Origin of the sequence: Actinomyces sp. HMSC065F11, assembly GCF_001813085.1 — a bacterium.
Lineage (GTDB): Bacteria > Actinomycetota > Actinomycetes > Actinomycetales > Actinomycetaceae > Gleimia > Gleimia europaea.
The window spans coordinates 57,672-115,342 of the sequence record NZ_KV811465.1; the positions used below are offsets into that span (position 1 = coordinate 57,672).

The following is a 57,671-nucleotide window of genomic DNA, read 5'->3' on the forward strand; positions in this document are numbered from 1 at the left end:
TTGACCCGCATCAAACTGCTCGTTCTTTGCTCGAGTCCACTCGATCACTTGGCGAGCGACCGTCTTACCTTGCCCTACCGAACGCTGCAAAGTAGCGCCCTGCGGGTTCGACGTCAGTGCGAGCGCGAACAGGCCCTTGCCATGCTCGGCCGCCAGCTGCGCGGTTTCATCGAAAGCTGCTGGCCCCATGTAGGGCGCAACCGTGATCGCATCGGCCTCCAACGGAGCGCCCTGCGGCAGATATGCGGCTGCGTAACCAGCCATCGTCGAACCGATGTCACCGCGCTTCACGTCCAAAATCGTGATTACGCCGCGTTCACGAGCGCTCTGCAACAGCTCCTCTAAAACCGCTACCCCCGCCGCGCCAAAGCGCTCAAAGAAGGCCGACTGCGGTTTGATAGCCGCCGCCTCGCTCAACCCGTCAAGGGCGCGCTTCGAAAACTCTGACAAGCCATGCACGTTTACCGGTAATCCCCAAGCTTCAAGCAAACCAGCATGCGGATCGATACCCGCACAAACCGGCCCGCGCGTAGCCAGCGCCCTGCCTAGCCGCGTACCAAAACTCTCAGGCATTTACCTGCCTCCGTTGCTCGCGTTCGCGGTCCCATTCTTGAAGGGACTTTACGTGTAGTTCTTCCGTCTGAGCCGCCTTGATAGCGCGCACAGCCGAGTTAAACGCCTGCAGCGTTGTAATGATCGCTTTCCCAGCCGACGTTGCAGCCGCGCGAATCTTGTAGCCGTCGCGGCGTTCAGACTCGCCCTGCGGCGTATTCACGATCATGTCAACCTTGCCTGAATGAATGAGGTCAGTGATTGCAACGCCTCCCTCGCCGCGTTCGGACTCCTTGGCCACGACTTCCACATCAATTCCATTTCGACGCAAAACCGATGCTGTACCCGTGGTAGCCATGATCTTGAAGCCCAGCTCAACCAGCTTTGAAGCCGGTAGAACGATACCGCGCTTATCCGCATCCGCAATCGAAATGAACACCGTGCCGGAAGCAGGCAGACCACCATAGGCAGAAATCTGCGATTTCGCGTACGAGGCGGGGAATGACTCATCAAGACCCATGACCTCGCCGGTTGAGCGCATCTCCGGCCCCAGCAGGGTGTCAACAACCTCGCCGTTGCAATCGCGGAAGCGGTCGAACGGGAGGACAGCCTCCTTAACGGAAATCGGCTCATCAAGGTCTTGGACCGATTGATCGCAGTGAGGTAGTTCACCTGCCGCGCGCAGCTGCGCGATGGTTTGCCCCATCTGGATCTTCGCAGCAGCCCGCGCAAGCGCCACACCGGACGCCTTCGAAGCAAACGGCACCGTCCTCGAAGCACGCGGATTTGCCTCGATCACGTAAAGCACATCGGAGGCCAGTGCGAACTGGATATTCAACAGGCCGCGTACGCCAACGCCCTTCGCGATAGCCTCGGTCGATTTCACAATACGATCGATCTGCCGTTCAGACAGCGACATCGGGGGCATAACGCACGCAGAATCACCCGAGTGAATACCGGCCTCTTCAATGTGTTCCATAATGCCGCCCATGAACAGCTCGTTACCGTCGTAGAGCGCATCCACGTCGATTTCAACGGCATCATCGAGGAACTTATCGATTAGCAACGGGCCGGTAGAAAATACTGCGGCACCCGCGTTGCGCAGGTACTCTGCCAGACCTTCCTCTTCGTAAATGATGGCCATTCCGCGCCCCCCTAAAACGAACGAGGGGCGTACGAGTACGGGATACCCCACCTCGCGTGCCGCCGCCAGCGCCGCGCTGGCCGTGGTAGCCGTCTTATGCGCGGGAGCAGGCAGCCCCGCCTCATCTAGAACACGGCCAAATGCTTCGCGATCCTCAGCCAGGTTGATCGAGGCCGGAGTGGTACCCACAATGGGCATGCCTGCCCGCTCAAGCGCGTCTGCAAGTGACAGCGGGGTCTGCCCACCCAGCTGTACCAACACGCCCGCAATGGGCCCGGCCGCCTGCTCGGTTTCGAATATTTCGAGCACGTCTTCAAGCGTCAGCGGCTCAAAGTAGAGACGATCCGAGATGTCATAGTCGGTAGATACCGTCTCGGGGTTGCAGTTCACCATGATGGTGTCAAAGTCCTCGCGCAACGCCATCGTGGCATGCACACAGGAGTAGTCAAACTCAATGCCCTGACCAATACGGTTCGGGCCCGAACCCAGGATCATCACTGCGGGCCGCTCACGCTGCTCGATCTCCGAGACTTCCTCGTACGTTGAGTAATAGTACGGGGTTGCCGCGTCATACAGGCCCGCGCACGTGTCCACTGCCTTGTACACCGGGTGAATGTTGTAAGCGCGGCGGATTTCGCGCACCACTTCTTCTGGCATTGACCGCAAGGACGCGATCTGCGCATCGGAAAAACCGTGACGCTTTGCAACGCGTAGCACGCCTGCAGAAAGAGCCTCGGCGTCCATGATCTGGCGCGCCACCTCTTCTACCTGCTGGATTTGAGCAATAAACCACGGGTCAATAGCCGTTGCGCGATTAATCTGTTCCAATGTGGCGCCGCCGCGAATCGCCTGCTGTAGCTGAACCAGGCGAGCCTCCGTAGGCGTTGCGATCTGCTCCAGCAGTGCCTCCACCTCGGTCTCATCCGGGGCCGGTCCGTCCCAGTGGAACGAAACCCCGGCTTTGTCGATGGAACGCTGCGCCTTAAGAAGAGCCTCGGTGAAGGTACGGCCAATCGCCATCGCCTCACCCACCGACTTCATGGAGGTGGTCAGCGTCTTATCGGATGCCGGGAACTTCTCAAACGCGAAGCGCGGCACCTTCACCACCACATAATCAATCAGAGGCGCCTGCGCTGCCGTACGCGCAGGAGCAATATCTGACTGAATTTCCGCGAGGTCGTAACCAATCGCTAGACGCGCTGCGATCTTTGCGATCGGAATCCCCGTTGCCTTCGACGCGAGGGCCGATGAGCGCGAAACACGCGGATTCATCTCAATCACAACGATGCGGCCATCTGCAGGGTTAATCGCAAACTGGATGTTACAACCACCCTGGTTCACGCCCACACCCTCGATGATGTCGGCGCCGATACGCACGAGCTCATCGATTTCGCTCTGCGTGAGGGTGAGAGCGGGAGCCACCGTAATGGAATCACCTGTGTGCACGCCCACGGGATCTACGTTCTCGATGGTTGTAACCAGCATCGTCTCGCCGGTGCGATCGCGGATCATCTCAAGTTCGAGCTCTTTCCAGCCCAGAATCGACTCTTCGAGCAAAACCTCGTTAGTCAGCGAATCGCGCAGGCCGTGCTCCACGAAACGCGTCAGCTCCTCTTGGGTGTGCGCAAAACCAGAACCGAGGCCGCCCATCGTGAACGAGGGGCGAACCACCAACGGGTATCCAAGCTCCTCGGCCGCATCAAGAGCGTCCTGTAACGAGTGGGCAATACGCGACCTTGCCACCTCTGCGCCGCACCGCTCCACGATTTCTTTGAACTCGTCGCGGTCCTCACCCGCGCGAATCGTTTCCACACTGGACCCGATGATTTCAACGCCGTACTTGTCCAAGATTCCCGCCTCGGCAAGGTTCATCGCTGCGTTTAGAGCCGTCTGCCCGCCCAGGGTGGGTAGAAGGGCATCGGGGCGCTCCTTCGCAATGATTCGCTCAATAGAGCTGGTAGTGATCGGCTCCACGTAGGTGGCATCAGCCATGTTTGGATCCGTCATGATCGTAGCGGGATTCGAATTCACGAGGATCACGCGCACGCCCTCTTCACGAAGCACACGGCAAGCCTGCGAACCCGAGTAGTCAAACTCGCATGCCTGGCCTATAACGATCGGGCCAGAACCAATTACTAGAACGGACTTCAAATCATTTCTGCGTGGCATTAGTTGGCCCCCTTGACGCGGCTTTGCAAACAGTTCACGAGGTCGCGCGGGATGCGCTCGCCCTCTTCTAAATCATGGGAATCAATGACCGTGCCAGAGAAAATCCCCACGCGCAGATCTGGACTTTTCACCAAGAGCTTGACGAGGGCCCGCGTATCGATCCCCTCGATACCAACCACACCTGCGGCCCGCAATGACGGCTCCAGCTCAGCCTTTGACTGCCAGTTCGACGCGACCTTGGAAGCCTCGCGAACCACAACCCCCACTGCTTTCGGTTCAAATGTATCGGGCAGCCCTACGTTCCCAATATGCGGGGAGGCAAACAGAACGATCTTCCCCCCGTTATCGGCGCTGGCGAGCACACGTGGATAATCCGCTACAGAAGCGTCTATCACAGCCGGAGCAACGACCTCGCCAATCGCGCCGAATGCGCGGCCACTAAACACGTGACCATCTGATGTAACCAGAACTGCGATGCTCATCGCTCCTCCTCTACCGGCATGCCTTCACGCACCGTGATCTTGCCGCGGTAAACCGTGTACTTAACCTGCCCTTTCAGCGTGTGGCCAAGGTAGGGGTTATTGGTTGAGCGCGACCAGCCGTTTTCTACCACGCGCTCCACACTCGGATCCACGAATGCAAGGTTCGCGAACGAACCGGCCTCGATCGGCTGGCCCTGCTCGGTTGCAAGACCAATCTGCGCGGGCTTTTCAGACATGACGCGCGCAATATCGCGCCAGTTCATACGCCCCGTGTCCACCATCGTGGTGATGAGGACGGGTAGTGCGGTCTCAATCCCGATCATGCCGAATGCTCCGGCCTGCCACTCGCAATCCTTCATCTCCAAAGGATGCGGCGCATGATCGGTACCAATCGTGTCAATCGTGCCATCTTCAAGAGCGTCGCGCAGCGCCTCTACGTCCTCCTGCGTGCGCAGGGGCGGGTTCACCTTAAAGCGCGGATCGTACGAGCGCGCTTCTTCTTCGGTGAGGAAAATGTGGTGCGGCGTGGCTTCAGCCGTCACGTTGATTCCGCGGCGCTTAGCCTCGCGAATCTGCTCCACCGAACCCTTTGTAGACGCGTGCAGCACGTGGTAGCGCGAACCAACGTGATCCGTTAGGGCAACGTCGCGGGCAATAATCGCCTCTTCAGCAACGGCGGGCCAACCGGCCAGACCAAGCTCAGCGGAAAGCGGCGATTCGTTCATTTGTGCACCCTCGGTGAGCGCCGGATCCTGCGCGTGCTGGGCAATCACGCCGCCAAAAGTTTTTACATATTCGAGAGCGCGGCGCATTAGCACGGGGTCGGCAACGCACTTGCCATCATCGGAGAATACTCGCACTGCAGCCTCGGACTTAGCCATAGCACTCATCGAGGACAGCGTCTTGCCCTCCAAGCCAACGGTGACCGCACCAATCGGGTGAACCTCTACCCAACCGGCCTTGTCGCCAAGCATCTTCACCTGTTCTACTACCGAGGCGGTATCTGCAACCGGATTTGTGTTCGCCATTGCAAACACACAGGTGTACCCACCTACCGCGGCGGCCCTCGTGCCCGTGAACACCGTCTCGGCATCCTCCTGACCGGGCTCGCGAAGATGCGTATGTAGGTCGACCAGGCCCGGCAGTGCCACAAGACCCGTCACATCAACCACTTCAGCCTCGGGAACCGCACTGCGCGCTTCCTTTCCAACAGCGACGATTCTGTTTCCACGAACGGCAATATCCGCGCTCTCTTCACCGTACGGGCGCGCACCTACAAACAGAATTTCCTTAGACATTCAAACTCTCCTTAGCTGCCAGAAGCAGGTACAGCGCCGCCATTCGAACGCTCACCCCATTACTTACCTGTTCCACGATTACCGACTGGGCCGAATCTGCCGCCTGCGCACAAATCTCCAAACCCCGATTGAGCGGGCCCGGGTGCATAATCGCCGTGCGCTTGCCAAGCCTTTCAAACCGTTCGCTGTCCAAACCATACGAATGGTGGTATTCCTCCGCCGAGGGGAAGAACCCTCCGCCCGCCGCGCTCATCCTCTCGTGTTGGATTCGCAACATGATCACCGCGTCGGGATGAGTAGCAAGAGCCTCGTCAAAATCATAGGTGACCTCGCAAGGCCAGTTTTCAACGCCCACCGGAAGGAGGGTAGGTGGAGCAACCAGGGTTACACGCGCCCCGAGCATTGACATGAGGCCCACGTTGGAGCGCGCCACTCGCGAGTGCAGGATGTCACCCACGATTGCCACATGCGCTCCTTCGAGAGTGCTTCCAGGCGCAGCGGGGCGGCCATCATTAGTGAAGTGACGGCGTAGCGTCATTGCGTCAAGCAACGCCTGCGTTGGGTGCTGGTGGGTACCGTCGCCAGCATTGAGTACCGGCAAGTCAATCCAACCAGCATGCGCCAAACGGTGTGCGGCCCCAGACGATCGGTGCCGAACCACAACGGCGTCTGCGCCCATCGCCTGCAACGTCAAAGCAGTATCCTTGAGTGACTCACCCTTGGAAACCGAAGACCCCTTTGCGGAAAAACTAATCACATCAGCGGATAAGCGCTTAGCCGCGGCTTCAAATGACAGCCTCGTTCGCGTGGAATCTTCAAAAAACAGGTTGATAACCGTCTTGCCGCGCAACGTTGGGAGCTTCTTAATGGACCGCGACTGGGTAGCCGCCATAGCCTCGGCAACATCTAGAATGCGGATCGCGTCATCCAGGCTCAGATCAGAGATAGAAATTAGATGCTTCATCACGCCTCCCGGATTACTACGCGGTCAATCCCGTCGATCTCAACAAGTTCAATATCGACGGATTCTTTTCGTGAGGTCGGCAGATTCTTGCCCACAAAATCAGGGCGAATAGGCAACTCACGGTGACCGCGATCAACCAGCGTGGCCAGCTTCACCGCTTGCGGACGGCCCAAGTCGAACAGCGCATCAAGAGCAGCTTTAACCGTGCGCCCCGTGTACAAAACATCATCAACCAAGATGACTATTTTGCCGTCAATGCCTGATTCGGGAATCGACATCGGGTGGGGCGTTCTAATCGGATTGCCTGCCAGATCATCGCGATACATTGTGATGTCCAGCGAGCCCACTTCAACCGGTGCGTTGCTAACCTCTCTTAGCCTTTTCGCTAACCGGTTTGCCAGGGGAACTCCCCTGGTTGGGATTCCTAGAATAACGAGATCTTCAGCACCATCTGTGCGCTCGAGAATCTCGTAACAAATGCGCGAAACAGCGCGCGAAATCTGCCCCTCATCCAGGACAGTTTTCACCTGTGGCATGTGCCCCACCTTTCCCGCCTCACTGGACGGCTTTAAAGGATGAACTATAAAAATAATGCCCGAACCGATACCGGCTCGAGCATCATTCTTACGGATTATTTAGTTGTTCACTCGATTCATCGAGCGCATTGGCAACGGGTTCTTCCCCCGCACAAAAGTCTTCAAGGTCGATGTCCTCACGTGGCACCAAAGCCGCCGCAAGAGCATCATCTGTTTCTCGAACCCTGGCAGCGTCTTTCAATACGGCATCCAAGATTGCGTTGACCACGGCTGGGGATTCGTCCGTAGAAATGTCCTTTGCCAGCGTTACGGCCTCATCAATAGCCGTAACCGAAGGCACGTCCTCATTCCACACGATCTCCCATGCGCCCACCCGCAGGATCGCACGGTCCGTGGAAGGCAAACGATCAAAGTCACGCGTAGTGGTGTGCAGAACCAAAAGTTCATCAAGTTCGTACAGGCGATCAGCTACGCCCTCAACGACCTCAATAGCATACTCCGGAAGTGGCGTTTGGGCCGCCGTTACCTGCAGGCGCTCAGAAAGAATCTGGCGCAGGCCCTCCGGCGTTAGCTCGCCCTTTTGGTCGGCTTCAAAAATTGTGTCCACCGCACGCTTACGAGCGCGCGTACGTGACGTGATCCTACGAGACATTAGTCGTTGACGCGCCCTGCGTACTCGCCGGTGCGGGTATCAATCTTAATGCGAGTGCCCTGATCGATGAACAGCGGCACCTGCACCTCGTAACCCGTCTCCACCGTTGCCGGCTTCGTGCCAGCGTTCGAGCGATCGCCCTGAACACCCGGCTCGGTGTAGGTAATCTCCAGCACCACGTTCGGAGGAAGCTCAACTGAAAGAACCTGGCCCTCATACATCGAGACAATGGCCGGCTGATTCTCAATCATGTAGTTCTTGGCGTCGCCAACAACCTCGCCGGTTACGAGAATCTGATCGTAAGTCGCGGCATCCATGAACACGTAGTCGTTGCCGTCCTGGTACAGGTAGGTCATATCGCGGCGATCCACTGTGGCGGTATCAACCTTCACGCCAGCATTGAACGTCTTGTCAACGATCTTGCCCGACAGAACGTTCTTGATCTTCGTGCGCACAAACGCGGGGCCCTTACCCGGCTTCACGTGCTGGAATTCAACAACCGACCATAGCTGGTTGTCGAGTTTAAGAACCATGCCGTTCTTCAAGTCATTAGTCGTTGCCACAACTGTTCCTTACGTCTAGTTTAAGTTCCGATATAGGATAACCCGTTTTAGCCGTTAAATGCGAGTACCCGCGCGGCCACATGCTCTGGTTTAGACAATGAGGTATCGATCACGAGGTCAGCGAGCCCCGCAAAATCAGCTCGGTAGGCTGCCACCATGTCCGTAAAAATCTTGCGTGTTGGCCCCAGCGCGACCGATCGTGGAGCGTTCAGCCCCGTCCGTCGCATCAGCGTAGAGATATCAGCGAATACCTCAACTACAAGCGCCCCCTCCGCGCGAAGCACGCGCAGCTTCTCCCCCACCTTCTGCGTGCGCGCCACACCCGGAGCCAAAGTTATGACGCCCTCGCGATCGAGCAGATCCATCGCCACGCGCAAAGCCGCCTCCTCATACTGTGCTTCACCACGACGAACCAAGAACTGCGAGTCGTCCTCTCCCATCAAGTTTTCAAACGACTCCTCAAAATCATGGAGCCCAAGACCCGACTTGGTAGCGATGGCCCGGGCGATATCGCTTTTGCCTGCACCCGAAACGCCAATCAGAATAATCGTGCTAGTCATCAACAACTCCCATTGTCAGTGCTGCCGCATGTAGCGTTGCAGGCTCAACTACCCGCACCACCGTATGACCACTTTGCGTAGTAAGCACCATGCGGACCTGCCTGGAACGCACTTTCTTATCCGAGCTCATCACATCCAATATCGTGTCCATGCTGTCACAGTGCCAACTCGTGGGAAGCCCCTGCGTGGCCAGTAATCGACGCTGCTTACATAGCCAATCCTCATCGGCTAGCCCCAGCTCCACCGCCACGTGGGCGGCAAACACAATGCCAATCGACACTGCCTCGCCATGCCGAATCTGATAGCCAGAAACCTTTTCAATCACGTGCGCAAGCGTGTGACCGTAGTTCAAGATCTCCCGCTCACCAGATTCCTTCAGGTCAACTCCCACCACGTCAGCCTTAACCCGCACTGACTTTTCAACCAGGTCAACAACTTGAGCGGAAGACTTTGTGACCGGCTTCGACGCCAGATCGAGGATGGATTCATCGCGAATGAACCCGCACTTGATGATTTCGCCTAAACCCGCACGAAACTCCGCTTCGGGTAGCGTTGCCAGACAGTCCGTATCAGCGATGACCGCAATCGGCGAGTGGAACGCGCCCGCCAGGTTTTTGCCATGCCGCGTATTGATTCCCGTTTTACCCCCTACCGCAGCGTCAACCATGGCGAGGAGGGACGTGGGCACCTGGAGCACTGAAACACCGCGCAACCAAGTGGCCGCAACGAATCCTGCTAGATCCGTTGTGGCGCCGCCACCCACCCCAACGATGAGGTCGCGCCTACCGATGTGGCTATCTCCCGCAGCTTCCCACGCGGCAGACAGCTGCTCAACCGTCTTGCCTAACTCCCCATCTTCATGCACAAAATAAGAAGTCGTAATACCGGTCTTTTCCAGTTGTGCACCTACCTCGCGCGCGATCTGGCCAATCGCCACCGGATGGATGACCAGCGCCCGCGCATAATCGCGATCAAGACTGCCAGCCACCTGGTTAATGGCACCGGAACCAACGACTACGGGATATTTGTGCTCACCGCGAACTTCAACCACTCGCATTACTTCACCAACTCGTCAATAGCGCGCAACAAGACTCGCGTATTCTCTTCTTTCGACGCTTGCCCAAGCTTCACCGACACGGAGGCCACCTGCTCATAAAGCGGACGTCGCCGCGTGGACAGTGCCCGCATCCTTTGCTTCACATCGCCTTGCAACAGGGGGCGCGATTCGCTCCTGCTTGCACGTGCGATCGCCTCATCTAGATCAATATCGAGAAACACAACATGCCGGTTCTTCAAGAGGGCGCGGTTCTCTTCGCGCTCCACGATTCCCCCACCCGTTGCAATGAGAGCTTCAGGACCTGCCAACGCATCCTTCAACGCTTGTGTTTCCAAGGAACGAAACACGTCCTCACCCTCGCGAAACAGATCTGGAATTGTTCGAACACTCGCAGCCTCGACCGCCTCGTCCAAGTCAATAAACGGCAGACTCAAATGCTTGGCCGCGAGCCTTCCCAGCCGAGATTTTCCACTTCCGGGAAGACCAACCAAAACTATGCTCATGGATTCAGACGCTCACTAACCCTACCGTTGTAGGCCTCAATCGCGGCGCGAATACGCTCAACGGAACCGGTGCCGAACATTTTTAGGATCTCGTTTGCGAGCGTTAGAGCCACCATGGACTCGCAGATCACTGCAGCCGGAACAATCTGGCTCGCATCAGAACGCTGGTGCAGCGCCGGAGCCTGCTGGCCGGTAGCCAGATCAATCGTGGAACGCGCACGCGGCACAGTAGAAATTGGTTTGAAACCCACGCGAGCTAAGATTGGCTCGCCATTAGACATGCCGCCCTCGATACCCCCGGCCCGGTTAGAAAGCCGGCGCGGTTCGTCTTCTACAACAATTTCGTCGTGCGCCATCGAGCCGGGCCGATCCACCTGGTCGTGCCCAATCTCCACTGACTTCGCCGATTGGATAGACATGAGAGCAGCGGCAAGGGCGGCGTCGAGCCGCTCATCCCACTGCGTGTAGCTTCCCAGCCCCACAGGCACGCCGTAAGCGGCTACCTCCACAACGCCGCCGATTGTGTCCCCGCTCTTCTTCGCATCGTCTATCGCGGCAATAAACCGTGCCTGTGCGTCCTCATCTAAGGTTCTTACCGGGCTGGCATCCAAACGATCTGCGTCCTGTGGGAGCGGAGCGGGAATATCCGCTGTTTGTGAGCCTACCGCCACCACGTGCGAGACGATCTCAATGCCCGCTACCTGACGCAAAAACTGGCGCGCTACCAAGCCGAGTGCAACTCGCGTTGCGGTCTCGCGCGCTGAAGCTCTCTCTAACACGGGGCGCGCATCCTCGTGGTCAAACTTCATCATGCCCGCGAGATCCGCATGACCCGGGCGCGGCCTAGTAAGCGGGCGGTTGCGAGCCACCTCGCGCTCGTCGCCAGTGCCCGCGTCGATAAGAAGATCCTTCGGATCGACCGGGTCTGAGCTCATCACAACCTGCCATTTAGGCCATTCCGAGTTCGCGATTTCGATAGCTACTGGAGATCCAATGGTGACGCCATGCCGAACTCCCCCAAGAATGCGTACGCGATCCTGTTCGAACTTCTGCCTAGCGCCGCGACCATGCCCCGCCCGCCTGCGCGCGAGCTCGTCGGCCAGCTTTTGGGTGCTTAGTACAACGCCCTTGGGTACGCCATCAATAATGCCCACCAGGGCTTCGCCATGCGATTCGCCCGCACTCATCCACCTAATCATGGTTCCAGTGTTACACACCGGCGAAAATACCGGCGGTTAAAACTACCAGGGTGAGACGGCACCACCCGTCACAAACCAAGCGATCAGACCTCCAACAACCAGTGCTGGTCCGAACGGAACAGTTGCATTCCACGAGACCTTACGAATCAGCAACAGTGCAAAAGCGTAGACGCCGCCAACAATAACTGCAGTGAGCAGTCCTCCAAACGCCACGCCAGCTCCATACAGGCCAAGCCAGGCGCCGATTATTGGTGCCAGTTTCACATCTGCGCGGCCAATCCCGCCTCCGAACATATAAAGCAGCCAAAATGGCCCCAGCCAGATCAATGCGCCCGCCACTATGCCCACAATCGAGGTTGTTTCATGCAACGCGAAGAATCTAATGAGAATACCAACCACGCCGCCAACAACTAATGAAATCATCGTGAGGAAGGTCAGCACGTTCGGTATCTTCTTCGTCCTTCCATCAACCACCGCTATAAGGCTAAATAGTCCCACTAACGGAACCGTAGCCATCAAGAACGGATCTTTTGTGCCAGCCAGTGCGACAACAACCTGAGGAACAGCCGAGCAGAGCACCAGTTCGGTGCGCGTAAGCGGGCGCTTATTAGCTTTTTGGAAATACGAGTCAAGATAGGTAGGGCCGCTGAATGCCGCCCACAATACAACCGCCACACCCATAGCAGCAGCAAGAACCCAGGTAATAATTTGCGTTGTCATAGGTTAAATAGCTTAGTCGCTTCCTGAAGCGCATCACGCATTTCTTCCACAGGCGCGCCGCGTCCGGTCATGAGCTCAACCTGCTGGCATGCCTGGTAAAGCAACATCGAATAGCCGGACACTACCACCGCTCCCCCGGCCTCACCCGCCTGCGTAAGTTTTGAAGGCCAAGGATTGTAGGCGACATCGAGGAGGACGCTACCCGGCTTAGGACGGAACTGCCCAGCCCAATAGTCACCTACTCCGGCCGGTAAGGTCGATACCACGATATCTGCTCCCGATAGTGCGGCCTGTGCACGCTCGCTATCGCGCCACGGAATATGCTGCGTAGATACACCCATCCGAGTTTCAGCCAAGCTGATAGACCCTGGCCCGCTAAACGAACGGGCGATTGTCTGGACTTGGCTAGCTCCTAGTTGACTCAGTGCGGCTAACGCCGACGAGGCTGTGGCGCGGGCACCCAAGATCACCGCCTTAGCGCCCTTTTCTACCCGTTTAGCCCGCGAAATCGCCTGCACAATCCCATACACGTCGGTGTTAAAACCCGATAGTACACGCGCCGCGGGCACTACCGTGTTCACTGCTCCAACGGCGGCCGCCAGGGGCTCGATAGCGTCCAGATTTCTCATCACCGCTTGTTTCAGCGGCATCGTAACCGCCAAGCCAGCAACGTCCTCGCCAATCGAATCCAGGAAGGCAGGTAGATCATCAGATCCAACTTCGCGGCGCTCGAACGTCCACGGCAGTTCGAGTGCTTCGTATGCCGCACGGTGCAGGACGGGAGACAAGCTATGCTCGATCGGCTGCCCAATCACAAAAGCCCGCACGTTAGCACTTCCCCGGATTGTCCGTGCACCACTGGTCAAAGAGGGCCCGGTTCTTCTCCTGCTCTTCAAGAGTTGCGGCGAACTTCGTCTCACCCGTATCCAAGTTGACTGTTACAAAGTACAGCCAGTCACCATCTGCGGGATTCAGCATCGATTCGAGCGCCAAGTCCGATGGGCTCGAGATCGGGCCAGGTGGCAACCCCTTGTGCTTGTATGTGTTGTATGGGTTCGACTCATCGGCAACTTCATTGGCAGTGGGAACACCGCCCACCTTGCCAACGCCGTAGAGCACCGTCGAATCCATGTTCAGATAACCCACAGTCTCTGCTTGAGGCTGAGTGAGACGATTTTCGATTACGCGTGCAACCATCGGGTAGTACTGCTCGATGTTCACCTCGCGCTCAAGGATGGAAGCCTTGATGAGGAGCTCTTGACGCTGATCCTCCGGCACACCCAAACCGTCGAGTTTCGCCTTCATCGCTGTAACCATCGCGGCGATTACATCCTGCGGCTTATCATCACTGTGCACCTCGTAGCTACCGGGCGCCAGCCAACCTTCCGCGTCACCATTTGCCTCTGCTGGCAAGCCTATGCCCGCAGCGTCCGACATTGCGGCCTCGACCTCATCCGCACTGAAGTTACCGAAACTTGAGAGACGTTCTACAACCTGCGCCTTGGTAAAACCTGGAGGAACAGTGACTGCATTTGAAGATCTGTTAGATGGGTCGAGTAGCGCAGCCAACGCATCCACTGCGCGCATTTCCTTCTTGAGCGTATAGGTGCCGGGCTGTAAAGAGTTCGCGGCCGCATTGTCCACCCACGCCTGCAAGAAAGCGTCCTCAGACTTTACAACTCCTAGTTTCACAAGGTTTGCGCCGATTGCACCGCCCGAATCACCCGGGTTCACAACCACTTCAACCTCACCACTGCCTGGACCCGGATAGTCCAATGCGCCGGTCTGAGAACGAGAACTCGAAATTGCACCCACGGCAATGTAGACACACAGCGCGATAATAGCGAGCACAGCGGTGATGACCAGCGCTGTGCGGATTTTAGCGTTACGTCTGCGCTTCAAAACGCGAGCGCGTTCAGCAGCAACGCGGCGTGACCTCGTGCCAGTTGTTAGCGGATCATGGAGCATATGCTCGTCGTGAATGCGTTGCGCTCCCCTTGTGGATCTTGGTCCGGGCGCATTGAGAGACTGAGGGGACGCCGCACCCTCCTCGGCTAGACGGCGCTTTTCACGAGCCCGCCGGCGTTCTTCTTTACGCGCTTCTTCTGCTGCCCGCAGCTGACGTTCTCGAAGAATGTCACGACGATTAGGGAACTTTTGGGCTTCACCATCGCCGTGCGGGTGGGGAAATTGATCACTCACTGCCTTGCTTCTCCTAGAACTTTCCGCGACTTACAGTCTCACCGGGAAGCTTTCCCGTATTTTCTTCAAAGTCTATGGACGTTTCTAAAATAATAGCCGCTGCAAGCTGATCTACCTTGTCACCCCGCAGCCGATTTTCAATTCCTTGCGCTGCAAGGTCAGCGTGAGCCAAGTTTGTTGTTAGCCGCTCGTCAAAAAGACAAATGCGAGGGCGGTCCAAATCTGCCTTTAGCTCATGTACTAATGCGCGGGCCGCTTTTGCCGACGCTCCAGATTTTCCTTTGAGATGCTTAGGGTAGCCGATAACGATCTCAATCGGATCAAGCTCTTCAGCTATCTCAATTAGCTCGATGATGTGCCCACCGTACTTATCGACCTGCACATTAGTCTTAGGGAAAACAATCTGGCCCGAAGGATCGGTGACCGCGACTCCGATTCGAACGGAGCCGTAGTCGATGCCCATCCTCGGGCCAGGTCGTTTAACCAAGATTTAACGCAGTTCCGACTCGATGGCTTCCTTGGCCAGCCCAGTTGCCTCCGGATCCTGGCCACCACCCTGAGCCAGATCGTCACGGCCTCCGCCGCCGCCCTTTAGAGCCTTCGCACCAATGCGCACGAGGTTGCCAGCCTTGACTCCCAAAGTCCTCGCTGAATCATTAGTTGCAACAACCACCTGAGGCCGGCCATTCACCACGCCGATACCCGCAACCACAGCTGGCTTGGACTCACCAAGGCGAGCACGAATGTCAGTTACGAGGGAGCGTAGAGCATCCGTGGATGGAAGTTCGCCCAGGTCCTCAACCACTGCCTGAACCAAACCGAGCTCGCGGACACGGGCTGCAATTTCGCCCGCTCGAGCCAGAAGTTGCTGCTCACCGAGCTTTGCAGCGGTCTTCTCAGCCTCCTTCAGCCTCTTCATTAGCGACTCGACGCGGCCGGGGAGTTCGTCGACGTTTGCCCCCATCATTGCTGACAGTTGTGAAACAATCGCGTGCTCCTTAGCTTGGAAACCATACGCCCCATCACCTACGAGAGCGTCAATACGACGCACGCCCGAACCGATGGACGACTCTCCAAGCACCGCGATACGACCAATGTGGCCCGTACTCGGCACGTGCGTACCCGCACACAGCTCCAGAGACCAGCCGTCACCAATGTTCACCACGCGCACTTCGTTGCCGTACTTCTCGCCAAACAATGCCATAGCGCCGAGGCCGCGAGCCTCATCTAGCGACATTATGGTGTCAGTAACGGTTAGATCTTCAGCTAGGCGCTGGTTGACGCGTTCCTCAATGCCATCCATAACGTCGCTGGGAACCTGCGACGGGTGGTGGAAGTCAAACCTCATTCGCGAAGGAGAGTTCTCAGAACCTGCCTGCGTGGCCTGTTCGCCGAGGAACTCATGCAGGCCCTTGTGCACCATGTGCGTTGCGGTGTGTGCCCGTGCAATTGCCAGACGACGCGCAGCGTCAATCTCCGCAATTGCGAGTTCGTCAAGCGCAACCGTTCCCTCCAGCAGTCGACCGCGGTGAACCGCGAGCCCCTTCACTGGCTCCTGCACGTCGTGTACGTCAATCAGAGCGCCAGAGGCCGTACGAATCGTGCCGTGGTCGGCCAGCTGACCACCCTTCTCGGCATAGAACGGAGTGGTATCCAAAACGATCTCAACGTCGGCAGGAGCTGACGCAGCCGGAACGCCATTGCCGTCCACAACGATGCCCGCGATCTTCGACTCGATCTTGGAGTCCGTGTACCCCACAAAACGAGAGTTGCCACCGAGGTTGTGCTGAATGTCGTGGTAAATACGCGAATCCACATGCCCGCTCTTCTTCGCCAGTGCATCGGCGCGGGCACGGGTCTTCTGCTCCTCCATTAGCTCGTGGAAACGTACCTCATCAACATCGACGCCCTGTTCACGGGCCATCTCGAGGGTGAGGTCGATCGGGAAGCCGTAGGTGTCGTGCAAACGGAATGCGTCCTCACCAGAAAGCTTCGAGGCGCCCTTCTTAGCCTTGTCCACCGCTGTGTCTAGAATGGTGGTACCCGAAGACAGCGTGCGCCTAAACGACTCTTCCTCGCTGTAAGCAACGTCGGCGATCCGGCTCCAGTTTGTCTCTAGCTCAGGATACGAGCTCTTCATAACGTCGCGAGAAACCGGCATGAGGGTCGGCATGGTCGCCTCGTCCACACCCAGCAGACGCATAGAGCGAATTGCGCGGCGCATGATACGACGAAGCACGTACCCGCGGCCATCATTTCCGGGAATAACACCATCGTTGATAAGCATCATTGCCGAACGCACGTGGTCCGCCACGATGCGCATATGCACGTCGTGTTCTGGATTACCTCCAGCATCGTACTTATGGCCAGACATCTCCTCAGCTGCAGTAATGACCGGGCGCACCTGGTCAATCTCGAACATATTTGGCTTGTCCTGAAGCACGAACGCGAGGCGTTCCAAACCAGCACCGGTATCGATAGCCTTCTCATCCAGCTCACCAAGGAGTGGGAAATCAGACCCAGTGCCTTCACCGCGCAAGTACTGGTCAAACACGAGGTTCCAAACCTCCAGGTAGCGATCACCACCCGGGTCTACAGTTCCGCCAACGGCCTCCGGTCCATAGGCTGGGCCGCGATCGTAGTGGAACTCCGCGCAAGGTCCGGCCGGGCCGGGCTGACCGGTGTGCCAGAAAATATCTTCACGAGGTAGCTGGACAATATGCTTTGGGTCCATCCCAATGTGCTTGGTTAGGTGATCGTAAGACACGTCATCCTGATCCCATATCGTCACCCACATGCGGTCACCATCGAGACCATACAGGCCGTCTTCAACGCGGCCGGTTAGAAGCTCCCACGCGAAGTCAATGGCACCCTCTTTGAAGTAGTCACCGAACGAGAAGTTGCCATTCATCTGGAAGAACGTGCCGTGACGAGTGGTACGGCCCACGTTCTCAATGTCATTGGTGCGAATACACTTTTGCACGGACGCAGCTCGCGGCCACGGGGCTTTCTCGGTACCAATAATGTACGGAATAAACGGCACCATGCCCGCGATCGTGAACAGGATCGATGGGTCTGGAGATACCAGTGGAACCGACGGGCGGATAACATGGTCGTTCTTCTCAAAATACTGAAGCCAACGCTTCGCAATCTCAGAAGTTTGCATTCTGATCCTTGTGGGGCTCGAAGTTTAAATCAATGCCAATAATACGCAGTTTTGAAGCGCGGTCGGAAACTGAAATCGCGGGGCGCTAACTGGTGCGTACGTACTGCAAGTGCCCCGGCAAAACCGGGGCACTTGAAAAGTTAAAGATTAACGCGAGTAGTATTCAACGACCAGCTGGTCTTCACAAACTACCGGAATCTCTTCGCGCTGCGGCAGACGAACAAGAGTTGAACGCAGACGCTCAAGGTCAACCTCGAGGTAGCCCGGTACTGCCGGAAGCACGTCACGGTGAATACCCTGCGCCGCAATCTCAAACGGCGTGGTGGTCTGCGACTTTGGCTTAACCTGGATGGTCTGACCAGGCTTCACGCGGAACGAAGGACGGTCAACGATCTTGCCATCAACGAGGATGTGGCGGTGCACTACGAACTGGCGAGCCTGCGCAATGGTGCGAGCAAAACCGGAACGTAGTACGAGCGCATCGAGACGTTGCTCGAGGTGTTGCACGAGGTTCGAACCGGTGATGCCTTCCATACGGAGGGCCTCTTCGAATGCGCGACGCATCTGCGCCTCACGCAGACCGTACTGTGCGCGCAGACGCTGCTTCTCCTTCAGACGAACCGCGTAGTCAGAATCTTGACGACGACGGGCACGGCCGTGCTGGCCGGGGCCGTACGGGCGCTTCTCGAAGTAGCGTGCTGCCTTCGGGGTTAGTGCAACGCCAAGGGAGCGCGACAGGCGCACCTGGCGGCGTGAGCTCTGTGCCATGTGGAATTCCTTCCTGTTTCTTCAAAACGAATCGCGTAGTCACCTACGCGGGGTCACCTCTGCGCAATGCGTGGGCTAAGACCCCAGGGTGTTGCTTTTTGCAACCTTCGCAGTTTAACGCATTTTTAAGCGTTTACGCACGTTCTCAAGCCGTTTAGTGATGCTTGCCTCAAAACCATTGGACGTGGGCTCGTAGTACTGCGTTCCTTCCAGTTGATCCGGCAGGTATTGCTGAGCCGCGATCGCATAGGGCTCGTCGTGCGCGTACACGTACCTATTTCCGTGACCGAGCTTCTTCGCACCGGCGTAGTGCGCGTCCCGCAGATGTTTTGGCACCGGCCCACTCTTACCCGCGCGAATATCAGCAATAGCACGATCAACAGCAAGATATGAGGCGTTTGACTTCGGCGCTGTAGCGATTGCGATAACCGCCTGTGACAGCAGTATGCGTGCCTCCGGCATGCCAATCATTTGCACTGCCTGAGCGGCTGCAACAGCGGTTTGCAACGCTGTTGGATCAGCCATACCAACATCCTCAGATGCGCAAATCATGATCCGCCGGGCAATAAACCGCGGGTCCTCACCCGCCTCAAGCATGCGCGCCAAATAATGAATAGCAGCATCGACATCAGATCCACGCATAGACTTAATGAACGCGGACGCCACGTCATAGTGCTCGTCTTCCCCGTAGCGTACGAGGGCGGCGTCAGCAGCACGCGATACATGATCCAGCTCAATCGCTCGACTGTCACTGTCGATAGCGTTCGCAGCCGCAGCCTCCAATATCGTGAGCGAGCGGCGAGCATCCGCACCGGCCAGGCGCACCAGTAGTTCAAGCGCCTCATCGTCTATTCCGACGCGCCCGTCCAGACCGCGCTTATCGCTCAAGGCCCGGCGCACGAGAGCTTCAATATCACTATCTTGTAGCGGCTCCAGGGTAAGCAAAATCGAGCGGGAAAGCAGTGGACTAACCACCGAGAATGAGGGATTCTCCGTGGTTGCAGCCACTAGGGTAACCCAGCGATTCTCAACCGCGGGGAGCAGGGCGTCTTGCTGGGAGCGAGAGAAACGATGGACCTCGTCAATAAACAAAACGGTCTCTTCACCCGTTGCGCCCAAGCGCCGCTTAGCCGATGCGATTACAGCGCGCACTTCTTTAACGCCGGCACTCACCGCCGAGATTTCCTCAAAATGACGTCCCGACAGGCGAGCAATCAAATACGCGAGCGTCGTCTTCCCTACCCCCGGCGGGCCCCATAGGATCAAAGAGGACACGGCGCGCGACGAATCCGCCGGTGCAAGGAGGCGGCGTAGCGGGGAGCCATCCTTCAATAGGTGGTCTTGACCGAGCACCTCCTCAATCGAACTTGGCCGCATACGCACCGCCAGCGGAGCGGCCTCACCGGCCTTTGGGATCCCAATCGGATCCATATTTGCCGCCTCAAAAATGTCCATAACCCCAACCCTAGTTGTTCAGCAATGCCCGCGCGAAGTTGTATCCCCTGCCCGCCTACCGATTTTCCGCAAACAAAAGGAGGGCGCCATCCGCGCCCTCCTCCATGATTGATTAGTCGAACAGATCTGTTGATCCTGCGCCCTGGCGCACAACTTCAGGACTACCGCTGGTGAAATCAATAACCGTTGTTGCTCCCGCGTTGCCAACCGGGCCACCAAGAACCATGTCAACCAAGTGGCCAACGCGATCATTCACCACCGCCGGATCCCAAAGCGCCTCGTCCTCACCCGGCATGATCAGCGTGGAACAAAGCATGGGCTCGCCCAGAGCCTCCACTATCGCCTGCGTGATATTGTGGTCGGGGATACGCACTCCCACGGTCTGCTTCTTCTTATTCAACGTCTGGCGCGGCACTTCCTTGGTGCCACGCAAAATGAACGTGTAAGGACCCGGGGTTAGCGCCTTGATGGTGCGGAATGCTTTATTGTCCACAATCACGATGTGGCCAAGTTGTGAAAAGTTATGGCACAGGAGGGAGAAATTGTGCTTTTCGTCAAGGTGGCGCATCTGGCGGATCCGGTCCAGCCCATCCTTGTTACCCATTGTGGTCGCAACCGCGTAACCAGAGTCGGTTGGGAGCGCGATGACTCCCCCATCCTGCAACAGCTGAACAGCTTGATTAACGAACCTAACTTGCGGATTTTCCGGGTGAATCTCAATGTATGCCATAACTCATTGTAGTCACCTCGTCACCTATAACGCGCGCGATCGAGTGGATTTGCCAGAGCGCTTCGCGGGCAGGCGCATATGAATGCTCCCCACTGCTCGGAACGGTTTCCCGTCCACCCAGTGGGGAGCATTTTCGGCCAGCCGGCGCGCAGGAGCGCTTAGGGCTAGTCCTCTTCGTCCTCTGGCTTCCAGTCCACGCCCGTCTCCGCGCGTTGCTCATCTGGAATCGGCGCCGGAGCCTGGGTGAGCGGGTCGTAGCCGCCGCCCGACTTCGGGAACGCAATCACATCGCGGATCGACTCCGACTTGGTAAGGAGCGAAACAATACGGTCCCAACCAAATGCGATGCCACCGTGCGGTGGAGCACCAAACTTGAATGCGTCAAGAAGGAACCCGAACTTTTCCTGCGCCTCTTCTTCACCAATACCCATCACCTTGAATACGCGCTCTTGCACGTCGCGGCGGTGAATACGAATGGAGCCGCCACCGATCTCATTGCCGTTGCAGACAATATCGTAAGCGTAAGCGAGGGCGTTACCCGGATCTTCCTCGAAGTTGTCGATCCAGTCCGGGTTTGGAGACGTGAACGCGTGGTGTACCGCGGTCCACTTCGAAGAGCCGAGATCCACGTCGTCATCCTGTCCGGCTTCCTTGAACAGTGGAGCATCAACAACCCATACGAAAGACCATGCATCTTCGTCGATGAGGCCGGCGCGCTTGCCCACCTCAAGACGGGTTGCACCGAGCAGGGCCCGGGCCTCCGACGGTTTGCCCGCACCAAAGAAGATGCAGTCCCCCGGCTTTGCACCGGTAGCCTCCATAAGGCCAGCCCGCTCCGCTTCGGAAATGTTCTTCGCAACGGGGCCGCCAAGCTCACCATCGTCGCTAATCGTCACATATGCGAGGCCACGTGCACCGCGCGAACGCGCCCATTCCTGCCACTTATCGAACGTACGGCGCGCCTGTGAACCGCCGCCGGGCATCACGACAGCACCAACGTATTCGTTTTGGAACACGCGGAAGGGGGTGTCCTTGAAGTACTCCGTCAGGTCAACGATTTCTAGACCAAAACGTAGATCCGGCTTGTCCGTACCGTACTTTTCCATCGCATCCTTGAACGTCATGCGCGCAATCGGCGTCTCAAGGTCATAATCGATGGTCTTCCACACAGCTTTGAGGACGTCCTCAGCAACCGCGACTACGTCTTCCTGGTCCACAAATGACATCTCAATATCGAGCTGGGTGAACTCCGGCTGACGGTCCGCGCGAAAATCCTCGTCACGGTAGCAGCGCGCGATCTGGTAGTAGCGTTCCATGCCACCGACCATGAGGAGCTGCTTGAACAGCTGCGGAGACTGCGGCAATGCGTACCAAGAACCCGGCGCGAGGCGGGCAGGAACAAGGAAGTCACGCGCCCCCTCCGGCGTGGAACGAGTCAGCGTTGGGGTTTCGATCTCGACGAAGTCATGATTGTCGAGGACAGCGCGTGCTGCTTTCGACACTTGCGAACGCAAACGAATTGCATGCTGTAGCTTTGAGCGACGCAGGTCTAGGTAACGGTAACGCAGACGCGTTTCTTCTCCTACCTTGCCCGAGTCATCAGCATGGTCAGACACCTGGAACGGCAGTGCAGCCGCAGTGTTCAAGATCTTGACGTCGTCACCGAGCACCTCGATCTCACCCGTAGGGATGTTTAAGTTCTCGTTACCCTCGGGACGGAGCGACACCTCGCCTGTCACCTGCAGGACAAATTCGGAGCGAAGCTGGTGCGCGACTACCTCATCTCGCACAACCACCTGCGCCACGCCGGACGCATCTCGCAAATCAATAAATACAACCCCACCGTGGTCGCGGCGGCGGTCAACCCAACCTGCCAAGGTAACAACTTGGCCAGCCAGTGACGCGTTCAAAGATCCAATATTGTGTGTACGCAGCATTCGGCGTTCCTTTCAGATTTAGCGGCACCGCGAGACGGGCGGGCGCGACACAATCCTAAACCCTTTGCCCCACTCCTAAAAAATGTTTGCTATGTGTTGGCGTTGTCCACGGCCTCATAAATGGGGCGTGAGGTCGCGGCTAAACGACAAGGCGCGGAGATTTTGCTATTTTTTGGGCAGGTCTCTACCTTGGACTGTATGAAGCAAGCGCGGAACAAAACCACCTCTACTCCGATTGAGAAACTCCTTCTAATCGGCTCGGTAGTACTTATTACCTGCCTGGCTTTTGAAGCGCTTGCAACCACTAATGCGATGCCTACGGTTGTTGCAGACCTGGGCGGAGACCGCTGGTATTCGCTTGCCGCGGGAATGGTTTTGGCCGGACAGATTCTCTCTACCACCATCGCTGGCTGGTGGGCCGACAAGATGGGAGTTAGAAGGCCCCTTGTGTTCGGCATGACCATGTTTTCGCTTGGCGCACTCGCCGCGGGCGTGGCGCCAAACCTCGCGGTCTTCATTGTTGGCCGCGCGATCCAAGGCCTTGGCTCAGGCATGATCATGGTGCCGCTATACGTCATGGTCGGTGACGTGGTGTCAAACGAACGCCGCCCATTCTTCTTCGCAGTCTTCTCGTTCGCTTGGGTATTACCCTCAATGATCGGCCCTTCCATTGCCGGCTACATCGTCCAGCACTGGAGCTGGAGGCCCGTGTTTTGGCTTATCATCCCCATCGCGCTGGCCGCTCTGCTTCCCCTCATTCCAATTCTGCGTCGCATGCCAGCCAAAGAGCCCGGTGAGGCTACCCCACCACCGGCATTCGTAGCCGCCCTACTTACGAGCGCCGGTATCGTTGCCCTGCAGATTGCCGGTGGCCTTAGTGAGGTATCCATGTGGATAGGCATCATCGTCGGAGCCGCGCTACTTGTAATAGGCATGCCTCGTCTGCTCCCTAAAGGCACCTTCAAAGCAACCGCAGGTGTGCCCTCCATTGTGGGCATGCGCATGGCAATCATGGCGGCCCTCATTGGTGCAGAGTTCTTCCTGCCCCTCGTTCTAGACCGCGTACACGGTTGGAGCCCTGCATCCACGGGGTGGGCAATCGCGATTGGTTCTGTTGCTTGGACCATCGGATCGTGGGCGCAAGCGCGGGTGGCCCTATGGGAGAGCCGCACTAAGATTCCTGGAGTTGGATCAAGCCTCATTCTGCTGGGCGCGCTACTGGTAGTAACCATGCCCATGCAGTCCATTTCCCCAGCCGTCTCTATTACAGGGTTTGCCATCATGGGGTTGGGCCAAGGCTTAGCTCATTCAACTTCCTCTGATCTTGCACTTGGAGTGGCAGCAAAATCGCGCCACGGCGACGTCTCTGCTTCCTTGCAGTTGGCTGACGCACTCGGTCCCGCCCTCGCAATGGGATTGTCATCGGTGGCTCTATCGGGATGGGCGCACCTAAACGGCGGCGTATCTCCGTACCTCCCTACCTCGTTCGTGTCAATCAGCTTCGCCATCCTCGCTATCTTTGCCTCCACACGCATCATTGGAGTTAAGCGAGTAGCCAGCATCTAAAGCAGCCAGGTAAACAGGGGCTGTAAGGAACCTCACCACCGAGGTTTATCGACCGGCAAGACATTTTCGGTAGAGTTTCAGTAGCCGCTAGCCTCCAATGATGGTGCAAGAGTATGTGTGACGGGGGATGCGGCATTTCTTTTTCTAGTGAATGGATGCCATGGAATCCCCCAAATTTTCTGACCTTTCTCTTTCTGCGCCAATTTTGGATGCGATTAACGAGATGGGCTTCGAAACGCCCACTCCTATCCAAGCCGGCTCAATCCCGCCTCTTTTGCAGGGCCGCGATATTGTGGGCATCGCCCAAACGGGAACCGGCAAAACCGCCGCGTTTGGTCTTCCCCTTCTTAGCCTGATCGACGCTGAGCAAAAACACGTTCAAGCCGTGGTGCTTGCCCCTACGCGTGAACTGGCAATGCAAAGTGCAACTGCCCTCGAGTCCTTTGCGAAGTACCTGCCGGTCTCCGTCGTCACCGTGTACGGCGGTTCCTCCTACACGCCGCAGATCCGGGCGCTGAAGGCAGGCGCACAGATCGTTGTGGGCACGCCTGGCCGCATTATCGACCTCATCAACAAAGACTATTTGAAGCTCCAAAACGTTCGCGTCCTTGTGCTTGATGAGGCCGACGAGATGCTGCGCATGGGCTTTGCCGAAGACGTGGAAACCATCGCTGCTTCTATGCCTGAATCGCAGGAGCGAGTAAACGCTTTATTCTCTGCAACCATGCCGCCCGCCATCCAAAAAGTCGCGGATGCCTACCTCACCGACCCTGTGCGCGTAGAGGTAGCCCCGCAAGCCTCTACAGCTGACAATCTAGAGCAAACGTATGCCGTGGTGCCGTTCAAACATAAACTTGGCGCTCTCGGCCGCGTCCTGGCTACCCGGGATGAAGACGCTGCAATAGTGTTCGTTCGCACCCGATCCGATGTGGACGAGGTCTCGGCTGACATGACCCGGCGCGGTTTCAAAACGGCAGGTATCTCCGGCGATGTTTCGCAAAACGAGCGCGAGCGAATTATGCGCCGTTTGCGTGACGGATCGCTCGACGTGCTGGTTGCCACTGACGTGGCAGCGCGTGGCCTTGATGTGGATCGCATTGGCCTCGTGGTGAACTTCGATGTGCCGCGTGAAGCCGAAGCCTACGTTCACCGCGTTGGTCGCACCGGCCGCGCGGGACGATCGGGCCGTTCGCTCACCTTCTTCACGCCGCGCGAGCGCGGACGCCTACGCAAGATTGAGAAGCTGACCGGCACCCCCATGACCGAAGTTGCGATCCCCACCCCGCGCGAAGTCTCGGCCGTGCGCGCTCGCCGCCTTCTCGACAAGCTTCCCGGCCGACTCGAGGCCGGGCGGCTGGAGCTGTACTACGACCTCATCAATGAAATCACTGATACCGGTGAGCTTGACCTAGATGACCTTGCTGCGGCGCTTCTCGCGCAGGCTATTGGTGACCTTGGGCGCGTGGAGGATCCTGAACGTCGCGGCAGTGGCCGTATTCGACGCGAAGAAGTGCTGGATGAAGACGGCAATTTCGTTGTCGCATCGTTCGAAGAGGGGCGTGACAAACCTAAGAAAGCTAAGAATCGCGGAGCTGGCCGCATACCCGAATCCGGGTTTAGGCACCGTTATCGGGTGGAGGTTGGCCATAAGGACAACGTGAAGCCAGGAGCGATCGTTGGTGCGATCACGAACGAGGGCGGTGTTGACGGCAAGGATCTAGGCCGCATCGACATCTTTCCCACCTTCTCCCTCGTTGATATGGCACTGCCGTTAACCGATGACGCACAGCGCAAAATCGGGCGTGCGACCATTTCCGGCAGGCAGCTTCGCATCAAAAAGGATCGCGGCCCATCCAAGTACAACCATGAGAGCGCAGACAGGCGCGAATCCCGCCACCGCGATAGGCGCGCCGGGGAGGAAGAACCGTTTGAAAACCGCCGCGATGGCAAAACCTTTCGTGACAAGAAGCGCCGCCTAGGTAAACGAGGCCGCGACTTCGCCTCGCATTCGCGCGGACGCAGCGGTTTCAAGAGGAAACGCTTCCATTAAACCGCTTGGCTTGTTGTACAAGGTATGCTGTGAATCCCGGGCTTCGCACTCGCTGGTTGGGGATTTGCAAGACTTAAAGGCAAACAAACGTTAAGAATCAACGAGAACAACCTTGGTGGTAGTGAAGATTTAGCTACATGGGACAGTTAAAACCGTTTTACATGTGGGCCGGAGGCAAGAACAGATTGCTCAAGCACTACGAGGATAAGTTCCCAAGCCTCTCGCAATACAGAAGTTACGTAGAGCCATTTTTTGGAGGCGGCGCAGTATTTTGCAACCTTTACAACCAATACGCTGAAACAAGCCCCGAACTTGATTTCATTATCAACGATGTCAACAGTGAACTCGCAGGCATCCTCCGGGCACTCAAAACCGATGCGGCTTGCTTCATCGAAGCCGTTGATGCCTTAACAGACGAATACCTTGCGATTGAAGGCAAAGAACGACGCAAATCCTTCTACTATGAAAAGCGTCGCGAGTACTGGGAAACCCAGGATTCTGCACTGCTTTATTTTCTAATGCGCACTGGATTCAATGGAATCTGGCAGACGAATAAAGAGGGTGGAGGCCTTTTTGCCACCCCTGCGGGCTTGCTGAACCACAAGGCCAAAGAACAGGTCTTTCAAGAACCCCTGCTACTGGCTTGGGCATCTGCCTTGCAACGCACAGAGATTAACAGCACTGACTACAAGCAAGTCCTGGTTCCAGACGGGAGCTTTGTGTACTGCGATCCGCCCTATCGCGGAAGTTTCACTTCCTACGGCACAGATTTTGATGACGAGCACCAAAAGCAGCTTTGCGAGTGGATGGAAATGCTCGTTACTGACAAAAACTGCGCGGTAGCCATGAGTAACCGCACCGTGGATGACGACAACTTTTTCGAAGACATCTTGTCAACGAATTGGCGTTTTCACTATTTTGATGTCACGTACACGGCAGGTAGGCGTTTGCGCACGCAAAATGGCTTCGAGGCAAAGCCCGCGCGAGAATTTCTCGTTGTTTGCGCGAGATAGTACTGCCCTAGTGTTTACCACAGGCGTTTTATGACAACTCATGCGAGCTGGCCGTGCTACAAGCGCGAGAGCAGATCCACGATCTGGCGTTGCCGCTGATCCTCGGCGTGCAGCGGAGCCCAGAGTTTTGCCCGTACCGTTGTCTCAATACTGGTTCGCAGTGACTGAGCAGCGCGACCCCCAAGTCTTCTTGCAATCATCCGCGTTGCAAAGTGCGAGATGAGAACCACCAGTAGCGTCCAGGCCAGGCCTCCCAGAAGCATCCAAGTAGGATAGGGCACCTCGTGGAAACGAGGAAGATCCCAACTGATCAGCAGAAACTCTCGCGAAGCCCATACGGCTACAAGCCATAAAGCTCCAATAAGTGCAACCAGCCAGCCGACCCACTGCAATGCATTCGAAAAACGCCACCACCCCGATGTCTCATCGCGAATAGCGAGGTCTGTACTGGCCACCGCCTCATTCAAGTCATCGCTTATGCCACTGCCAGCTTCACTTGCAACCTCCCGCAGGTCGTTAGCCCACACGCGTGGTCGGCCTTGCGCAACGCGTTCGGTAAGAGACCTCAAACTCACCTGTAGCGAAGAGCTCGATACCTCACTTACCTGCATAGAGTGCAGCTCTCCCTTGCCTTCGCCTAAATGCCAGCGCTTCAGCGGATCGGGTCGCAAGTTACGCCAGTAGCGGGTAGGAAGCCAACCGACATGCTTCTTCGCGCGATGGATGTAGGCCCTGCGCACCGCGTCAGCAACTTCCGGCGCTCCCGCGGCTCGAGCACTAACCTCGGTTAGGTCCCTAACCACATCGCGCTCCTTCACAGCAGGAAGCACGCTACTCGTCTGCTCCAAGTCAGAGCGGATGCGACTGGCCACGTCACTCACGTCAGCCTTCAACCGCGCCGACTCAATGCGCTGCACCTGCGCCGTGTCGTTAATGTGCATGCGCAGCTCGGCAATGCCCTCCCCCGTCTTTGCAGAAGTAGGCACAATGCGAGCATTTTGCAGGCCGTCAGCGGCAAGCAGACCTCGCAAATCATCCACAATCACCATCTGGTCACCGGGCGAAAGCAGATCGACCTGCGTGAGCGCCACGATGGTGACGCGCGAATGCTTCGCATACGGCTTAATAAACTGCGAGTGCAAAACATCATCAGCATACTTTTGCGGATCGACCACCCAAACCAGGATGTCTGCTCGCTGCGCAAGACGCTGGGCGCCCTCGCGATTCTGGGCGTTCACCGAGTCAATGTCCGGCATGTCCAAAATCGTTACATCACGAGATAGCCCAAGCCCCGCCGGAATGTACACGCGATTCTTAATCTGTAGCCAATCCAAAATCGCATTCGACTGCGTTCCCGGAGCGCTGGCAGCCATTATCGAAGTCGTGGTCGGCCGGCGCACACCAACGGGTGCCAAATCCACCTCAAGTAGTGCGTTAAACAGGCTTGACTTACCTGATCCCGTAGCTCCGATCAGTGCCACCACGGTCATGTCGGGATCGAGGGCAAGGCGATCCGCTGCAATATCAGCCACCCGCGTATACTCGCCGCGTTTGTCGGCCGGCAGGTCATCGCCGAGTAGCTCCAGCACCGTGGCGAGGTCGCGAACGCGCGCGTCAATCGGCGCGTCATCAATTCGGTTAAAGATTCGCATGGTCGCCTCGCTCCCATGTTTGCCGTGCACGCTGAACAGCTCTACTAAGTTCTTCAGGGTCCGACACCTTGGGCATGCTGCGCGTAAACGGTGCAAGCGATTCACTTACCACTGCGCGGAAGCGCTCCTGCAAATCACTGTGCGCCTGCTTCGTCATCGACGAGACCGCCTGGTCTCCAAACACAGATTCGAGCAGGCGCTGAGCCACCACCGAAGTTGCTCCCGCAACCCCAACCTCAGCCCCCGTCAAACCACCTGTAGAAGCGAATATAACGATCATCAGTGCAACACCGAGGACGTTCACGCCGATCGCCAGGAACCTAGCCGAAAGCTTCTTAGATCCCGCCTGGTCCGACACCATTTGCAACAGACTACGCTGCCACTCGCGGGTCAATTCCTTGGCCATATCATCAAAACGCACGGTAGGGACCGGCTCTACCTCGGCCTCAACATCTCGCATCGCCCTGCTTTGCGCCCAAGTTAGCCTAACTTCGTCGTGAGTACGAGCAATCTCATCCGCCAGCAGCGCACGCAATCCGTCACCGAGCGCAGCTTCAACCGGCTGCGCGCTCACGGGCTTACCCGTCAAAAAGCCAGTTACGCGGGCTTTCAACCAAGACACGCCCTCATCGATTCGACGCGAAAGCTCAGCAGTTCCCACCACCTCTTGCCACCTGGCGAGCACCTCGCCCCGCAGCAGAGTTCCATCTCCAGTTTGGGTAGCTACCCTGCGCACCGCACCGTCAACTCGGGCATCGAGAACGGCAAGACCATCCGTCTCCACAACCGCCTGCTCCACCAAAGCCGATTCAACCAGTGAGAGGCCGTCAAGTAGTTCTGCAACAGATCCGCGCAGCGTCCTCCTCGCGGTTTCAGCGCGAGCTGCTGCCGTATCGGTTAGGGAGGTCAACCAGTTCAATAGAGGACGCAGATTCTCCTGCGAAATCATTCCATCTGTGAGGGCAGATTCCTCGATCGCGATTAGGGGTGCGCTTGCCAGCCCCGCCTGTGCCAGCATGCTCGAAAGATCTGCGCGGACCTCTTCCACAGCTCCATGCGGCACCCGATTCAAAACCACTGCTATCGCGATGTTCCTCGCCGCCGCATCCTGGAGCATTCGCCATGGAACCGCATCTGCATATCGGGCTGCTGTAGTCACAAAAACCCATAGGTCAGCCGCGTCCAGCAACTGCCGTGCAAGCGCCCGATTATCCGCAACCACCGAATCCAAGTCGGGCGCATCAATGATTGCAAGGCCGCCTGGGACCTGCTCATTTGCGCGAAGCTCCAGCTCATTCCCCACGTCCTCACTCGGAGCAGAGGGCGGCGCATCCGTAGCTACCCGGCGACGAGGCAGGGTGGGAAGTATCCTCTCATTTTCAAACCAGCGCGCATCTTCTGCGCGATGAAGCAAAAGCGGGCTCCTGGTAGTTGGCCGTTTAGCGGACGAGGCAGACACGTGCTGGCCCACTAGCGAGTTCACGATCGTTGATTTACCCGCTCCCGTGGAGCCGCCCACCACGCATACCAACGGCGCATCCAGGCTTTGCAACCGCGGCAAGATATGATCCCCCAGGCGCCGCGCGGACCGCTTCGCCACTTCCCGCGCATTAGCTGCTTCGGGTAGATCCAGCGGTAGCGCAACGTCGGCAAGCACACCCTCAAGCGCGCTTAGAGATTCATACTCTTCCACCTGCTACTCCCCCAGTATGACTGCGGGCTTCAAATCTTCAGCCGGTGGCGTCCACGTCTGCGGATCAGCACTTTGCTGCTCGCCCGAGCGAATGTCCTTTACCTCGTGCATACCATCCTCGCCAATGAACCACACGAACGGAATGCCACGCCTATCCGCGTAACGGATCTGTTTTCCAAACTTCTGTGAGTTCGGCGAAACCTCAGTTGCGATCCCGCGTGCGCGTAGCGCTGCAGCGACATCTTCTGACGTCTCCCGCGACTCTTCGTTCATTACGGCGACGAAAACAGCGGTTGGAACCGAGCGCGAGGCACTTGCAAGCCCCTCGGCCAAGATACGCGAAACAAGGCGAGATACACCGATAGAGATGCCCACGCCCGGATAGGAACGCTTGCCATCCGATGCGAGTGAATCGTAGCGGCCACCGGAGCAGATAGAACCAAGATCCTTGTGCCCCTCGAGTTCGGTTTCGTAAACCGTGCCCGTGTAATAGTCCAAGCCGCGCGTGATCTTAAGCTCAGCGCGCAAACGGTGCGGCGCCCGCTTCTCTCCGGCGGCCAACAGCGCACCAAGTTCCTCTAAACCTTCATCCAGGATCTCATTGGAAACGCCAAGCCCGCGCACCTCATCCAGCACCTTTTGATCATCGCCAGAGATTTGGGCAAGCTTCAAAAGCTGATCAATCTGCTCGGATTGGAAGTCAAACTCTTCCATCTCCGCGCGCACTCCCTCAGGCCCTATCTTGTCGAGCTTGTCGATAGAACGCAGCGCCTGTTCCACGTTTTCAACACCGATTCCCTCGCAAAACCCCTGCACGATCTTACGGTTATTGACCAAAACAGTTACGGGAGGGATTGGGAGCTTAGAAAACGCCTCTAAAATCACCAGGGGAATCTCCACCTCGTGGTGGAACGCGAGCATGCCATTACCCACGATGTCGATATCAGCCTGTGTGAACTCGCGGAAACGGCCATCTTGCGGGCGTTCACCGCGCCACACCTTCTGGATCTGGTAGCGGCGGAATGGGAACTGAAGTTCACCAGCATTGTCCAGGACGTAACGCGCAAACGGCACCGTGAGGTCGAAATGCAGGCCGAGTGTGCGGTCTTTCTTGGAATCAGAACGCTCTTGCAACTTGTCTTGCAAACGTTCTAGCAGGTAGACCTCCTTAGAGGTTTCCCCCTTGCGAAGCAAGTCATCCAAGGTCTCGACAGCGCGAGTTTCAATGGAGGCAAAGCCGTGGAGTTCAAACGTCTCACGCAATTGGTCAAGGATGTGCTGTTCCACAATCCGCTCCGCGGGAAGCCATTCGGGGAAACCGGACAGTGAGGTACGTGCTGGCATTATTTTCTTCCTATTAGTAACTGATTATTAGCCGAGTTCTTTTGCTCGTTTAACGTAAGGATTCGTGGCCTGTTCATTGCGCCAGTTCGTTGCGGGACCGTGGCCGGGAAGCATCCACGTATCCGGATCCAAAGCATTAGCCAGGGTGCGTAGCGAGTGACGCATTTGTGTCTCATCGCCGCCGGGTAAGTCGGTACGTCCAACCGATCCGGCGAAAATCACGTCGCCCACAAACGCAACCGGTTGCGACATCTGCAACGGCCCCACCCCAGTGCGGATAGACGGTAGAGCAGCATTGGTCTCAAAGGTCTCGCCGGCAGAAATCTCCATTAGGAAAAGGGCCGAGCCTTCCGTGTGTCCGGGCGCGGGCAACATCAGCATATTAAGGCCGTCGATCGGCTGGAACACCTGGCTTGGAACCTCCCGCAAGTGTGCGGGCTTGTTCCACGTTCCGAAATTTCCAAAACCAATCGAGTGTGACAGCGGATCTTCCATTCGGTACATGTCCGGGCCTGGCACGTACACGGTGGTGTCAAACTGCGCGCATTCCCAAACGTGGTCGAAGTGCCCGTGCGTTAGCAAAACAGCACCGGCAGATAAGCCTGCGCTTTCTAAAAATGTTTTCACGGGTCCGCTTGTTCCTACTCCTGGATCCACCACTAGCGCGTTAGTGGCTTCATCTGGCACCACTACGTAGCAGTTCTCCCCCAGAGCTACAGATTCGATCCGTTCAATCCTCATAGCTCTAACTTTAGCGGAAACCGCGTAGGCTCACCGCAACTGCCTTGGCTCACCAAGCAGATGAATGTTGGGCAAAAGTGTGAAATGACACTAAATCGACGTAGTATGAGCATTGCGGAACCATCCGCTGTGCACATTGTCGAACGGTCAGGCGAATGCCAACCCCGTCCTCGTTAGGAATATCGTGAGCGATCAAAAAGAACCTATTAACGCTAAGGCTGGCGATCCAGAGATTTCAACAACCGAAGAAACCAAAGTTCCCATGGTGGTTGTGCCTGCTTCTTCAAGCGAAGACCCCACCGCTTTTGGCCGGGTGGATGATGAAGGCAACGTCTGGGTCAAGGAAAATGGAGGCGAACGCCAAGTTGGTTCGTACCCCGATGGTGTTCCGGACGAGCCCCTTGCTCTGTACACCCGCCGATTTGAAGACCTTGAAGCAAAGGTAAACCTATTCGAGATGCGTCTTCCTACCCTTGCGGCAAGGGAGATTGAGCAGACACTGAAGTCACTGGACGAGGAAATCAAGGAACCCGCTGCCGTAGGTAATCTGGACGCATTGCGTGAGCGCGTTGCAAAACTCCACGAGGCTGCGAAGGAACGTAAGGAAGAAGCCCTAGCTGAGCGGGCTGCTGCTAAGGCCCAGGCGCTGACCGATCGCGAGGCCGTTGTTGTAGAGGCAGAGTCTATTGCCGCACAGGATCCCGAACGCACCCAGTGGAAGAATTCCGGGCAGCGTCTGCGCGATCTCTTGGACGAGTGGAAGGCTCTGCAGCGTAAAGGACCGCGCCTTGACCGCGCAGATGAGGACGCCCTATGGAAGCGCTTCTCTTCTGCCCGCACGCGTTTTGATCGTCATCGCCGCCAGTTCTTCTCGGCACTGGACGCGCGTCAGGCCGAAGTTAAGCGCGTTAAGGAGGCCCTAATTGAGGAGGCCACCGCGCTACAGAACTCCACCGAATGGGGCCGTACTTCCGCGGCTTACCGCGATTTGATGGATCGTTGGAAGCAAGCCGGTCGCGCCTCCCGCAAGGAAGATGACGCACTGTGGAAGCGTTTCCGCGAAGCACAGCAGGTATTCTTCGATGCCCGCCGCGCAAACTCCGAGGCCGTAGATTCGGCCTACCGTGAGAACCTGAAGGTAAAGGAAGCACTCCTCGAAGAAGCTGAGGCGCTCCTTCCCGTTGAAGATCTTGAAGCTACTATCGAGAAGCTACGCGGCATCCAGGATCGTTGGGAGGAGGCCGGTCACGTTCCGCGCGCGGACATGAACCGCGTTGAAAACCGCATGCGCGCCGTTGAAAAGGCAGTTCGTGACGCAGAGGAAGAGCAGTGGCGCCGCACCGATCCGGAAACGAAGGCTCGCGCGGAAGGCATGCTCGGCCAGCTTGCTAACTCGATTGCCGAACTCGAGGGTGACCTCGCGAAGGCTGAAGCTGATGGCAACGAGAAGAAGGCGGCTTCGATCAGAGACGCGCTTGCAACTAAGCGCGCTTGGCAAGAGCAGATCCAAGGTTCTGTGGACTAGCCCGGCTAACCACACTTTTGGAGGGGAGAGCAACCGCTCTCCCCTCCTTTAATGTCTACCTCGCTACCCGGCTATGGGCGGGGTTGCTTCTGCTTCTTCTTGTTCTTCGCCTTCGTAGAGTGTCCGCCATGAACGCGCGCAGCCTCAAAAACTCCGTCCACGCGGCGCAAACCGTTCAACGTGGCGTTAATGTGCGAAGGTTCAGCCATTTCAACAGTGAACCGCACTGTCGCTACTCGATCCGGCGAAGTGGACATATTGCCCGAGAGAATGTTCACCTGATAGTCCGAGAGCACCTGGGTTAGATCCCCCAGCAGGCGAGCGCGATCCAGCGCCTTAATTTGAATCTTCACCAGATAGTTTGAGGATGCGTTTGTGCTCCACTCGACATTGACGAAACGCTCCGGATGGTTGCGCTGTAGCGCTACGGCGTTAGAACAATCCGGTGAGTGTACAGAAACCCCCTGCCCGCGGGTAATGAACCCGATGATCGGGTCGCCTGGCACCGGTGTGCAACACTTCGCGATCTTGACCCACACGTCACCGCCGCCCATGCCTTCAACGAGGACGTCCGAGCCGGCTGTGGTGGGGTCCCATCTGTTTTGATGAGCGCCCGGCGTGACTCCCTCGGAGAGAGTTTCTTCGGTTCCGAAATCCCCACCGAGGGATTGCATGATCTTTTGCATCACGCTCTGGGCGGAGATACCGCCCTCCCCAATCGCCGCATAGAGCGAACCGATGTCGGGGTAGCCCATGGACGCAGCGATTCCCACGATGGTGTCGTGATTCATGAGGCGTTGTAGCGGCAGGTGTTGCTTGCGCATTGTGCGGGCAAGTTTTTCCTTGCCGGCCTCGATGGCCTCTTCTCTGCGCTCCTTGGAGAACCACGCTTTGATCTTTGAACGCGCCCGCGAGGACGCCACGAAGTTCAGCCAATCCCTGCTGGGGCCTGCGTTCGGAGCCTTCGAAGTGAAAACCTCAACGATATCGCCGCTCTCCAGTTTCGATTCGAGGCTAGAAAGCTTGCCGTTCACGCGTGCGCCTACAGTTGTGTGTCCCACCTCGGTGTGCACAGCGTAGGCGAAGTCTACGGGAGTTGCGCCCGCTGGTAGAACCTGCACCTCGCCCTTCGGGGTGAACACGTACACCTCGTCGCCAGCGATTTCGTAACGCAATGAATCCAGGAACTCTTCCGGATCACCGGTTTCCCGCTCCATTTGAATAAGACCACGCAACCAGTTCATCTGCTCTTCCGGCTTCATCCGGTCCGAGTCAGCGTTCGAAGTTTGCGACGCGTTAGGATCCTGCTTGTACCGCCAGTGCGCAGCCACACCGTACTCGGCGCGATCATGCATCTCATAGGTACGCACCTGGATCTCAACTGGCCGCCCACCCGGCCCCATCACCGTGGTGTGCAAAGACTGATACAGATTGAACTTCGGCGTTGCAATGTAGTCTTTGAAACGTCCTGGCATTGGCTGCCAGCGCGCGTGAATTGCGCCGATAACCGCGTAACAGTCGCGCACCGACTCGACGAGCACTCGCACGCCCACGAGGTCGTAAATGTCGTCAAACGCTTTACCGCGCACAATCATCTTTTGATAGATCGAATAGTGGTTCTTCGGCCGCCCCGAAACCGTGCCGCGCACGCCGTTCTCCCGAAGATCGTCCTCGATAGTTAAAACCACTTCACGCAGGAATTTGTCACGCTCGGGTGCACGCTCGGTGACCAACCGGTCGATCTCTTGATAAATCTCCGGATAAAGCGTTTTGAAGGAAAGCTCTTCAAGTTCCCACTTGATGGTGTTCATGCCCAGCCGGTGCGCAAGCGGCGCGTAAATCTCGAGCGTCTCACGCGCCTTCCTCTGCGCTGATTCACGCGGCACGTACTGCCACGTGCGGGCGTTATGAAGGCGGTCCCCCAGCTTAATCAAGAGCGTACGGATGTCTTTAGACATAGCCACGATCATTTTGCGAAGCGTCTCAGACTGCGCCGCCGCCCCGTACTTCACTTTGTCTAGCTTTGTCACACCATCAACGAGGAGTGCTATGTCCTGACCAAAATCAGCGCTGAGCTGTTCGAGTGTATACTCGGTGTCCTCAACCGTGTCGTGGAGCAAAGCAGCCACGAGAGTTGGAGGGGTCATGCCGATCTCTGCGAGGATAGTTGCAACGGCGACGGGGTGCGTAATATACGGCTCGCCGGACTTGCGCATCTGCCCTTCGTGATACTTCTTTGCCGTTACGTATGCGCGTTCAATGACATCGGTTTCAGCCTTCGGGTGATAGGCCTTTACAGCACGGATAAGGGGCTCAATCTCGGGTGCGGTTGAGCGTCTGCGCGACCCGAACCACAGCAGGCTGGAGCGCACGCGCGAACCACTTACCGGATTAGCGCTGTCTGTGTTACCAGTATTCGACGTCATTCCCTCATGTTATCTCAAACACAAAATGATATTTGAAATTACTGTATGCCCGTCCCATGCGGGACGGGCATACAGTATTCGCTTGTGTTAGCGAAGAGTTAGAAAATCACTCCAGCTTCAACGGGAATTCCCTCGAGCTTAGCGCGCCCTCCAAGCTCTGAAAGCTCCAGTAGAACGTTCACCTCAACGACCTCGGCCCCGCATTGCTTGATCAGTTCAACTGCTGCAGCGGAGGTTCCGCCAGTTGCGAGCACGTCATCAATGATGAGAACGCGACTGCCCTCCTTAACGGAATCAGGGCGGAGCTCCATACGAGCCTCGCCATACTCGAGGGTGTAGTTTACGCCAATCACAGGACCGGGAAGTTTCCCTGCCTTGCGCACCGTAATCATGCCCACGCCAAGAGCGGTGGCAAGCGGAGCAGCCAGGATGAAACCTCGCGATTCCAATCCAGCGATCGCATCCACGCGGCCGCGGTAGTGGCCTGCAAGCGCATCAATAAGGGCCTTGAAGGCCTCACCATTAGCGAGCAGCGGCGTAATGTCGCGGAAGAGAACACCCGGATCCGGGAAGTCAGGAATCTCCCGCAGATTGTCTTTGATAAGCGGTTCAATCCGACTACGCAGTAGATCTTTACTCATTGCCCTTACTTCCTCTTCTTACGCTTTGGCTGTGCGGCCTGGCCCAGATGATGACCGGGCTTGAGGTTCGACGTATGTACGGTCTCAAACGTCGAGTCATTATCTGATGGGGCGGCGCCGACCTTCACTAGCTTATCCCCGCGCGCCTCTAGGACGCTCTTGGTGTGGCCACCGATGCGTTCACGCTTGCCCTCAAGCATTACCAGTACGGCCGGCGCGATGAACACGGAGCTGAAAGTACCAACCGTCATGCCTACAAACAGGGCGAGCGAAATATCAGTCAGTGTGCCCGCACCAAGCAGGAAGGATCCGAGGAACAGAATGGACCCAACGGGCAGGAGCGCGATGATAGACGTGTTAATAGAACGCACGAGCGTTTGGTTAACCGCCAGGTTGACGAGCTCACCAAACGTGTAGCGGGTTTGCTTTGTAACGTTGCGGGTGAGTTCACGCACGCGGTCAAACACAACCACGGTGTCGTACAGGGAGTAAGCGAGAATCGTGAGGAATCCAATTACCGTAGCCGGTGATACTTCCACCTGGATCAGGCTGAAGAAGCCAACCGTTAGGAAAACGTCATGAAGTAGCGCCCACAAAGCGGACAGCGACATCGTCCAAGAACGGAAGTAGAACGCCATCATGGCGCCCACCAGAACCAGGAAGATCACGAGCGACTGCAATGCCTTCTTGGTTACATCCGCGCCCCAAGATGGACCGATGTTGGTTGCATCAACGTCACTTTCAGAAATGCCGTAAGCCTGCGCCAAGGCTGCTCGAACAGTAGCGGTCTTGTCCGCACTGATGTCCTGGCTTTGCACGCGCAGGCCGTCGGTGCCAAGCTGGGAGACTTTAACACCCTCGCCTACACCGTTGGCCTTCATCACGTCGTACGCGAGCTGCTGCTCGGTGGTTTGTACGTGCACGAGAGCAAACTGAGATCCGCCGCGGAACTCGATTGACGGGTTGAGCCCGCGAACCGTGATCAAAAGGATCGATATCAAGATCACCACTGCGCCCGTGGCGAACCAAACCTTACGGTTCTTAATGAACGGGTAGGACTTCTCTCCCGCATATAGGGCATTGCCCCATGAAGCCATACTCATTGTTACTTCCCCTCCTCTTTCGTGGAGGCATCCTCGGCGGTGTCAACCACTGCCGCCTCGGCTTCCATCTTTGCCGATTCTTCAGCCTCACGACGCTGCTGGGCAATCGACTTACGTCCCGGCTGGTCCGCGGTCTTTGCGTGCTTCTCATTTCGCTTCGGCTCACGGAAGCGACCTCGGCCTGCGTAAATCGCAGCAGATTTAGCGCCCAGATGCTCTGGATCAAGACCGGAGAGCTTGTGACCACCGCCAAAGAACTCGGTGCGAACGAGGAGTTCCATAAGCGGGTGGGTGAACCACAGGATGATTGCAAGGTCGACGAGGGTGGTTAGGCCCAGCGTGAACGCAAAGCCCTGCACGCCGCCAACTGCCAAGAAGTATAGGACTGCAGCAGCCAGGAGGTTCACAAAGTCAGAGACGATAATCGTACGCTTTGCACGATCCCAGCCTTCGCTCACAGCCGAAACCAACGGGCGTCCGCTCCGCACCTCATCACGAATACGTTCAAAGTAGACGATGAACGAGTCTGCGGTAATACCAACCGACACGATCAGACCGGCCACGCCAGCCAGGGAAAGTCTGTATCCCATCAACCATGAAAGGAGCGTAATGAGCGTATAGACGATCACACCCGCTGCAATGAGCGAGCCACCTGCAAGTATCGACAAGCCGCGGTACTGCCAAATCAGGTACAGCAACACGAGCACGAGGCCGATAATGCCGGTTAAGAGGCCAGTGCGCAGGTGATCCGCGCCAAGCGTTGCGGAGATGCGTTGCTCGGACTCAACCGTGAAGTTAAGCGGGAGCGAACCGAACTGGAGCTGATTAGCCAAAGCGCGGGCCGAATCTGCGGTGAAGTTACCTTCGATAAGCGCCGAACCGTTCGGAATAACGCTGTTCATGCGCGGAGCGGAAATCACGTTGCCGTCCAACACCACTGCGAAGCGGTTACGCGTGGGATCAACCGATTGTAGATCTACCAGACGCTTGGAGACATCCGCGAAGATGTCAGTACCTTCCTTGTCGAACTGAAGCGAAACAATCCACTTACCTGTGGATTGGCCCTGCTCATTTCGGTTCATGCCCGCCGTTGCAGAAGTTAGGTGAATACCTTCAAGATCAACCGGGCCGAGAATGTACTTCTCGTTTCCCTCAACATCGCAGGCAACCAGTGGTTGCGCCGGATCGTCAACCGATCCCTTCGCGCGCTGTTCGGGCGCCTTACAGTCCGTGGTAAAGAAAGTATGCAGAACCTGCTCGGTAACCCAGTTCGGATCCGAATTATCCTTCGGCTCAGCCACCGGCTTATCGGAAATCTCGCCGTCCTTGTTCGTATCCGCGAGGGTATTAGCAAGCTCTTCCGGTGTCAGCTGCGACAAATCCGGTCCCTCAGCAGCCGTAGGCTCGGCCTGTTCTTCTGCGGGCTCAGTTTCTGAGGGCTGCGCGCTGGGGTCAGTCACGTTCTGATCCGTGCCTTCCCCCGATTGAGCGTTCTTGTATTTCTCCGGGTCAACAACCGCGGGATCACCCGCAGCAAGGACCGGACGGAACCTCATAACTGCAGACGAGCGCACGAGGTTCAAAGTTTCCTCGCTAGGCTCACCGGGCAGCGCCACAACAATGTTGCGCCCCGCCTGGCTCGTGATCTCAGCCTCAGCAACGCCGGATGCGTCAATACGTTTGCGGATGATCTCGATAGCCTGATCCAGGTCCTCCTGAGCGACGGTGACATCCTTAATGTCCTCGCCCTCTTGCGGAGTAGGCGTCAAGATCAGCTGCGTACCACCTTGCAAATCGAGTGCAAGGCCGGGCACCATGCTCGCACTACCGCGTGCAGACCCAATTCCGAGCGTTATTAATGCAATTATTATGAGGATCCCAAGGCTCATCAACTTACGCCCGGGTCTACTCGCTTTCTTAGCCACTTTGGTTCCTTGTTATTTTCTTGCGCCTAAAACTGGCACCTAGTTCTCTTCGCGAGGCTTATCCGACTTAGTGAAGGAGTCATCCCAAATGTCCTCGGCGTCCTCTTCGCCGCCGTCCGTATCCTGCACCGGCGCTTCTGGCAAATCCTCTTGCACAGGTTCCACAGCGGCCTCTTCTTCGGGCTGTGCGGTGATCTCGCCCACCTCGTCTACGTTCTCGTCATCACCCGCAAGAGTGGACTCAAACGGAGGCTCAGCTGCCATCGCGATAGCGCGGCGATCCCAATATGTTTCGTCACCGCTCGGCGACTGCAGAATGTAAACGTCACCATCAATATCCGACACGATGCCGTAATACCCAGAAGCGGTACGGACCCAAGAGCCAATGCCAATCTCGTCGTGCATCTTCTCGAGCTGCTCCTGCTGCTTCTTTCTTCCACGCGAAGACATAAACATCAACACAGCGAGCATGATGAGAAGGATGATCATGAATTCCAAGGGTCGACTCCTAAATATCGTTTGTATCCTAGGTGATTCTATTGTTATTGCCGCCCAAATGCACCCTTCTAGTACCCATAAGAAGTTCGCGTTTGGTCACATTCGCGCTTTTAACCGTCGAATAGCGTTCCCGGCTCTGGCGGGGTAAGTCCCATATGGTTCCACGCCTGAGCGGTTGCCGCTCTGCCGCGCGGGGTGCGAATCATGAAACCTTCCCGCACCAAGTAAGGCTCCGCCACGGTCTCAACAGTTTCCGGCTCTTCTCCAACCGTAACAGCCAGCGTTGCAAGCCCCACCGGACCGCCCCCAAAACGGCGCACTAACGCCTCCAACACGGCGCGGTCCAACCTGTCCAATCCCTGCGGATCCACCTCGAACAGTTCCAGGGCCGCCCTCGTGGACTCAAGATCAATATGCCCGTCGCCGTGCACCTGCGAATAGTCAAGGACACGGCGGAGCAACCTATTCGCAATGCGCGGTGTTCCCCTGGATCTACGCGCGATCTCTGCGCCCGCTCGCTCATCCAAACGTGCCCCAAGCAGGTTTGCCGAGCGTTTTACCACAAGTTCGAGTTCATCTGCCTCGTAGTACTCCAGGTGCGCAGTGAAACCAAAGCGATCGCGCAAAGGGGCGGGAAGCAGGCCGGACCTGGTGGTTGCTCCCACCACGGTGAATGGCGGGAGGGTGAGCGGAATTGACGTGGCTCCTGGACCCTTGCCCACGATAATGTCTACGCGAAAATCTTCCATTGCCAGGTAAAGCATCTCTTCTGCAGTGCGGGCAAGGCGGTGAATCTCGTCGATGAACAAGATATCGCCCTCCTGCAATCCGGACAGGATCGAGGCGAGGTCCCCAGCATGCTGAATCGCAGGCCCGGAGGTGAGCCGCAGCGAAGAGTTCATCTCGTTTGCCACAATCATTGCGAGCGTTGTTTTACCAAGCCCGGGAGGGCCCGCCAACAAAATGTGATCGGGCGTCGTGTTGCGGTGATGTGCAGCAGAAAGAACCAGGTCAAGCTGCGCGCGAACCGTTTGCTGGCCAATAAAGTCTTCAAGCTGCTTTGGGCGTAGAGCGGCTTCTGCTGCGCGCTCTATATCGCCCGCGTCCGCGCCCACTATACGATCAGTATTCTCATCCACGGTTACCTCCCAGGTTGACCAGCGCGGCGCGCAACATGTCGGAGGCATTCAAACCGCTACCCGCGAACTGATCGACAGCAGCCTGAGCCTGCTGCTTTTGCCACCCCAAGCTCTGTAGCGCGGCAATGACCTCATCGGCAACCTCGTCAGCCACCGGCTGCGGCTCCAAAGTAAGACCCTTCGCCGGCCCGAGCTTGTCACCAATCTCCAAAATCATGCGTTGCGCCGACTTCTTGCCGATGCCCGGAATCTTCTGCAGCATCTTCTCATCAGCCGCGGCCAAAGCGCCTCGCAACTCATCTGGCGTATACACGTTCAGTGCAGCAAGTGCAGTCTTCGGGCCAATACCGGAAACCCCTTGCAAAATATCGAACGCCTCAGACTCGTCCTCAAGGAGGAACCCAAACAGGGTCAGCGAATCCTCACGGACCACCAGATTCGTATAGACATCCACGTCTTCGCCACGGCGAATTTCAAGCAACGAGCGGCCGGGCATGTACACCCGCATACCGAACGCCCCTGCCTTAATCACGGCAAAATCCGGGCCGATCGACGCCACTTGCCCACTTAGCGAAGAGATCATTGTGCTCCTTTAGTCCTGCAACAACCCTAACGCTTACCCTGGACACGGGGATCAACCGCACCCTTACGGCGCGTTGCCGCGATCGCGTTTGCCCACTGCTGCTGCGCCGCAGTCATCTTGCCTCGAGCGGACACGCCACCGGACAGTGACACATTAATATCACCATCCTGGCCGGCGCCCTGAAGCCCCGTACCGCGCCAAGCGTGACAGATAGCGATTGCGAGTGCGTCCGCCGCATCAGCCGGTTTAGGCACCTTCGTCAATCCAAGCACGCGCGCAACCATATGCTGTACCTGCGCCTTGCCAGCGGTGCCCGAACCTGTGACAGCCGCCTTCACCTCCGACGGTGTGTGAATCGCGAGTGGCAACCCTGCCCTGCCCGCGCACAGCATCGCCACACCCATGACCTGCATCGTTGTAGTTACCGACTGGAGGTTATCCTGAGCGAAAACGCGTTCAATAGCCATTACCTCGGGCTCGTAGGTTTTTATTGCGAGGTCTATTTCATCCCCAATTTTTGCAAGCCGAAAATGTGTGGCCAAAGACTGCGAGCTACGGGCCACCCCAACGTGAACGAGCCTGGTACGACGCGCGGCATCGACGTCAACAACGCCGATGCCGCAACGGGTCAAACCCGGATCAATACCGAGTACGCGCACTACTCTTCCTCTTGGAATTCCTTTAGTACTTCGTCGGAAGCCGTGAAATTGGTGTAGATATCCTGCACGTCGTCAGACTCTTCCAAAGCATCAATCATGTTCATGATCTTGCGCACGCCTTCAGCTTCCAGCTCCACCTTGGTGGAAGGCACAAAACCAACCTCAGCCGAGTTGTAGTCGATGCCCTCCTCCTGCAAAGCGGTGCGGACGGCCACCAAATCATTTGGCTGACACAAGATGCGGAATTCATCGCCCTGGACCTCTACCTCTTCAGCGCCTGCATCAAGCACGGCCATGAGGATCGAGTCTTCATCCGTATCGCCCTGGTTAGGCACCTCAATAATGCCCTTACGAGCAAACAGGTACGAAACCGAACCCGGATCGGCAAGCGAGCCACCCGAACGCGTGAAAGCAACGCGCACATCCGACGCGGCGCGGTTGCGGTTATCGGTCAAGCACTCAACTAGAACTGCGACGCCATTGGGACCATAACCTTCATACATGATGGTTTCCCAGTCAGCGCCACCGCTTTCTTCACCCGAACCGCGCTTGCGCGCGCGTTCAATGTTGTCGTTGGGAACCGAGTTCTTCTTTGCCTTTTGAATAGCATCGTAAAGGGTTGGGTTAGCATCCGGATCGCCACCACCCGTGCGAGCCGCTACCTCAATGTTCTTTACAAGACGAGCAAAAAGCTTGCCGCGCTTCGCGTCAATTGCAGCCTTCTTGTGCTTGGTAGTTGCCCACTTTGAATGCCCTGACATGAAGAACCTCCCAAAACTGTTTTAACCGCTTAGTTACGTTTCATTGTACTCATCGATTTTAACGCAAGAACGCACGCCTTCGTTATCTCGCCATTTCGCCAGCAAGTGCGGCAACTGGCTGGGGAAAATATTCTCTCTCCCGCACAGCTCCATTACCCCGTCCACATGAAACCAGCGCATTTCATCAAGTAGGTTGCGCTCGTCGTTACTCCAATGCGAATAGTCCAACTCCACCGCGGCCACGTGAGCTATAAAGAACTGTTCGATTTGCCTACGCGTGCGGTCAGCGAAGAACATTTTCGCATCCCTGCAAATGACCGGGCCTTCCAGATCACACGCATCCAACTTGATGCCCGTTTCCTCAAAACACTCGCGCACCGCCGCTTCGCGATGGCTCTCCCCCGCTTCTAAGCCGCCGCCCACCGTGAACCACCAAGAGTGATCCAAATCATTTGCATCATGACCGTGCACAAGTAGCACGCGGCCCGCCTCGTCAATCAAAATGACTCGAGCCGCATGGCGAGTTGGTAATCCATCCTCACCAATCGGCCATTCGTACTCTTTTTCAAGCACGAGGAGCCTCATCGTCGAAGTCAAACGGTTCAGGCATTGGCGCGCGCCCAGCAAGATGGAACATCCGCACGTCCGTCTGTGAACGCAGCCTTACCACCTGCGCTACCTGCTGATTATAAAAACGCCTTGCCGCCCGTAGTTCGAAGCCATTGGTGCGCAGTTTTTGGGCAATCTGCGGATTCTCGCGCTCAACTTGGTCCCAAACCCGCACGAGCCAGGCTGAAATATCAGATTCGCTTGCTCCCGTGTGGCCGCTTTGCCCTGCCGGCGCCGTTGCAAGTAACTGTGCTAACTCGTCGGATGGGAAATCGGCCCCAAAAGAACCATCGTTCAACGCGGTTTTGAGGATTTGCCGGCGGGTCTTCAAATGGTTGAACATGACCACTCGAGCCTGCTCCACCTGCCTATGCAAGCGGTCTACTCGCCGCGCTCGCAAAACCAGCCACAGTCCCACCAGCACAAGCAATACCAGGGTTACAGGCAAAACCTTTACTCCCATGGCTAATCCCTTCTGCTAGCAAAATACTGGCGCAACGAATCTATCAGCGTATCCGTGTTCTCCACCTCCACACTGGCAGTTCCAACCACGGTGGCATATACCGCGAGGATCTTGTCCGTAACCACACCCCAGTCGTACATCTTCGACGCCTCGTGCCCCGTTGCGGCCAACCGGGCAGCCTCTTCAGGGCGGGCGAGGACGTCGTTAATAACCCGCGCTAAATCGGCAGAGTCAGCCGAAGTGAATAAGCGCCCCAGAGCTCCCCCATTGAGCACGAGGCGAAAAGCCTCAATATCGGAAGCAATCACCAGCGTTCCGGCCGACATTGCTTCAACCAGGACGATCCCAAACGACTCTCCTCCAGTTTGCGGTGCTATATAGGCGGTTGCCCCGTGATAGAGCGAGTTGCGAGTCTGTGGATCCACGTCCCCTGCAAACTCGACGTTGTCCGGGTACCTCTCCATCAGCTCGCGCACCGGCGCATCATCGCCGCGCCCAGCAATAATGAAGCGGACATTCGGATGCCGGGCCACAACCTCGTCTATTGCGCCGGCAAGCACGTGCAATCCCTTGCGCGGTTCATCGATGCGTCCAATCCAAAACAGGGTGGGACGCTGGCGCGTGCCCTTCCACTTTTCAATATCGGGAGCATTTGCAAACGGCTCGCGATAAACCCCGTTGGGAATGATAACCGCGTCACCGCCCTGGTGCTCAATGAGAGTTCGGCGTGCTTCGTTAGACACTGCGATCCGCCCGCTAATGCGATCGAGTAGCGGACGCAGAATCGGGACGGCCAGCTTCAATGATCTCGATTTCACCATTGAAGTGTGGAACGTGGCAACGATTGGGCTTTTGGAACTTGCCAAGGCAATCAGCGAGATCGAGGGTGCTAGAGGCTCATGAATATGCACAACATCGAACTTGCCCTCTTCAAGCCATGATTTGGTTTCACTCACCGCCTTGGGGCTAAGGGACAACTGGGCAACCGAACCGTTGTAAGGCACCGAGTAAGACCCAGACACCTTACAAACAAAATCGGGAACTTCAGCTTTTTCAACCGGAGCAAGCACACTTACCTCGTGCCCGCGACGAATAAGCTCGGTTGCAAGATCATGCACGTGATATTGCACGCCACCAGGCGAATCAAACGAGTACGGGCAAACAATCCCGATCTTCACTGCGTGTCCTCCCTCTTGGCACGCTCCCTGGCGCGAGCGAGCCGCGCGGGATCCAAATCCTCTACAAACAGCGGTTGCATCATGTGCCAATCCGCAAGGTTCGATCGAATGAGCGGCACAATAGCGTCCACCCAACGCTGTGTGTCAGCCGGTACATCGCCGGTAACCTGCACCTGTCTGGCATGCAGATGATAGGTTGCTTCCCGACCCGGCAGGCGGCTCATGTGCAGGGCAAATAGCGGAGCGTCCAACTGGCTCGCAAGGGCAGCTGGTCCAGCCGCAACTAGTGCCCTGTGGCCGCCAAAGTCCACTTCAATGCCGCTACCAGAAATGTCTCTATCTGCAAGCAGAGGAACCATCACACGCTTGCCCCGCACGTATTCACGCAACTGTTCAAACACACCCCGTTTTGCGGGAAACACCTTCATGCCAAACGCTGCGCGGCTTTCCACAAAGTAGTTAAATAACTCCGGTGGCTCGAGGACCTCTGCAACCGTAACGACGGGGGCAAGATGAAACGAGGCGAACGCCGCAGCTAAATCCCAATTTCCCCCGTGGGTCATCGCGATAACGATGGGACCGTCCTCTTGGGCAACCGCTTGAGTGAGATCGTCGTCAACGAACACGCTTCGTGAAATCCGCGCTTTGCTCCACCCGGGCAGCGAGGGAGACTGGGCGAACATTTCAAAATAGGATGCAAATGCCTCGCGAATATGCGCGCCATACAACAGCTTATCGCTAAGGCGCTGATGGTTTGCAATCAGTTGCCGTTTGGACTTGGAGTCAAATAACGAGGCTACAACGCCGCTACCTCGACCAAGGCCCGCCGCTACTCGCGGGGGTACGCGTTCGAGCGCCTTAAAAGTTGTAACGAGGCCGTGGCTCACTTACCGCTCAGCTCCCGCTTCACAGCGAAAATGCGCTGGGCCACTGTAAAGAGTGAAGCAAAAGCAACCCAGGTGAGGGCGAGCGCCATGACCCAAAGTGGCAGGCCCAAGCCAACCAGGAACGCGCCCACAAGTCCGACGATTAGCCTGTCCGTACGCTCCGCAATACCCACTTTGGCCTGCGCACCCACAGCCTCGGCTCGGGCTCGAGCATATGAAACCGTCACCGCGCCAATCATTGAAATGAGGCCAGCTATGAACGCCCAGGTTCTCTCCGAGGAAGGAGTGTAGTGCGCGGCAATCGCAAAAGTGAGGGAGCCAAACACGGCACCATCACTGAGCCGGTCAAGAGTGGAATCGAGGAAGGCCCCAAAGGTAGATGAACTACCGGTCAGCCGCGCGAGAGTTCCGTCAAGCGAATCTGCGAACAGGATAACTGCCAGCACGACTGGCCCGATTATCCATTTGCCCGTTCCTAAAAGGCCTACTGCAGCCGCGATAGATAGGACCGTACCCACTACCGTCACCTGGTTCGGCGTGACGCCAAGGCGAGCAAGCAACTTGGCTGGCCCGGTGAAAACCTGCTTTACCAGTCTTCTACCGTGGTTTCCGAGCATTACACACGCTCCCAGTTTGCAACCAGAATCTGCCTCGCATCCTCAATCAGCTGCGGCACAGCCTTGGTCTGCCCAATCACGGGCAAGAAGTTCGCATCCCCCTTATACCGGGGTACAACGTGCTGATGCAGGTGCGCCGCAATACCTGCGCCCGCTACCTCGCCCTGATTCATCCCCAGATTGAAGCCCTGCGCCCCCACTGCCGTGGTGAGTACCTCCATCGCGCGCACGGTTAGCTCCGCAATCTCATTGCGCTCTTCCACGCTTATGTCCGGATACAGCGAAATATGCCTATAGGGGCATACCAGTAGGTGGCCGGAGTTATATGGGAATAGATTCATGAGGACGAACGCGTGCTCACCTCGATGAACAATCAGGCCCTCTTCATCGCTTAGCGAAGGCGCGCGACAAAAGGGGCAGTCGCAGCTACTGGTCGTTGCCGGCTTTTCTTCGCCCTCAACATACGCCATGCGGTGCGGCGTCCACAGACGCTGGAATGCGTCCGGGACCCCCGCAAACTGAAGTGAGCTTTCTACCTCCATCAGTTATTTCGCCGTTCCTTCACCGCTGTGACAATGCGTGCTACTGCCTCGTCAACGGGTACGTTGTTGTCTTGCGAACCATCCCTGAAGCGGAATGAAACCGCGCCGGCCTCTGCGTCCTCACCGCCCGCAATCAAAGTGAATGGAATCTTATCCTTCGACGCGTTGCGGATCTTCTTACCAAAACGGTCATCCGACTTGTCCACTTCTACGCGAATGCCTTGCGCACGGAGCTTGCCCGCGACTTCCTCCAAGTAGTCCGTGAAGACGTCGGCAACCGGAATCGCCCGAACCTGTACGGGAGCGAGCCACGCCGGGAAAGCACCCGCGTAGTGTTCAGTGAGGACAGCAAAGAAACGCTCGATGGAGCCAAACAGAGCGCGGTGAATCATCACCGGACGTTTGCGCGTACCATCAGCCGCCGTGTACTCCAGCTCGAAACGCTCGGGCAGGTTGAAGTCCAACTGGATCGTCGACATTTGCCAAGTGCGACCGATAGCATCCTTAGCCTGTACTGAAATCTTCGGGCCGTAGAATGCTGCACCGCCCGGATCTGGAACTAGATCCAAACCCGAAGCCGTAGCTACTTCTTCGAGCGTACGAGTTGCCTCTTCCCACGTCGCATCGTCACCTACAAACTTGTTCGGATCCTTCGTGGACAGCTCCAAGTAAAAATCATCGAGGCCGTAATCGCGAAGCAAGTCCAGTACGAACTCAAGGAGACCGGTTAGCTCATCCTTCATCTGTTCACGCGTGCAGTAGATGTGCGCATCATCCTGGGTAAACCCGCGCCCGCGCGCGAGGCCATGGACCACGCCCGACTTCTCGTATCGGTAAACCGTGCCGAACTCAAACAGACGTAGTGGGAGGTCGCGGTAAGAACGCCCCTTCGACGCAAAAATCAGATTGTGCATAGGGCAGTTCATCGGCTTCAGGTAATAGTCCTGCCCCTCCTTCACAACCTTTCCGGTCTCTTCATCAACAACCTCGTCCAGGTGCATAGCCGGATACATACCGTCCTTGTACCAGCTCAGGTGGCCCGACTTCTCAAAAAGCGCACCCTTGGTGATGTGCGGCGTGTACACGAAGTCATAGCCGGCCTCAATATGACGCCTGCGTGAGTATTCCTCCATCTCCATGCGGACAATGCCGCCCTTCGGGTGGAATACGGCCAAACCGGACCCAACCTCGTCCGGGAACGAGAACAGGTCAAGCTCGTTGCCCAGCTTGCGGTGATCACGCCTCTCAGCTTCCTCAAGACGGGTGATGTAAGCCGTCAGTTCATCCTTCGATGGCCATGCAGTACCGTAAATACGCTGCAGCTGATCGTTGGCCTGGTTACCCAGCCAGTAAGCGGCCGAAGTCTTCATCAACTTAAAGCCGTTTCCGATCAGCTTCGTATTAGGAATGTGTGGGCCGCGGCAAAGGTCGGTCCAAACCGTCTCATCCTTGCGATTGCGGTTGTCGTACATCGTGAGCTCACTGCCCCCGACCTCAACAGAAGCTCCCTCGGCGTCTGTATTCCCCTTTGATGAGATGAGGTGAAGCTTATACGGCTGATCAGCCAGTTCAGCCTCGGCTTCCTCTGCAGACACGACGCGGCGGCGGAAAACCTGGCCCTCCTTCACGATCCGCTTCATGCGCTTCTCGATCTCTTTGAGATCCTCGGGGGTAAATGGGTATACGTTGCCGAAATCGTAGTAGAAGCCATCCTTGACCGGCGGACCGATTCCCAAGTTAACCTGCGGGTTGATGTCCTGTACCGCCTGTGCCATTACGTGCGTACACGAGTGACGCAAAATGGCCAAACCTTCGTCAGAGCTGATATCAATGCCTTCGACGGTAGCGCCCTGCGGAATCTCCAGGTACAGATCCTTAGCCTCGCCGTTTACTCGCATCGCGATAATCGTGCGCTGATCCTTGAAGAACTCCGTACCGGTGGTACCCGCCTCAAAAGAGACTTCTTCACCATCAATTTGCGCCCTGATTTCGGCCACGAGAACTCCTAATAATCTTCCAAACGAATTACTAGTTGTTATCGTACCGCGCTCGCACGGTCCAGTGTAAAAGGTAGCCGGCTATCGAACCTTGTTGAGGAGCTTTTCACCCAGGGCTCGCGCACCCGTATAGGCCCGTTTCCCCTGCTTCGCGATGCGCAACCCATCGTAAAGGACAGGATGAACTGGAAGATCCCATGCACCATCGACCTCGGTCGCAGCCGCGGCGAAGCGACGCTTGTATATGCCGAGCTCATACAGTTCAGGGAACCGTGTTGAATCCACGCCCATGAGGTCAAGGCTAACGATGCCCTCTTTGCCCAGCTCCAGAGTTGTCCAGCAATCCAAGTACTCGCTGGCCAGCACTTGCCTACCCGCGCTAGAGTGCGCGCCATAGTAGGCTGCGGCTTCGCCGTCATTCATAACAACCATTACCCAAGCGACTATGGCACCCTCGTAGCGCACCCCGTACAGACGCGCGTGATTCGGGCGAAGCGCGTCCAGCATGTTCCAGTACACGCTGATCGGGTGAATCGAGAAACCATTTCGATTCGCCGTCTCTGCAATGACATCGTAAATCTCATTGAAAGCCTCGCGGTCAATATCGGTGAGGTCAACCGCCTGAGCTCCCCCCTCTTGCGCGCGTTTGAACGAGCGACGCATAGAGCGACGCCCCTCCTTAGGCATTGCGGCAAGCATTTTTTCCATATCGCCACCGCACGTGTCGATGAGGACCGTCCTGTCATAGGACATCGTATTAATCAGCTCTTTCAGATCCGGAGCCGAATACCTCGCGTGCAGGCGCACGAACGCAACCTTTGGATCACGTTTCTTGACCTCTAAGACAAGTGCCTCACGGAGCGCAGCCTCGTTGTCAGGCGACTGCGAACGCAACCAAACGGGGCCTTTTTTTGCCCACAGGAACTTCACGCCGCGAATATCGTGTTCAGTTAGGGAAATTAGTGCGATAGTCCGCCCGGATTTCACAAACTCATAACGACCGAAAACCTTGCGGCCAACCCGCGTTTCAAAATCGTCCCATGCACCAGATTGCTCGACTGGAAGAGGCTTCACGCCAGCTGCCTTAACTTTCATTTCTTCAGCCGAGATGCGAATCAACTCATACGTCATGGAACTCCCCGTCTACAGATGCTTCAACAATGCTACATGTTAAACCGGTTTGGAATAGACCGTCGCAATAAGGCAAGGAAGGAGAAAGTATTGGTGGGCGATACTGGGTTCGAACCAGTGACCTCTTCCGTGTGAAGGAAGCGCGCTACCACTGCGCCAATCGCCCGAGGTGGGTACCGGATTCGAACCGGTGTATACGGCTTTGCAGGCCGCTGCCTAACCACTCGGCCAACCCACCAAAGTTGGATTACCAGCGACCTGGCCCCAACAGAGCGGATGACGGGACTCGAACCCGCGACCCTCACCTTGGCAAGGTGATGCTCTACCAACTGAGCCACATCCGCGTACTGGACGCACCATTTAGCACGTTGCTATTTGGTGCATGCGCTACTTTACGCGATTTATTTCAGTAGAACAAATCCGCGCAACAAGCCTAGGGCTCGACGATTAAAGACTGTAGAGAACTCAGCTTTGTGCTGCTTCCTTCTTCATCGAACTTCTTCAGCACTTCGTCGATTGGTGTCTCGTCCTTACCGGGGCGAGCTGCCAGTAGTGCCCACAAAATGCATGCCAAATCGATGATTTCTTGCATGAACGCGCCAACTACAGCCGGCATCATGCCGGTTGCACCGATCAACATGAGGATTATCGAAAGGCCCACGCCAATACCAATCGCTTGCATGGCAACCCTCATTGTTCGCTTACCGATGGCGACAGACCTCGCGGCACGGTAAATGTCATCAAGCATCACAACCACATCGGCAGATTCAGAAGCTGCGGATGAGCCTCGCGCCCCCATTGCGATGCCAACATCTGCAACTGCTAGGACGGGAGCATCGTTAACACCATCGCCTACCGCCGCAACCGGATGTTTAGCCGATTTCACTGCGTCAACTTTCTGCTTGGGAAGCAGGGAGTAGCGGACCTCATCAATACCAACCATGCCGGCAATGGATTTCGCAGTTTCCTCACCATCACCGGTAATCATCATGACGTGTTCTACGCCAAAGTCTTTGAAAGCTGCAACCGTGGTGGCCGCGTCTGGACGCACCTTATCTTCCAGGCTAAACGCGCCCGCCCACTTACCATCAACGCGCGCGTGGACCAGTATCTGCCCAGAATGGAGCTTCACTTGTTTCATGCCATCACTTAGCCACGAACCAGAGCCAACCTCTACCTTGTGACCAAGTACCTCTCCAGTAACACCCTTGCCGGTTGTCTCGGTAACGTTTTGCGCTAAAGGCACCTGAATGTCCAGCTGTTTTGCAGCCGCAATAATCGCAGAAGCAAGGACGTGTGCGGAGTAGCTTTCAACGGCAGCAACCATGGAGAACAGTTCTGCCCCGTCAACACCCTCCGCCACGTAAATGTGAGAGAGCTGCGGGTCACCAAAAGTAAGAGTGCCCGTCTTATCCATTGCAACCGTGTTGATTTTTGAAAGGCGCTCAAGCGTGCCCGAATCTTTGATAATGATGCCTTCCTTCGCCGAACGGTTCATGCCGCCCAGGAATGCGACCGGCGCCGCAATGAGGAGCGGGCACGGCGTTGCTACAACGAGCACCTCAGCGATGCGAACTACGTCGCCCGAAATCCAGTAGGCAATGCCAGCAATGATGAATGCGAACACGGTGAATGGAACCGCAACCTTATCCGCCAGGCGCACCGCCGGCGCCTGAGAATCCTGCGCCTGTCGAACAAGCTCAATGATCTTTTGATACTGCGACTGTGCTGCAACCGCTGTAGCGGTCATAATGATCGCATCCGCGCCATTAACGCCGCCAGAAAGCAGCTCATCTCCCTTGCGGCGTTCCACCGGAAGAGGCTCTCCAGTCAGCGAGGATTCCTCAGTCAGAGCAAAATCGGACTCCAATACGCCATCCACTGGCACCACTTCACCTGGACGTACAAGCAGGCGAGCACCGAGTTCAACTTCTTCGATCGGCACGTCCTTGGGCACCCCGGCGTCATCTAATACATGGGCGACGGTAGGCGCGCCCTCCAAGAGACCCGTTAGCTGGGACCTCGCTCTGTTACCGGCGAAGTCTTCCAACGCCTCACCGCCCGAGAGCATGAGGCAAACGATCAGGGCGGCCCAATACTCGCCCACCAAAACCGTGGAGATTATCGCAGTTATGGCCAGAAGGTCTACGCCCCAGGCGCCTCCCACAATTTCCTTCACCATGTCCCACGCGAGGATCAGGGCCATTACAAGAGCGAACGCGGATACGTACCAGCGCACCCAGCCCACATTGCCAAGCTCAAGGAGGCCGGCCGTTACACCAACAAATAGCGTTGCACCAACTTGCGGGTACGACTTGAAGAACTTAAAAACGGAATGCATAGCCACATTGTCATATACGAAAATCTGGCTTTCTAGCATGAGTAGGCTGTCCTAACTATCGCAGGAGCCCTCTGCAAACAGCGGGTTCTGTAATTAAGAATCGGGTGCCCGGTAGATACCAGGCACCCGATTCATTTGGCGTCGCTACGATTCACGCCGCATACATACCGTTACTGCGCGTTCTTCCTCCGAACGACAGTGAGAACCGCTCCTGCTACAAGCAGAATCACTGCAGCAGGCCACAGGGGCGCTACACCGGTCTTTGGCAGATGCGGAGTAGGCGGAGTGGTTGGCTCAGTGCTCGGCTCTGTGGTTGGAGGAGGCGGAGTCTTGTAGTTCTTGACGCTTACGTCTACAGGAACCGCCACGGGATTGCCCTCATCGTCCTGTTCAGTCTGCAAAGGAACCTCAAATGGAGTGTACTCATTCAGGATCTCATAATCCTTAGGGGCACTAATTTCGCGCGCAAAGTAATTGCCCGGCTCCAGGGCAGGTTCTCCTTCGGGCGTAAACGTACCATCTGCTCCAGTGGTAAACGAACCATCTGCGTTAAAGCCTTCTAGCACGACCTTGCGAACCAGCTTGGTTTCGCAGTTGGCTGGGGCGGTATTGAGCATCTCCTGTAGTTCACTCGGTGAGGACGGGGTGCGCACCGGGCAAACGGTAATCTCTTCCGTATTGGTCAAATCTGGTTCAACACCACAGGGGGATGGTTTATCGTTGACCAGCTGATATAGCTCAAAGTGTGCACCTGCCAGAGCGGTGCCGTCCCCATCCTGCTTAGAGAGCTTGAACGTGCCCGGATTCTTCTTGTAGGTGAAATACATGTGCTGGGTCTCTACGCCCGGCGTCTTGTGATACGACAGCTCGAAGTTTGGCGCCTCGGACTTAACATAACCAGGCATATCCATGCGCCCGTCTTTAAGGATAGGCAGGTCGTTGTCAACGTATGTATAACCCGGGATATCCTTCCTCACGGACTCAAAAGTCGGCTTGTAAGGAATGTTCTTTTCCCCGTAGGGCATGAACGTTTTCGACTCACTATCCCAATTCATCATTGTCAAACCCGAGAGCGACGTCCAGTTTCCTGGTTGCCCTACGTAAAACTCGTACGGGTAACGCGCTAGTGCATAATTCCCAGATCCATCTTGGAACTTAACTTCTCCCGGATTCTCCACTACCCCAGCTAACTCGGGGTAGATGTCGGTGATGCTCTGCTGCGCCATCACAGGCTCTAGCAGCTGATCTTCCAAACATGTAATGGTGGTGTAAGTAGATCCCTCGATCGGGCCGGACCAGAATGACTGGCGTCGATTCGGAATTTTTGCCTCTTCGTCGACATTCTGTACCGCACGGTATTCAGAATCGAGAACATAGCGATAGTCGGCGTAGGCTGGAATGCTCACGTACAGGCCGTTTGCCTTTGCGCCAATCGAACCACCTTGCGTATCGCCAGTAGAACCGGTCCCAATAGACATACCCGCATGATCTCCATCGGCAGGCAGGTAAGCGTCCCACTGGAACGTGTGTTCCTCATCGTTATAAAATTCGTCGTCGAACACTACGTGCACTGGTTCGAAGAAATCTCGCGGGTTATTGTTACCCAGGTGCCTCCATGACCCGTCGTTGTTCTTCACGACCACGCTATCTTGACTGGATGGGTCATATTTTTCGGCTGGTACCGGTTTGCCGTCCATCGTGAAGTTCTCGACCGGCTTCCAGGTATAAGGATCGTTGTCACTTCTTCTGGTGTACTGCCACGTCACGCCAAGGCGAAAATTAAGCGTTGGAGCCATGTCCGGATCAACGGTGTCGTATTTAAACTTCATCGTGGTGCGCACGCCATCACATGGATTAAGTTTCGCTCTGAAACCAAAGTGTGAAAGCCGCGTAACTTCGTTCTCATCGGACCTTATACAGCCATCGCCCGGATCGCCCTGCTTCCAGTTTTTGTCAACCTGGCCGTGGATCCACTCAAAGCTCAAGTCGTAGTCAGGGAACGGTCTTTCAGCTGCCTGTGCGGGAGCAGACGAAATGGTATTAAAAACCAAAAGCGTCACGAATAGCATCGCACTCAGCGCCAGTGCGACCCCTCGTTTTAATACTAAGAATCTTGAATCAGTCAAGGTCTTCACCTTCAAAGTGTTGCGGACACATCTGAAGTAGCCAAGATTCCAGATGATGTCCGTGTACGGATGGGTACAATAGGACTATATGCCTATACAGGCAGAAAACAAAGCAAAACGAGAAAAGCGGCTCCTTCGGGCCGCTTGGATGGTGGGCGATACTGGGATCGAACCAGTGACCCCTTCCGTGTCGAGGAAGTGCGCTACCGCTGCGCCAATCGCCCGAGCGGATGACGGGACTCGAACCCGCGACCCTCACCTTGGCAAGGTGATGCTCTACCAACTGAGCCACATCCGCGTAAGTGTCGTTTAACGAACATCGACAAGCTTAACGGACATTCTAGCTTTTGGCAAAACCAACACAGCCCCGCCCCAAACAGCTATATTCTGCGGATTACTCGCGCAAAACTCATCTAGATGCAAAGATAGGTACGGTGATCTTAGTTACGCCCTCATTAAACATTTGGCTCTGCTCTCTGGGCCTGATCGCGCTCATATCGACGATTCTCATACCGTTTGCATGGCGCGAGCACCGAAAGAATAAAAAGCCAAGCAGCGGCGCGACAGTTGTTCCGAGTATGGATGTGCTGGCCCATGAAATACGCACGCCCCTTTCTCTCATCAAAGGGGCGGCTGAGCTCCTTGAATCAGCAGGCCCCCTCACCGAAGAGCAAAAACAGTTCACCAAAACCATCCAAGCCAACGCTGAACATGCCATCACAACCGCAGAAGACTTCCTCACACTTGCCAAACTCGATGCGGGTGAGGGGTACCTTGCACTCGAAAATTTTGACCTCCGTGAGCTTACTCGCGACACGGCCCGAGAGATGCGCTCAATCCACGACTTTCCGATCCTCCTGACCGACTCTGGCGAACCGCTTCCCATCACCGCCGATCCTGCCCTAATAAAACACGTGCTTTGGAACCTCATCAATAACGCTGTGCGTCACGCAGGAGCGGACAGCCAAATCCTTGTTCACACCTACCCCAGCGCGAATAGCAGGTGCATCGAAGTTCGTGACCTCGGCTCCGGAATCAACCCCAGCGAAAGAGACTCACTCTTCGTTCCATTCCAGCAACTCGGAGCAAACGGACAAACACCCGCCGGGCAGGGCGCCGGCCTCGGCCTCGCAATCGTCGATAGAATCGTTACACTTCACGGCGGAGAAGTGCTTGTAGATAGCCTGTGGGGGCGCGGAACGTCCATTCACGTTCTCCTGCCAAACACTCCAACGCAGCCGGTTAGGAAGCGCAAATGAAATACCTTGCACTCGTTGTCGATGACGAGAGGCAAATGACAGAAATTGTCAGCTTCGCCCTCGAAACAGCCGGGTTTGACACAGTCACCGCGCACGACGCTGCCCACGCATGGCAACTCTTCCAAAGCCGGCCGGTTAGCCTCGTAATCCTCGACCTCATGCTGCCCGACATTTCCGGAGCAACCCTCGCCAAACGGATTCGAGCGAGCTCGGATGTGCCCATCATTATGCTCACAGCGCTTGGTGACACCGCGCAGCGCGTTGCTGGCCTTGAGGCGGGAGCCGACGACTACATTGCGAAACCGTTTTCGCCCCAAGAACTAATCCTTCGCGCCAAAGCAATCGTTCGCCGTACCATGCCAGCGCCGGCCGAGCCCGTCACCAACGTCGGGCCGGTAATGATCAAAATGGACGCGGTATACGTAAACGGGACGGCGGTAGACCTTTCTGAAATCGAACGAAAACTATTTCGCTGCCTGCTCAATCACCGGGGTGAAGTTGTGCCTGTGCGCACCCTCCTCAACGAAGTGTGGAACACCGCAGCG

Annotated in this window: 50 protein-coding genes and 5 tRNA genes (2 of these 55 cut by a window edge); 6 read left to right on the forward strand and 49 right to left on the reverse strand. The window is 56.6% G+C overall.

Annotated elements, in window-relative coordinates; translation table 11 throughout:
- From pyrF to aspS, 21 genes are all read right to left on the reverse strand, one after another.
- Positions 1–573, reverse strand: partial view of an orotidine-5'-phosphate decarboxylase gene (pyrF, locus tag HMPREF2891_RS01200; protein ID WP_070620209.1) — the 5' portion only. The gene continues 270 nt to the left of window position 1, outside the view; 573 of the gene's 843 nt are visible here — the first part of the coding sequence; the start codon lies at positions 571–573; its stop codon lies beyond the left edge, outside the window.
- Positions 566–3,865: a carbamoyl-phosphate synthase large subunit gene (gene carB / locus HMPREF2891_RS01205; protein WP_070663603.1), complete on the reverse strand. Its 3,300-nt coding sequence runs from the start codon at positions 3,863–3,865 to the stop codon at positions 566–568. Before carB ends, pyrF begins: the two co-directional genes overlap by 8 nt.
- Positions 3,865–4,347: a carbamoyl-phosphate synthase domain-containing protein gene (locus tag HMPREF2891_RS01210; protein WP_070663605.1), complete on the reverse strand. Its 483-nt coding sequence runs from the start codon at positions 4,345–4,347 to the stop codon at positions 3,865–3,867. The genes carB and HMPREF2891_RS01210 overlap by 1 nt, the downstream gene beginning before the upstream one ends.
- Positions 4,344–5,645 (reverse strand): dihydroorotase, encoded by a 1,302-nt coding sequence (locus tag HMPREF2891_RS01215; protein WP_070663607.1) that lies wholly within the window; start codon positions 5,643–5,645, stop codon positions 4,344–4,346. The genes HMPREF2891_RS01210 and HMPREF2891_RS01215 overlap by 4 nt, the downstream gene beginning before the upstream one ends.
- On the reverse strand, positions 5,638–6,609 hold the full coding sequence (locus tag HMPREF2891_RS01220) for an aspartate carbamoyltransferase catalytic subunit (RefSeq protein ID WP_070663609.1): 972 nt from the start codon (positions 6,607–6,609) through the stop codon (positions 5,638–5,640). The genes HMPREF2891_RS01215 and HMPREF2891_RS01220 overlap by 8 nt, the downstream gene beginning before the upstream one ends.
- Positions 6,609–7,145 carry a bifunctional pyr operon transcriptional regulator/uracil phosphoribosyltransferase PyrR gene (pyrR, locus tag HMPREF2891_RS01225; protein WP_070620195.1) on the reverse strand — a complete coding sequence of 179 codons (537 nt, stop codon included), beginning with the start codon at positions 7,143–7,145 and terminating at the stop codon, positions 6,609–6,611. Before pyrR ends, HMPREF2891_RS01220 begins: the two co-directional genes overlap by 1 nt.
- An 88-nt stretch (positions 7,146–7,233) precedes the next feature.
- Positions 7,234–7,797 carry a transcription antitermination factor NusB gene (gene nusB, locus HMPREF2891_RS01230; protein WP_070663611.1) on the reverse strand — a complete coding sequence of 188 codons (564 nt, stop codon included), beginning with the start codon at positions 7,795–7,797 and terminating at the stop codon, positions 7,234–7,236.
- Positions 7,797–8,360 (reverse strand): elongation factor P, encoded by a 564-nt coding sequence (efp, locus tag HMPREF2891_RS01235; protein ID WP_034507670.1) that lies wholly within the window; start codon positions 8,358–8,360, stop codon positions 7,797–7,799. The genes nusB and efp overlap by 1 nt, the downstream gene beginning before the upstream one ends.
- A gap of 47 nt (positions 8,361–8,407) precedes the next feature.
- A complete protein-coding gene (locus HMPREF2891_RS01240) occupies positions 8,408–8,920 on the reverse strand; it encodes a shikimate kinase (RefSeq protein ID WP_070663613.1) in 513 nt (170 codons plus the stop codon).
- Positions 8,913–9,977: a 3-dehydroquinate synthase gene (gene aroB / locus HMPREF2891_RS01245; RefSeq protein ID WP_070663615.1), complete on the reverse strand. Its 1,065-nt coding sequence runs from the start codon at positions 9,975–9,977 to the stop codon at positions 8,913–8,915. The genes HMPREF2891_RS01240 and aroB overlap by 8 nt, the downstream gene beginning before the upstream one ends.
- Positions 9,977–10,480 (reverse strand): shikimate kinase, encoded by a 504-nt coding sequence (locus HMPREF2891_RS01250; RefSeq protein ID WP_070663617.1) that lies wholly within the window; start codon positions 10,478–10,480, stop codon positions 9,977–9,979. Before HMPREF2891_RS01250 ends, aroB begins: the two co-directional genes overlap by 1 nt.
- Positions 10,477–11,679 (reverse strand): chorismate synthase, encoded by a 1,203-nt coding sequence (aroC, locus tag HMPREF2891_RS01255; protein WP_070663619.1) that lies wholly within the window; start codon positions 11,677–11,679, stop codon positions 10,477–10,479. The genes HMPREF2891_RS01250 and aroC overlap by 4 nt, the downstream gene beginning before the upstream one ends.
- Before the next feature lie 42 nt (positions 11,680–11,721).
- Positions 11,722–12,399, reverse strand: coding sequence for a prepilin peptidase (locus HMPREF2891_RS01260; protein ID WP_070663621.1), 678 nt, complete (start codon positions 12,397–12,399; stop codon positions 11,722–11,724).
- The gene (locus HMPREF2891_RS01265; protein WP_070663623.1) at positions 12,396–13,226 is read right to left on the reverse strand and encodes a shikimate dehydrogenase; all 831 of its coding nucleotides are present in this window, start codon (positions 13,224–13,226) and stop codon (positions 12,396–12,398) included. Before HMPREF2891_RS01265 ends, HMPREF2891_RS01260 begins: the two co-directional genes overlap by 4 nt.
- Position 13,227: 1 nt before the next feature.
- Positions 13,228–14,601, reverse strand: a complete 1,374-nt coding sequence (mltG, locus tag HMPREF2891_RS01270; protein ID WP_083311179.1) for an endolytic transglycosylase MltG — start codon at positions 14,599–14,601, stop codon at positions 13,228–13,230.
- Positions 14,602–14,614: 13 nt separating this feature from the next.
- Positions 14,615–15,064 (reverse strand): Holliday junction resolvase RuvX, encoded by a 450-nt coding sequence (ruvX, locus tag HMPREF2891_RS01275; protein ID WP_070663625.1) that lies wholly within the window; start codon positions 15,062–15,064, stop codon positions 14,615–14,617.
- A 27-nt stretch (positions 15,065–15,091) separates the two neighbouring features.
- Positions 15,092–17,767 (reverse strand): alanine--tRNA ligase, encoded by a 2,676-nt coding sequence (gene alaS / locus HMPREF2891_RS01280; protein WP_070663627.1) that lies wholly within the window; start codon positions 17,765–17,767, stop codon positions 15,092–15,094.
- 147 nt (positions 17,768–17,914) lie between these two features.
- Positions 17,915–18,535, reverse strand: coding sequence for a 30S ribosomal protein S4 (rpsD, locus tag HMPREF2891_RS01285; protein WP_034507645.1), 621 nt, complete (start codon positions 18,533–18,535; stop codon positions 17,915–17,917).
- A 114-nt stretch (positions 18,536–18,649) separates the two neighbouring features.
- Positions 18,650–19,990, reverse strand: coding sequence for a replication-associated recombination protein A (locus HMPREF2891_RS01290; RefSeq protein WP_070663629.1), 1,341 nt, complete (start codon positions 19,988–19,990; stop codon positions 18,650–18,652).
- 112 nt (positions 19,991–20,102) lie between these two features.
- Entirely contained in the window at positions 20,103–20,720 is a 618-nt protein-coding gene (locus tag HMPREF2891_RS01295) for an L-threonylcarbamoyladenylate synthase (protein WP_070663631.1), read from the reverse strand.
- Positions 20,721–20,884: 164 nt separating this feature from the next.
- A complete protein-coding gene (aspS, locus tag HMPREF2891_RS01300) occupies positions 20,885–22,657 on the reverse strand; it encodes an aspartate--tRNA ligase (protein WP_070663633.1) in 1,773 nt (590 codons plus the stop codon).
- 198 nt (positions 22,658–22,855) lie between these two features.
- On the opposite strand from aspS, the gene HMPREF2891_RS01305 reads away from it, so the two are divergent.
- The 3 genes from HMPREF2891_RS01305 to HMPREF2891_RS01315 all read left to right on the forward strand — a co-directional run bounded on the left by HMPREF2891_RS01305 (position 22,856) and on the right by HMPREF2891_RS01315 (position 27,286).
- Positions 22,856–24,223 carry an MFS transporter gene (locus HMPREF2891_RS01305; RefSeq protein WP_070663760.1) on the forward strand — a complete coding sequence of 456 codons (1,368 nt, stop codon included), beginning with the start codon at positions 22,856–22,858 and terminating at the stop codon, positions 24,221–24,223.
- Positions 24,224–24,383: 160 nt separating this feature from the next.
- Positions 24,384–26,273 carry a DEAD/DEAH box helicase gene (locus tag HMPREF2891_RS01310; protein ID WP_070663761.1) on the forward strand — a complete coding sequence of 630 codons (1,890 nt, stop codon included), beginning with the start codon at positions 24,384–24,386 and terminating at the stop codon, positions 26,271–26,273.
- A 137-nt stretch (positions 26,274–26,410) separates the two neighbouring features.
- A complete protein-coding gene (locus HMPREF2891_RS01315) occupies positions 26,411–27,286 on the forward strand; it encodes a DNA adenine methylase (RefSeq protein ID WP_083311182.1) in 876 nt (291 codons plus the stop codon).
- Positions 27,287–27,342: 56 nt separating this feature from the next.
- Here HMPREF2891_RS01315 and HMPREF2891_RS01320 read toward each other — a convergent pair whose 3' ends face one another.
- From HMPREF2891_RS01320 to HMPREF2891_RS01335, 4 genes are read right to left on the reverse strand one after another with little or no spacing between them, the layout of a single operon-like run.
- Complete coding sequence (locus tag HMPREF2891_RS01320; protein ID WP_070663635.1) at positions 27,343–28,938, reverse strand: GTPase family protein; 1,596 nt, start codon at positions 28,936–28,938, stop codon at positions 27,343–27,345.
- A complete protein-coding gene (locus tag HMPREF2891_RS01325; protein ID WP_070663637.1) occupies positions 28,925–30,631 on the reverse strand; it encodes a GTPase domain-containing protein in 1,707 nt (568 codons plus the stop codon). The genes HMPREF2891_RS01320 and HMPREF2891_RS01325 overlap by 14 nt, the downstream gene beginning before the upstream one ends.
- 3 nt (positions 30,632–30,634) lie before the next feature.
- The gene (gene hisS / locus HMPREF2891_RS01330) at positions 30,635–31,975 is read right to left on the reverse strand and encodes a histidine--tRNA ligase (RefSeq protein WP_070663639.1); all 1,341 of its coding nucleotides are present in this window, start codon (positions 31,973–31,975) and stop codon (positions 30,635–30,637) included.
- Positions 31,976–32,002: 27 nt separating this feature from the next.
- Positions 32,003–32,716: an MBL fold metallo-hydrolase gene (locus HMPREF2891_RS01335; protein WP_070663641.1), complete on the reverse strand. Its 714-nt coding sequence runs from the start codon at positions 32,714–32,716 to the stop codon at positions 32,003–32,005.
- A gap of 184 nt (positions 32,717–32,900) precedes the next feature.
- On the opposite strand from HMPREF2891_RS01335, the gene HMPREF2891_RS01340 reads away from it, so the two are divergent.
- Complete coding sequence (locus HMPREF2891_RS01340) at positions 32,901–34,241, forward strand: DUF349 domain-containing protein (RefSeq protein ID WP_070663644.1); 1,341 nt, start codon at positions 32,901–32,903, stop codon at positions 34,239–34,241.
- Positions 34,242–34,312: 71 nt separating this feature from the next.
- Here HMPREF2891_RS01340 and HMPREF2891_RS01345 read toward each other — a convergent pair whose 3' ends face one another.
- The 24 genes from HMPREF2891_RS01345 to HMPREF2891_RS01460 all read right to left on the reverse strand — a co-directional run bounded on the left by HMPREF2891_RS01345 (position 34,313) and on the right by HMPREF2891_RS01460 (position 56,165).
- On the reverse strand, positions 34,313–36,667 hold the full coding sequence (locus HMPREF2891_RS01345; RefSeq protein WP_070663646.1) for a RelA/SpoT family protein: 2,355 nt from the start codon (positions 36,665–36,667) through the stop codon (positions 34,313–34,315).
- Between the two features lie 98 nt (positions 36,668–36,765).
- Positions 36,766–37,308, reverse strand: coding sequence for an adenine phosphoribosyltransferase (locus tag HMPREF2891_RS01350; RefSeq protein WP_070663648.1), 543 nt, complete (start codon positions 37,306–37,308; stop codon positions 36,766–36,768).
- A gap of 5 nt (positions 37,309–37,313) precedes the next feature.
- On the reverse strand, positions 37,314–38,411 hold the full coding sequence (secF, locus tag HMPREF2891_RS01355) for a protein translocase subunit SecF (protein WP_070663650.1): 1,098 nt from the start codon (positions 38,409–38,411) through the stop codon (positions 37,314–37,316).
- A gap of 2 nt (positions 38,412–38,413) precedes the next feature.
- Complete coding sequence (gene secD, locus HMPREF2891_RS01360) at positions 38,414–40,336, reverse strand: protein translocase subunit SecD (protein ID WP_070663652.1); 1,923 nt, start codon at positions 40,334–40,336, stop codon at positions 38,414–38,416.
- 39 nt (positions 40,337–40,375) lie between these two features.
- The gene (gene yajC / locus HMPREF2891_RS01365) at positions 40,376–40,825 is read right to left on the reverse strand and encodes a preprotein translocase subunit YajC (RefSeq protein ID WP_070620143.1); all 450 of its coding nucleotides are present in this window, start codon (positions 40,823–40,825) and stop codon (positions 40,376–40,378) included.
- Between the two features lie 119 nt (positions 40,826–40,944).
- Positions 40,945–41,973 carry a Holliday junction branch migration DNA helicase RuvB gene (gene ruvB / locus HMPREF2891_RS01370; RefSeq protein ID WP_102217713.1) on the reverse strand — a complete coding sequence of 343 codons (1,029 nt, stop codon included), beginning with the start codon at positions 41,971–41,973 and terminating at the stop codon, positions 40,945–40,947.
- Positions 41,966–42,556, reverse strand: a complete 591-nt coding sequence (ruvA, locus tag HMPREF2891_RS01375; RefSeq protein WP_070663656.1) for a Holliday junction branch migration protein RuvA — start codon at positions 42,554–42,556, stop codon at positions 41,966–41,968. Before ruvA ends, ruvB begins: the two co-directional genes overlap by 8 nt.
- A gap of 26 nt (positions 42,557–42,582) precedes the next feature.
- On the reverse strand, positions 42,583–43,215 hold the full coding sequence (gene ruvC / locus HMPREF2891_RS01380; RefSeq protein WP_070663659.1) for a crossover junction endodeoxyribonuclease RuvC: 633 nt from the start codon (positions 43,213–43,215) through the stop codon (positions 42,583–42,585).
- Positions 43,215–43,976 (reverse strand): YebC/PmpR family DNA-binding transcriptional regulator, encoded by a 762-nt coding sequence (locus tag HMPREF2891_RS01385; protein ID WP_070663661.1) that lies wholly within the window; start codon positions 43,974–43,976, stop codon positions 43,215–43,217. The genes ruvC and HMPREF2891_RS01385 overlap by 1 nt, the downstream gene beginning before the upstream one ends.
- Before the next feature lie 33 nt (positions 43,977–44,009).
- Positions 44,010–44,549 carry an NUDIX hydrolase gene (locus tag HMPREF2891_RS01390; RefSeq protein ID WP_186822272.1) on the reverse strand — a complete coding sequence of 180 codons (540 nt, stop codon included), beginning with the start codon at positions 44,547–44,549 and terminating at the stop codon, positions 44,010–44,012.
- Positions 44,542–45,048 carry a hypothetical protein gene (locus tag HMPREF2891_RS01395; protein ID WP_070663665.1) on the reverse strand — a complete coding sequence of 169 codons (507 nt, stop codon included), beginning with the start codon at positions 45,046–45,048 and terminating at the stop codon, positions 44,542–44,544. Before HMPREF2891_RS01395 ends, HMPREF2891_RS01390 begins: the two co-directional genes overlap by 8 nt.
- 2 nt (positions 45,049–45,050) lie before the next feature.
- Positions 45,051–46,226 (reverse strand): glycosyltransferase family 4 protein, encoded by a 1,176-nt coding sequence (locus HMPREF2891_RS01400; protein WP_070663667.1) that lies wholly within the window; start codon positions 46,224–46,226, stop codon positions 45,051–45,053.
- Complete coding sequence (locus tag HMPREF2891_RS01405) at positions 46,223–47,113, reverse strand: phosphatidylinositol mannoside acyltransferase (RefSeq protein ID WP_083311183.1); 891 nt, start codon at positions 47,111–47,113, stop codon at positions 46,223–46,225. Before HMPREF2891_RS01405 ends, HMPREF2891_RS01400 begins: the two co-directional genes overlap by 4 nt.
- A complete protein-coding gene (pgsA, locus tag HMPREF2891_RS01410) occupies positions 47,110–47,730 on the reverse strand; it encodes a phosphatidylinositol phosphate synthase (protein WP_070663668.1) in 621 nt (206 codons plus the stop codon). Before pgsA ends, HMPREF2891_RS01405 begins: the two co-directional genes overlap by 4 nt.
- Positions 47,730–48,272: an HIT family protein gene (locus tag HMPREF2891_RS01415; protein WP_070620120.1), complete on the reverse strand. Its 543-nt coding sequence runs from the start codon at positions 48,270–48,272 to the stop codon at positions 47,730–47,732. Before HMPREF2891_RS01415 ends, pgsA begins: the two co-directional genes overlap by 1 nt.
- Entirely contained in the window at positions 48,272–50,269 is a 1,998-nt protein-coding gene (gene thrS / locus HMPREF2891_RS01420) for a threonine--tRNA ligase (protein ID WP_070663669.1), read from the reverse strand. The genes HMPREF2891_RS01415 and thrS overlap by 1 nt, the downstream gene beginning before the upstream one ends.
- An 81-nt stretch (positions 50,270–50,350) precedes the next feature.
- Entirely contained in the window at positions 50,351–51,400 is a 1,050-nt protein-coding gene (locus HMPREF2891_RS01425; RefSeq protein ID WP_070620114.1) for a lipid II:glycine glycyltransferase FemX, read from the reverse strand.
- 91 nt (positions 51,401–51,491) lie between these two features.
- Positions 51,492–51,566 (reverse strand) — tRNA-Val (locus HMPREF2891_RS01430).
- 1 nt (position 51,567) lies between these two features.
- Positions 51,568–51,638 (reverse strand) — tRNA-Cys (locus HMPREF2891_RS01435).
- A 33-nt stretch (positions 51,639–51,671) separates the two neighbouring features.
- Positions 51,672–51,744: transfer RNA gene (locus HMPREF2891_RS01440), tRNA-Gly, on the reverse strand.
- 89 nt (positions 51,745–51,833) lie between these two features.
- Complete coding sequence (locus HMPREF2891_RS01445; protein WP_070663670.1) at positions 51,834–53,780, reverse strand: heavy metal translocating P-type ATPase; 1,947 nt, start codon at positions 53,778–53,780, stop codon at positions 51,834–51,836.
- A gap of 131 nt (positions 53,781–53,911) precedes the next feature.
- Positions 53,912–55,867 carry a SpaA isopeptide-forming pilin-related protein gene (locus tag HMPREF2891_RS01450; protein WP_148131688.1) on the reverse strand — a complete coding sequence of 652 codons (1,956 nt, stop codon included), beginning with the start codon at positions 55,865–55,867 and terminating at the stop codon, positions 53,912–53,914.
- Between the two features lie 149 nt (positions 55,868–56,016).
- A tRNA-Val gene (locus HMPREF2891_RS01455) sits at positions 56,017–56,091 on the reverse strand.
- A 1-nt stretch (position 56,092) separates the two neighbouring features.
- Positions 56,093–56,165 (reverse strand) — tRNA-Gly (locus tag HMPREF2891_RS01460).
- 286 nt (positions 56,166–56,451) lie between these two features.
- Here HMPREF2891_RS01460 and HMPREF2891_RS01465 point away from each other — a divergent pair.
- Together HMPREF2891_RS01465 and HMPREF2891_RS01470 are read left to right on the forward strand one after the other, a co-directional pair.
- Complete coding sequence (locus tag HMPREF2891_RS01465; protein WP_158237783.1) at positions 56,452–57,126, forward strand: sensor histidine kinase; 675 nt, start codon at positions 56,452–56,454, stop codon at positions 57,124–57,126.
- On the forward strand, positions 57,123–57,671 hold the 5' portion of the coding sequence (locus HMPREF2891_RS01470; RefSeq protein ID WP_070620105.1) for a response regulator transcription factor. The gene runs 126 nt beyond the window's last position; the window shows 549 of its 675 coding nt (coding positions 1–549); its start codon is at positions 57,123–57,125; its stop codon lies beyond the right edge, outside the window. Before HMPREF2891_RS01465 ends, HMPREF2891_RS01470 begins: the two co-directional genes overlap by 4 nt.

Coding starts and splice junctions, on each gene's coding strand:
- HMPREF2891_RS01315 (WP_083311182.1), top strand. CDS start 26,411: ATGGGACAGTTAAAACCGTTTTACATGTGGGCCGGAGGCAAGAACAGA.
- HMPREF2891_RS01445 (WP_070663670.1), bottom strand. CDS start 53,780: ATGCTAGAAAGCCAGATTTTCGTATATGACAATGTGGCTATGCATTCC.
- HMPREF2891_RS01385 (WP_070663661.1), bottom strand. CDS start 43,976: ATGTCAGGGCATTCAAAGTGGGCAACTACCAAGCACAAGAAGGCTGCA.
- HMPREF2891_RS01220 (WP_070663609.1), bottom strand. CDS start 6,609: ATGAAGCATCTAATTTCTATCTCTGATCTGAGCCTGGATGACGCGATC.
- HMPREF2891_RS01290 (WP_070663629.1), bottom strand. CDS start 19,990: ATGGACATTTTTGAGGCGGCAAATATGGATCCGATTGGGATCCCAAAG.
- HMPREF2891_RS01350 (WP_070663648.1), bottom strand. CDS start 37,308: ATGAGTAAAGATCTACTGCGTAGTCGGATTGAACCGCTTATCAAAGAC.
- HMPREF2891_RS01345 (WP_070663646.1), bottom strand. CDS start 36,667: ATGACGTCGAATACTGGTAACACAGACAGCGCTAATCCGGTAAGTGGT.
- HMPREF2891_RS01240 (WP_070663613.1), bottom strand. CDS start 8,920: ATGACTAGCACGATTATTCTGATTGGCGTTTCGGGTGCAGGCAAAAGC.
- carB (WP_070663603.1), bottom strand. CDS start 3,865: ATGCCACGCAGAAATGATTTGAAGTCCGTTCTAGTAATTGGTTCTGGC.
- rpsD (WP_034507645.1), bottom strand. CDS start 18,535: ATGGCACAGAGCTCACGCCGCCAGGTGCGCCTGTCGCGCTCCCTTGGC.
- nusB (WP_070663611.1), bottom strand. CDS start 7,797: ATGTCTCGTAGGATCACGTCACGTACGCGCGCTCGTAAGCGTGCGGTG.
- HMPREF2891_RS01415 (WP_070620120.1), bottom strand. CDS start 48,272: ATGGAGGTAGAAAGCTCACTTCAGTTTGCGGGGGTCCCGGACGCATTC.
- secF (WP_070663650.1), bottom strand. CDS start 38,411: ATGAGTATGGCTTCATGGGGCAATGCCCTATATGCGGGAGAGAAGTCC.
- aroC (WP_070663619.1), bottom strand. CDS start 11,679: ATGATTAGGTGGATGAGTGCGGGCGAATCGCATGGCGAAGCCCTGGTG.
- HMPREF2891_RS01320 (WP_070663635.1), bottom strand. CDS start 28,938: ATGCGAATCTTTAACCGAATTGATGACGCGCCGATTGACGCGCGCGTT.
- ruvX (WP_070663625.1), bottom strand. CDS start 15,064: ATGGGCATCGACTACGGCTCCGTTCGAATCGGAGTCGCGGTCACCGAT.
- pgsA (WP_070663668.1), bottom strand. CDS start 47,730: ATGCTCGGAAACCACGGTAGAAGACTGGTAAAGCAGGTTTTCACCGGG.
- HMPREF2891_RS01335 (WP_070663641.1), bottom strand. CDS start 32,716: ATGAGGATTGAACGGATCGAATCTGTAGCTCTGGGGGAGAACTGCTAC.
- HMPREF2891_RS01215 (WP_070663607.1), bottom strand. CDS start 5,645: ATGTCTAAGGAAATTCTGTTTGTAGGTGCGCGCCCGTACGGTGAAGAG.
- HMPREF2891_RS01395 (WP_070663665.1), bottom strand. CDS start 45,048: ATGGGAGTAAAGGTTTTGCCTGTAACCCTGGTATTGCTTGTGCTGGTG.
- aspS (WP_070663633.1), bottom strand. CDS start 22,657: ATGCTGCGTACACACAATATTGGATCTTTGAACGCGTCACTGGCTGGC.
- HMPREF2891_RS01260 (WP_070663621.1), bottom strand. CDS start 12,399: ATGACAACGCAAATTATTACCTGGGTTCTTGCTGCTGCTATGGGTGTG.
- HMPREF2891_RS01305 (WP_070663760.1), top strand. CDS start 22,856: ATGAAGCAAGCGCGGAACAAAACCACCTCTACTCCGATTGAGAAACTC.
- HMPREF2891_RS01295 (WP_070663631.1), bottom strand. CDS start 20,720: ATGGCATACATTGAGATTCACCCGGAAAATCCGCAAGTTAGGTTCGTT.
- HMPREF2891_RS01210 (WP_070663605.1), bottom strand. CDS start 4,347: ATGAGCATCGCAGTTCTGGTTACATCAGATGGTCACGTGTTTAGTGGC.
- alaS (WP_070663627.1), bottom strand. CDS start 17,767: ATGCAAACTTCTGAGATTGCGAAGCGTTGGCTTCAGTATTTTGAGAAG.
- HMPREF2891_RS01250 (WP_070663617.1), bottom strand. CDS start 10,480: ATGAGCATAGTTTTGGTTGGTCTTCCCGGAAGTGGAAAATCTCGGCTG.
- aroB (WP_070663615.1), bottom strand. CDS start 9,977: ATGCGAGTGGTTGAAGTTCGCGGTGAGCACAAATATCCCGTAGTCGTT.
- hisS (WP_070663639.1), bottom strand. CDS start 31,975: ATGCCAGCACGTACCTCACTGTCCGGTTTCCCCGAATGGCTTCCCGCG.
- HMPREF2891_RS01425 (WP_070620114.1), bottom strand. CDS start 51,400: ATGACGTATGAGTTGATTCGCATCTCGGCTGAAGAAATGAAAGTTAAG.
- yajC (WP_070620143.1), bottom strand. CDS start 40,825: ATGATCATCCTTCTCATCATGCTCGCTGTGTTGATGTTTATGTCTTCG.
- pyrR (WP_070620195.1), bottom strand. CDS start 7,145: ATGCCACAGGTGAAAACTGTCCTGGATGAGGGGCAGATTTCGCGCGCT.
- ruvA (WP_070663656.1), bottom strand. CDS start 42,556: ATGATCTCTTCGCTAAGTGGGCAAGTGGCGTCGATCGGCCCGGATTTT.
- HMPREF2891_RS01310 (WP_070663761.1), top strand. CDS start 24,384: ATGGAATCCCCCAAATTTTCTGACCTTTCTCTTTCTGCGCCAATTTTG.